This is a genomic window from Actinomadura sp. 9N407 (assembly GCF_044326315.1).
Lineage (GTDB): Bacteria > Actinomycetota > Actinomycetes > Streptosporangiales > Streptosporangiaceae > Spirillospora.
Genome location: NZ_JBIRAW010000006.1, coordinates 56789 through 113206 on the forward strand (window position 1 = coordinate 56789; position 56418 = coordinate 113206).

The window sequence follows — 56418 nt, forward strand, 5'->3', positions numbered from 1 at the left end:
CTCGGCGCCGCGTACGCGGACTTCGCGGCGCCGTCGTTGTTGACCGCCGACCCGATGATCACCGCGTGGATCGCGTCCCGGTCGGCGACGGCCTCGCTCAGCCGTTTGAGCACCACCACACCGGCACCCGCTCCGAACACCGTCCCGGAGGCCCTCGCGTCGTACGGCCTGACGACGCCGTCCACCGCCAGGATCCCGCCGCCCTCGCTGTGCCGGTAACCACAGTACGGAGGGAGCGGGATCTCCACGCCGCCGGCGATCGCCATGTCGCACTCGCCGTTCAGCAGCGCCGCGCGCGCCAGGTGCACGGTCACCAGAGAGGTGGAGCAGGCGGTGAGGCTGCTGATGGACGGGCCGCGCAACCCCAGATGGTAGGAGACGGTGGTGGACAGAAAGTCGGCGTGATTGGTGATTCTCGCGCGTGCCTCGCCGATCGTCTCCATGAACCGCGGGTTGGCGCGCACATAGCCGGTCAGATACTCGTTGCCATTCCTCGCCCCCGCGTACATCCCGATACGGCCGCCGAAACGGTGCGGGTCGTACCCGGCGTCCTGCAGGGCGTCGTGACAGATCTCCAGGAGGACCCGCACCTGGGGGTCCATCGCCTCGGCCTCGCGCGGAGTGATGCCGAACAGGGCCGGCTCGAACTGGTGGAAGCCGTCGAGCAGCGAGGCGACCTTGATGTAGCCGGGGTCCGCCAGGGTTTCCTCCGGTACCCCGGCATCGCGGAGCCGGTCGTCTGTCAGCCGCGTGAGCGACATGGTGCCGGCGCACAGGTTGCGCCAGAACACCTGCAGATCACGTGCGCCGGGGAACCGGCCGGCCATTCCGACGACGGCGATCGCGCCCCTGTCCTCGATACGCGTCACATCGACGCCCTCGGCCAGTCCCGCGGCGCTATGGGATTCTTCCCGAGAAAGTCGGCGACAATTTCCCGGGCCGCCTCCTTCTCTGCGGCGGGAACGGCTTCCGATGGTCCCCGTGCCGCGTAGTACTCATCTCTGAGGACCGAGCCGATCAGGGCATCGTGATAGGTTCCGTCAACAAAAAAATAGTCTCTGAGCACACCTTCTACGTTGATCATTCCAGAGCAGAAGGTCTCTACCGCCCGCCGATTGAACACCCCGCACAAGAATTCCACGCGATGCGCGTTCTTCGAGTTGAAGAGCATTCCCACGAGCAGGATCGTCGCCTCAAGCCCGAAGCCGGCTCCCCACATGTCGGCATCACCGATCATTGCCCCGACGACATAGTTCCCCGGCGTGTCGGTCGGCCTCCACGCGACCGAGCCGAGCGCCTGGCCATCAGGCGTGCACACGATCAGGTACTGGTCGTCGGACCGCTCCAGGAATGCCTTGAACTCGGCAGCGCTGACTTGATGCTTAGCACCGGAACCATAGAGCCCGGCATTCGACGCAATCCATTGCGAGAAAAGTTCATAATCGCTGTCCGTCACCGGCGCCAGCGTTACTGAGGGCTTATTTGGCATGCGATCACAACCTTTCGGCACCTTACCGAGTCGTCAAGGTAGCGCGCTGGCGCGGGCCAGGGAAGGAGCGTGGCTAGTTCTCGCCATCATGCATTTGTGAGGTGTTGGCCGGCCCGCTTATCACTTAGATTCCTGTTCGTGTGAGTCCTTGCGTGCAGGAGCCAGGCTCTCACATTCATGCTGGTCATGGCCGTGCCGGCACCGCCCCCCAGCCGGTCCGGCTGTGCCGCCAGCACCGAATACGGGAAGGAGGTGTCACCCATGGGTAAGAAGGAGAAGAAGGAAGTCGAGAACGTCGACATCACCGCTCTTGCCGACGAAGAGCTCGAGGACGTCGTCGGCGGCGGGGACGACGCGGTCGTTCCGTACGCGAAGAAGAGTTGACCCGACGGGCGGTGCGAAGGGTGAGTTCCCAGTCTCTTCGTACCGCCCGACGCGGCCTCAAGAAGGACGAGGAGCAAGGGGATGGCCGGTTCCGGCCGAGGCACTGAATTCCCGCTCACCGCGGGTCAGCGCCAGCACTTCGAGGTCATGCGGAGAAACCCCGCGCTGCGCATGGCGATCTGGGACTGCTTCCGCATTCCCGGCGAGCTGGACATCGACACGTTCACCGACAGCGTCGAGATACTGGTGTCACGGCACGAGGCCCTTCGCGTCGAGGTACTGAAGCTGCCCGACGGAGAACCGGCACAGCGGATCAGGAGCCTGCCGCCCCGAAACGACCTGATCACCTGCCAGAACGTCATCGCCCGGTCGGAGGAACAGTTCAGCCGCTATATCCGGCACGTCATGGTCCAGGAGCAGCGCCGGGCATGGGACGAGGCCGCTTACCCGTTCCGGTTCCGGCTCTTCCGGTACAGCCCCACCGTCCATGCCCTGATAACCGGCTTCTCTCACATGGCGGTCGACGGGATCGGGGCCGAACTACTCATCCGCGACCTGATGCGCACCTATGCGGACGCCGTCGCCGATCGCGCCCCCCGCGGGCTCCCCCGCCGGAGTTTCACCGACTCGGTCGTACGGCGGCCCTCCACGGACGGCGGCTCGGTGCGGTCCGCGGAACGGGACCCCTCAGGTCCGCTCACACGGTTCGACGTGCCTGCTCCGGATCCCGGGGAGCGTGGCCTCCGCAGCAGGCAGTCCTCCCTCTCCCTAACCGGGACGCGACTCGCCGCCCTCAGGGAGCAGGCCGACCTGCACGGCTGCTCGGAGTTCACCTGGATCCTGGCCGCCTTCGCCAGGACCGTCCTCGGGTTCACCTCTCAGGACCGGATCACGATCGCCGTCCCGGTCAATCTGCGCGCTCCCGCGGAGCGCGAGGTCGTCGGCATGTACGTCATGGAGGTCCCCGTGGCCGTGGAGAGACCGCGGGATGCAGGCACCGGGCGCGATTTCGTCGCGGCGGTGGGAAGCGCGGTGCTGCGTGCCACGGTCCGGCACCGGCGGAGCGCGGCTTGGGACCAGGGGCACCCGGCCGATCTCTTCGTCAACTACCGAAGGCGGTCCGGCGCACCCGGCCGTGAACCGCCCGCGCTGGGCACCACCGGCTATCTCCCCAGGATCGACTATCAGATATCGGGCATAGGGCTGCGAATATTCAGTCGACCAGATGTGCTCGACGTCCAAGTGGTGTTCGAAAGCAGCGTGTTCTCAGTGGACAGTGCGGGAAACATCTTCGAAACTCTTATCAGGAACCTGATAACTGCTTCAGGGCGACGATGAAGGAAAAGAGCGCCGGTCAATCGTCGTTCGACTACTTCGCGCGCCCGCAGCTGACCGGCGATGGGACCGGAAGTCCTCCTGAGCCCGCCTCGGAGAACGGGCGCCCAACCGAGCCCCCGCGTTTCCGCGAGGAGGCGCTTCAGGCCACTTCGGTCGGCCGTGAGTTGGGCCCGCCCATGGAGAAGGGCGGGTTCTCCCGGCCGTCGTGGCCGGGCGTCAAGGAGCTCAGACTCCGGACACGAAGGCGGCGCCCCGTCCCGGTGCACCTCCAGGCCCAGTTGAGCGACTGCGGTCCGGTCAGCCTGATGATGGCGCTCGGACACCACGGCATCCGGGTCGGCCTCGAGCAACTCCGCCAGGACACCGACTGCGGGCGGGACGGCGCGTCGGCCCGCGCCCTCCTGACGACCGCCCGTAGATACGGAATGCCGGGCAGGGGGGTGCGGACGTCCCTGGAGGGACTGCGGAGTCTGCTCCCCGGATCCATCCTCTTCTGGAAGTTCAACCACTTCGTCGTTCTCGAGTACGCCACACGTCAGTACGTCTATATCGTCGATCCCTCCTACGGCCGGCGACGGCTGCGCATCGAGGACGTCGACCGTCTCTTCACCGGTGTGGCGGTCGAGTTCGACGCTCCCCTGCGCTCGGTTCGCCGGCGGAGAAAGGTCAAGCGACCGCAGAGCCCCTGGCGGCATCTCGCCTACTTTTTTCCCCGTTCGAAGAAATGGCTGGTTCTGGCGGCGGCCTCCCTGGTCCTTCTCGTCTTCGGACTGTCGGCGCCGCTCGCCTCCGCCTACGTCATCGACCACCAAGGTCCCGGAAACCACCTGACTCCGGTCCTGGCCGCCGCGGCCATCGCCGTGTCCACCCTGTGCTTCTTCCTTCTCCAGTTGCTTCGTGGCACCGTCATCCTCGAACTCCAGGCCGCGGCGGAGAAACGGGTGACCCTCGGCATCTTCAACCGGCTCCTCGCGCTTCCTCTCGGCTTCTTCGGGCGGCGCACGCCGGGCGACCTGGCGCTGCGGGTGCGCACCGGCACCTCGGTCCGGCAGGTGCTGACCACCTCCATGCTCTCGGCTGCCTTCGACGGGGTGCTGGTCGTCTGCTACCTCGCCGCGTTCTTCCTGGTGGAAAGCCAGGTAGCGGTGTGGGTGTCGCTGCTGGCGGTGGTCCAGGTCGGGCTCCTGCTGCTGGCGTGGCGGTCGCAGATCTATCTGGCCGCCGACGAATTGGAGTGCCAGGCGCACTCCGCAAGCGCGCTGAACGAACTCCTCGAAGGCATCGGCACCGTGAAGGCGGCGGGTCTGGACGAGATGATGGGCGGCCGCTGGACCCACTCCCTGATGGAGGAGATCAACGCCGGGACGAGGCGGCGCCGCCACTTCACCCTGTTCTCGTCTCTCGTCGCGTCCATCCAGTTCATGGCGCCGCTGCTGGTGCTGGTCACCGGCGCCTTCAAGGTGAGCGCCGGGCAGCTCGGGCTCGGCGAGATGACCGCCTTCACCTCCCTGTCCATGGGGGTCTTCATTCCCTTGACCAGCCTGGTGCAGGCGGGGTTCCAGGTGGCCACGCTGAAGGCTCCCCTCACCCGGCTCGGCGACATCCTGGACGCCGAGCCCGATGAGCTCGGACGGGCGGCCAAGTCCCGATTCGACACAGGGGGGGACTTGGCGGTCAGGGGGATGTGGTTCCAGTACCCGGGGGCCATGGACCCGGCGTTGACGGACATCGACCTGGACATTCCCGCCGGGGCCTTCGTGGCGTTCCTGGGCGCCTCCGGGTGCGGCAAGTCGACCTTGGCCATGATCCTCGCGGGACTGTACCGGCCCGTCGCGGGGCAGGTCCTGATCGGCGGGTCGCCCTTGCACCACATCGACCGAGCCGCCCTGCGGCGGTCGATATCGTTCGTCAACCAGGACGCCCGCGTCTTCGCCGGTTCGATCCGCGACAACATCATGATGGGCGCCTCCGCGGCGGACGGTCACACCGGCGACTACGTCCACGCCGCCGGCATCGCACAGATCCATGACGAGATCACCGCCATGCCGATGGGCTACGAGACCCTCCTGGGCTCAGGCGGCACCGGCCTCTCCGGCGGCCAGCGTCAGCGGATCGCACTGGCCCGCGCACTCGTCCGCCGCCCACGGATTCTCATCCTCGACGAGGCGACCAGCGCACTGGACCGGGTGACCGAGGAGAGGGTGATCTCAAGCATCCGGAAACTGGGCTGCACACTCCTGGTCATCACCCACCGGGTGGCCGCCGCCACCAAGGCCGACGAGATCTGCATCATCAGTGGCGGCCGGATCGCGCAGCGCGGCGATCATGAGCGGCTCGGCCTCCGGACCGGCCCGTACCGTGACCTGATACTGGCCTCGGGCATCACGAGCGGCCCGAGCCCGAGCGGTCCGGGTGCCGAGACCCCGCCGCCGGGTGGCCGAACTCAAAGACACTCCCACAATGGACAGTCTTGAACCAATTGAGTGAATCGTCCAAATTTTCCTCATTGTTCGGCAATGGAAACTTTACTGAGCAGACCCTGATCTGCCGTGACGCCGTGCTAGCTTCTCTCTCCGAGATCGCAACCGGTTCGGGATGTCAGAAGCTGGCGGACTCAATGGCGGACGAGATGCCTACCACGGATCCCTGCTTCCGGGTTCTGGGGCGCTTGGAGGTCCGTCTCGGCGGGTCTCGCGTCACGCCGCCCGGCTCCGCCGTTCTCCAAGCCCTGCTGGGATCACTGATCATCGCACGCGGCGAACCGCTGACCGTGGACCGGCTCATCGATCTGGTATGGGCGGACCGCCCCCACCAGACCAGTCACGCGACGGTTCATGTCGCCATCTCGCGTCTGCGCAGATGGTTCACCGGCTTTGACGGCACGGCGGAGCCCCCCACGATCGGCCATGCCGACGGCTACCTGCTGCACTGCCCGCCGGAGCGGTCGGACCTCGGCCGGTTCTCGTCGTCCCTCACCCTGGCGCACGCCGCGTCCGAACCGGAGGAGCGCTTCCAAGCCCTTTCCGCGGCCTTCGGGGAACACGGCGGCCCCCTGCTCTCCGGCATGGCAAGGATCAACCGTTCCGACCCCCTCGTCCACTCGCTCGAACAGGAGATCGGCCAGGCCGGCCTCGCACTCGCCATGGCCGCCAGGGAGACCGCGACGCCGGAGAACTCGCTCAGGACGGTGCGGAGTCTGGCGCGCGAGCGTCCCTATGATGAGCCGCTCCACGCCGCACTCATCGATCTGCTCCTGGCTGCCGACAGACCGGTGGAGGCACTGCGTGCCTACCATGAACTCGCTGCGCGTCTGTCGAATGAGCTGGGCATCGAGCCAAGCGAAAAGGTGCAGATGGCGCACCTGCGCGTCCTGGCCGCCGACCGTCCGATCCATGCCACGGCCTCGACGCCCGAGAGCCAGGCGGTCCCCGCCCCCGCCGAACTGCCGCCGGACATCGCGGACTTCACGGGCAGGGGCGACGAAGTGGCACACCTCACCGAGGTCCTCACCAAGCCACGGCCCGGAACCGTCGCCATGGCCAGCGTCGCGGGTCTGGGCGGCCTGGGTAAGACCACGCTCGCCGTGCACGTCGCGCACCGGATCGCAGATTCCTTTCCCGACGGCCAGCTCTACGCGGACCTGGGCGGTGCCTCCGCCGACCCCGTACGCCCAGAGGACGTGCTCAGCCGCTTCCTGTTCGCGCTGGGTGTCAGTGCCGCCGGCATTCCCGAATCCCTGGACGAATGTGTGGCGCTTTACCGGAGTTGCCTGGCCGGGCGCAGAATTCTCATCCTGCTCGACAATGTCGCCGGGGAGGAGCAGGTGCGGCCGCTGCTGCCCGGGGCTCCCGGCACGGCCGTGCTCATCACTGGACGCGTCCGCCTGGTCACTCTCGAGGGTGCTGCCCTCCTGGAGCTCGACGTCCTGCCGTCCGCCCAGGCCGTGGCCCTGCTCATCAGGATCGTCGGCCCCGAGCGCGTCAGCGACGACCTGGAGACGGCTTTGGAGATCACCCGGCTGTGCGGCCGGGTCCCGCTGGCGGTGCGCGTCTCGGCGGCCAGGCTCGTCGGCAGACGGCAGTGGAGCCTGTCCCACCTCGCCAGCGTGCTCGGGGAGGAACGATACCGGCTGGACGAACTGGTGGCGGGGGACCTCGACGTCCGAGCCGGATTCGAGATGAGCTACCGGACGCTTCCGGCCGGCGCGAAGCGGGCCTTCCGGCTGGCCGGGCTGCTTGACGCGCCCGACTTCACTTCCTGGGCGGTGGCGGCCCTGCTGGACGTGCCGGCGCGGCAGGCCGAACGCCAGATCGAGATCCTGGTGGACGCGCACCTGCTGAACCTCATAGGGACGGACGAGACGGGCACGCTCAGGTACAAGCTCCACGACCTGATCCGGCTGTACGCGCGCGAACGAGCCCTGCGTGAGGATTCCGAACCCGAGCGGGAGGCCGCGATCCGGCGGGCCCTCGGAGCTTGGCTGGCACTGGCGGAGAACGCGGCGGAATGCGTCCCGGGTCCCTGCTACGCGCCCATACACGGTCCCGCGCCGCGCTGGCGGCTGCCCGCCGCGATCTCAGAAGCGTTGCTGGCCGACCCGATGGCGTGGTTCGGCGCCGAGCGCTCCGCACTGGTCGCCGGGGTGGCACAGGCATGCGAGGCGCGGCTGACCGAACTCGCGTGGGACCTCGCGGGGTCCACCGAGCAGTATCTCAACGTGCGCGGGTTGTATGACGGCTGGCAGCGCATGCACGAGCGGACGCTCGCGCTCTGCCGTGAGACCGGTGACAAGCGCGGCGAGGCCGTGATGATGCGCGGCCTCCTGGAGGTCACCACCTGGACGGCACCGGCAGGCCCCGGACCTGCGATGACACAGATGCGGGTCACCGCGTCCGGACTCCTCGATCTGTTCACCATGCTCGACGATCCGGTCGGGGTGGCCGACGCCCTGGTGGCCCTGGCCTGGGGCATGACCGCCCATGGGAACGCCCCGCAGGCCCTCGCCCTGGCGGAGCGCGCCCTGCGGATCGCCGTCGACGCCGACTACATCGGCGGCCAGGCGCGGGCTTATCACGTGATGGCGGTCGTCCACGGCGAGGACGACCCGCAGGGCGCGGTCGTGGTCCTGGAACAGGCGACGAAGGTCGCCGTGGCGCTCGGCAACGCTCGCTACACCACGACGATCACGCAGTTCCTCGGCGCGGCGAAATCGTTCTGCGGTGACATCTCGGAAGGCACGGAACTCCTGGAGAAGTCCCTGGCGATGGCACGACGGTTGAACGACCGTTATCTGGAGACGTTCTCGCTGCTCTACCTCTCCAAGCTTTTCGTCGCGATCGGGGACGAGCGTGCCAGGGCGACCCTCCACCTGACGCTGACCCACAGCGAGAACGGCAACTTCGGCCATCATCTCGCCGACGCGCTCAGCGTCCTCGGGCATCTGAACCTGGCCGAAGGAGACCTGCCCGCCGCAGTCGCCGCCTTCGAACGCTCGGTCCAGGTCTGGAGAACCCGCGGCTGGATCGCCTACCTGGCACGAACACTCCGCTCCCTCGGCGACGCCCACAACGCCGCCGGCGACCACCACACCGCCAAAGCCACATGGGAAGAGGCTCGCGAACTGTTCAGCGGGATCTCCGACGACAACGGCATGAGAACGCTGGACGCCCGGCTCGCACGTGACGAAAGCAACCGGCACTCGCCGGGCCGCGGAGGGCCTCTCTAACCACGCCGCAGGCTTCGTGTAATGCTACGGACCACACCGTCGCCCCCCTGCACAGGGCTTTTGACGCTGGGCTTCGACCCCGCCGTTTCCAGACGGAGCCGCCAGCCTGCTCCCGGTCCTTCTGGCAGCTGCCCGAACCGGACTTCCACCGGCAAGCGACGACGCGCTTACGAACACAAAGGATCAGCTACTCACGCAGCCTCACCTCCCTGTTCTGCTGGGCGCGCGAAACTTCGAGGTTAGGCACATGAAAGGCGGGTGTCGCTAGCTTGGCCATCACTGACCAAGAGCGGCTTCAGGAATGATCGCAATGACGTCGTCCATGCGGTCCCGAGTTGCTCGGAACGGTAGACCGCACAGGAAGCGGGACGGCATTGACACGCCATTCAGGTATCCCTCGCAAGGCGGCGCCAGAGTTTCCCAATGTCAATTCTCTGCGGGCGGAGAGAAAGAGACGTCCCGCTAACGCGCATATCCCGCGAAGGAACGCAGAGGCGCCGGCGGTCGACAGGCTCTCGCCGGGCGCGGCGAGGACCTGCCGCTCCAGCCGTGGCGCACACGAGATGCTTCCGCCGGACGCTCCCAGCCACCTGCTCCCGATCGTCGCAGCCCTGCTGTCCGGGCAGACGGACGAAGCGGCCAGCAAGAGGCTGGGGATCTCACCACGCACCTTCAGCCGACGCGTGGCGGAACTTCTCGACCACCTCAACGTCGCCACGAGGTTCCAGGGCGGCGTGGAACTGCTGCGTCGCGGCTGCAAAAGCTGTTCGGACCAAGACGATACCGCTCTCGATCATGACCAGCCGACAACCTCTGGATGATGCGATGAGGGAGCGGGGCCTTCGCTTCCGTGACAATTCGCGGAGTAGTTGGTTTCCCGTCAGCCTGCATGGCCCATGTCGGCCCTCATCGAACGCTCTCGGGCGGGCGGATCGGAAGCAGCGCCACCAGCCCAACCAACAGGACCACGGTGCTGCCGGCCAAGCCCGCCCGCTGGGTGTCGAACAGCGCGATGAATCCGCTGAAGGCCAGCGGTCCGAGAAAGCCGACGGCGCGCCCTGTGGTGGCGTAGAGCCCGAACGCCTCGCCTTCCCGCTCGGGTGTGACGATGCGGGCGAGGAAGGTCCGGCTGGACGACTGGGCGGGCCCGACCAAGGTCGCTAGGAACAGCCCGCGAACCCGGAACGCGGTCTTGCCTGGTAGCGCCACCAGCGCGCCGCCCACCAGCACGAGCCCCAGCAGCGCCACGACGGGCCACCGCGCACCGCTACGTCACCGAAGTCGTGGCACTGCTGGCCGAACTGGCGCCCGATCTGCGGCAGGCGCTGCGGATCGCGGCGCGCAAGGCTTTTGTGATCCTGGACGGCTCCCTGATCGCCACCGACCGACTGTCGGGGGCGGCCGACCGGCTGTACCACTCGGGAAAGCATCGTCGGCACGGGGTGAACGTGCAGTTCCTGACCGACCCGCATGGTGAGCTGATCTGGGCGTCGGCGGCAAGAGCTGGCACATCCTACGGAAGGCCCGCTGCTCACCCAGCCGCCTGAGCGACATCGTCCGAGCCATTCTCACCCTCCACCACCAAGCCAGGTGAGGTTGGAATCAGCTCACTGATCGCCCCAGGCCTTCGCGGACTGCGGATCGACGCAGCCGCACCGCCGATACACCGCACCAGAACTCTCGATAACAGCCATACCCGCCACCTACACCACCGATAGGGGGAGCACCCTGCGAACACAGGCGGTTCGAACCAGCAGGCCAGGGTCACATCACTTCACGAAACCCAGTGCGGCTCAAACACCACTCTGGGCTCACTTCAACGGCGAACGATCCCCCGTTGCGAAGATCGCTGGCGCCGTCCTCACATCTGGGCCGGTTCTCGCTCGCGGGAGCAGGCCCGTGGAAACACCGGCGCGGACGCCCACGCTGCTAGGCCGTGTTTCAGGTGGCGGGTGGCTCTTGGGCGGATAGTTCTCCGGCCAGTTCCATACAGCGCAGGCGGGCTGGGGAGAAGTCGTAGGGCATCTTGCCGATGGCTTCGAACACGCTCATGGAATCAGCCTCCCGCCTGGCAGAACTGAGGTCGGCCTCGTCCTCGCCATCATCGGCGGTAGCAGGGTGCTCCCAGTCGTCGAAGAGGGCATCGTCGTCCTTCTCTAGGCCGGACTCCTCGATGACGGCTTGCAGGGCGCTTTCGAAGGCGTGCCGCTCGGCGGCCACCTGAGCCACCCGCGGATCATCGACGGCGACGCTGTCATCGAGTGCCTCCTCGGCGTCATCGACGCGGTCGGAGTCCTCCCGCAGAGTGGGATGCGTGGCCAGGACGACGAAGCGGGTGGTCTGGACGGCCGCGCCGAGCGGGCCGAAGATCCGCTCAGTGACCAGCAGACTGTCCAGGTCCGCCTGACGCAGGGAGTCCTCGGGCAGGCTCTTGAGGCGGTCGGTGACGAAGTCGGAGAGCAGACCCATCCGGCTGCCTTCGGTGCGCATCCGCTGCACAACGGTCCGCTGCCGCCGCAGTTCCGCCTCCTGCTCGGCGAGGGTTTCCTCCAACCGCTCCAGGATGCCCGCGATACCGTCTCCGCTGTCCGCACTGGCGGAAGCCGTGCCGGTGGTAAAGGCGTCACGGATGTCGTCCAGGGCGATGCCGGCGTCGGCCGTCTTGCGAATCCACAGCAGTCGGATCATGTCCTCGTACCCGTAGCGGCGGCGGTCATCGCCGCCCCGCTCAGGCTCGGGGAGCAGGCCGATCTCGTGGTAATGGCGAATCGCCCGCGGCGTGGTGCCGGCGAAGGCCGCCGCGTCACCGATCTTGACCTGGCGAGGTGGCATGAAGGACGAATGCATGAGCAGGGACCTTTCCTCAAGGATCGGGACGTAAGTCCACCGAACCACATGCCCCTACGGAAGGTGCAACCCCATGCACGCCCCGCGCCAATGCCAGGAAACGCGCTCTCCCTCCGTGATGACCGCAGGCTCGTCCTTTCCTGCTGGGGCATCCGCACGACGGCAGACTAGGGTTCACGGCCACTGATGAATCGCCGCGACCTGAACCGTCGCCTCGAACCGACCCGCAAGTTCGTCGAACCGGGTCGCCACGGCCCGGCGCTGCTTGAGACGGCTGATCCCTGCGGGTGCCGAAAATATCGTCCACGCAGGTGAGAGCGGCATCGGCCGGCGCTCATGCGTCAGGTGCGGCGGTAGTGGTCGATCAGCTCCGAACGGCCGCGCTGGAGGTGATCGCCGCGGCACGATGGTCGGTTGTGCTGTTGCGATTGGTCTACCTGGCGGTACGAACGCCTTCGCGATCCTGCGCCTTCGTTCGAAGCCTTCTACGACGAGCACCGCCCCACCGGGGTATAACGAACGCCCGCCCATGCGTTCCGCTTCCCCCGCCGATCACCGAGCTCGTCCCGATCAGGCGTCTGAACATCCGAAGACATCAACGCCTCGGCGGAATCCTCAACGAATATCAGCATGCCGCGTGACCTGCACGGACAGGGTTCTCGGCACCCGCAAGGCCCACCGTGCCGCCCGCGACCACGCGGCGGTCATCGCCGACGTCGGCATCGATCCCGCCGAGGCGATCCGGATCGTCGAGGCCGCACTGGGTCATGCGCCGACACCATACGGACCGACCATCGCCACGCCACTCCGTCCATGATCACCTCGCTGTGCGGGCTGGTGATCAGGAAGCGTCGACCGAACGGTCGGAGCCCGCGGCACCGAGGCCGGACGGTTTGGGCGCGATGCCGTTGAGGACCACATCGAGCAGGGTGCGGACCCGCTCGGTCGTCAGCGGGGCCCGGGCGAGCACCGTGACGACGACGGCGCCGGTGAGTGCGTCGGCGGCGCTTTTCAGGTCGGCGTCCGCGCGGATCTGCCCGGCTCGCCGCCCGGCGTTCAGGCGCCGCAGCAACGCTTCCTGCTCCGCACCGGACAGTCCTCCCGCGAGGGCTCTGGTGGCTAAGTTCCGCCCATCGTCGCCGCGCTGACACGCGAGCGGCTCCAGCAGCAAGGAGCAACGGATGAGAGCATGGCGATTCGTCGGGGCGCACCAGCCGCTGCAGTTGATCGAGAGGCCCGATCCCGTCCCCGGTCCGGGATTCATCGTGCTGGACGTCCAGGCCGCGGGCATGTGCCACAGCGATGTGGGCTTCCTCGACGGTGTGATCGCACCTCCGACCGTCCCGCTGGTCCTCGGCCACGAGACCGCCGGGATCGTCTCCCGGGTCGGACCTGACGTCGACGGGCTGTCGGTCGGAGACCGTGTCGTCTTCGCCGGTGACGAGGCCTACGCCGCAGGCTGGACCGCGGACGGAGGGTTCGCCACCAAGTGCCTGGCGCCGGTGACGTCGCTGATCCGCCTGCCCGACTCGGTCTCGTTCATCCAGGGCGCCGCCGCCGTGGACGCGGGCGCGACGTCCTACGGCGGCGCCGTGCACTCCGCCGGCCTGAAGTCGGGCGATCGCATCGGCATCGTCGGCCTGGGCGGTCTCGGGATGACCGGAGCGCGACTCGCGTTCCTGCTGGGAGCCGAGGTCTATGCGGCCGAGCCGCGGCGGGAGACATGGTCGCTCGCCAAGGAACGCGGCGTCATCGACATCGTCGAGGACGTACTGGAGCTGGCCCCGCTCCAGCTCGACACGATCGTCGACTTCGCCGGCTTCGGAACCACCACGGCCGGGGCGATCTCCGCTGTCCGCCCCGGTGGCCTGGTCGTACAGGTCGGCCTCGGCCGCAACGAGGCCACCATCTCCACCGCGGAGCTCACCTCCAAGCCCGTGACGCTGAAGGGCTCGCGCGGTGGCCCGCCCCACGCGATCAAGGCCGTGCTCGACTTCATGGCAGACGGCCGGCTCGAGATTCCGGCCACGACCGTGGGGTTCGAGGAGATCCCCGCCTCGCTCGACCGCCTGCGCGAGGGCGGAGTCGTCGGCCGGCTGGTGGCCACCCCCAACGGCTGACCCCGCTTGCCCCGAGGGACTCGCGGGCCAGGGCGTTCCCGGGATCGTGACGGTACGGGCGGGGTGGCTTGGCTGTTGTGAACCAGGTCCTGATGACGGAACGCTTGGTCCTGCGTCCTGCGTCCTGCGCCTGCGCGGGACCACGCGGAACTGCTGGCGCACTGGACCGCGCCGGAGGTACGGCGGTTCCTGTTCGACGGGGCGATCCTCTCGCCGAAGGAGATCACGCGGGCCATCGAGGACAGCGTGCGGAGTTTCGCCACCGCCGGGTACGGCCTCTGGCTCGTCCGGGAGGCGGAGGGGACCGGCCTGGTCGGCACGGCCGGGATCCGGCCGCTGGACGATTTGGGACCGGAGGTCGTCTACAGCCTGGCTCCCGGCAGTTGTGGCAAGGGGCACGCCACCGAGCCCGCCTTCGCCGTGGTGGAGTACGCCCTCGGGCCGCTCGGCCTGCCCGAGGTGCTGGCCGAGATCGACGAGGGCAACGCCGCCTCGGCCGCCGTCGTCGAACGGCTCGGCATGGCGCCCTTCGAAACGGTGCCGGGCCTGTTCGGCCCGATGACCTGTTACCGCAGAACACGCTGAACGGATGTCCTGATCAGGTGCTTCTGGTGCTCGCCGGGCCGGAGGGCGCGGTTGAGCAGAGCTGTGAACTGCTGTAGTTCGCGGGTGCTGAGCGTCCCCAGCGGATTGTTCTCCTGGGCGGCCCGGATGATCTCGTCGCGGACCCGCCGGCCCTTGGCGGTCAGGATCAGGACGCGGGAGCGGCGGTCGGCCGGGTCCACGGCGCGCTCCACCAGGCCGCGGTCGGCGAGCTGGTTGGCCATGAAGGTCAGATTCGGGGCGCTGCAGTGCAGGCGTTCGGCCATGGCTTTCATCGAGGGCGGCGGTCCACTCCAGCCGAGGCCGGATGACCTGACGACGCAGCACCGCGACCTCATGCCGCAGCACCAAGATCTCCATATCCTTCGAGACATCACTGCGCGCCAGCAACGCTGGCCGACCGATAGGGGCTAAGCGACTGCTCCGGGCCATGCTGGGCAGTGCCAGGTGTGGCCGTCCCACTCGATGAGGAAGGGGCGAGCGTGGGGCAGGGGTGTGCCCCAGATCTGGGAGCCGAGGGCGCATAGGCGTCCGAGGGCGACGGTGAGGCTGGCGACATGGCCGACGACGGCGACGGTCTCACCGGGATGAGCTCCGGCGATCTGCTGGAAGGCCGCTGTCACGCGGGCGATGACCTGGTGTCCTGTTTCGCCGTCTGAGACCCGTTGCCCCAAGTCGTGCTCGACGACCCAGGCGTGAAGAACTTCTGCTGTCCGGGCGCGGATCGCCGGGTCTTTGGTGCCCTCGTGCTTGCCGATACCGACCTCGGCCAGCTCCGGCATCGCCGTGATGACGAGGTCCGGTACGGCGGCCAGGTGCGCTGCGGTCTGCCGTGCCCGCACCGCCGTGCTGGAGTAGATCCTGGTGATCGGCTCGTCTGCGAGGATCTGGGCTGCAGCGAGGGCCTGGTGGCGGCCGTGTGCCGTCAGCGGCACGGTCGGAACGGCTCCCGCAGTGCCGGTAGTGACGTTCCCGGACTCGGCATGGCGCAGGCACCACATGCGGACGCGGTCGCTCATGCGGCCTGTTCCCCGCGCTCAACGAGTCGGCCGTGTTCGAAGCGGGCTCCGGCCCGGACGAGAGCGTCCAGGTGCGATGCGTTGACGGCGCGCAAGCGGGCCTGGGCCGACTCGATGAGTTTGAACGCCATGGCGAGGCCGGCGGCGCGTGAGCCGGGTCCTTTGGTGACCTTGGCGACGGCCTTGGGGTGCTTGGCGCCATAGGCGTCGGCGAAGGCCTGCACCGCCTTCCGGGCATGGGTCTTGTCCTCGGCGTTCCAGATCTCGGCCAGCGCCTTCTTGGCGCCGGGGTGCGCCGACTTCGGGGGCGCACCCCGGCAGTCTGCGATCTTGTGAAACCAGCAGCGCTGCTCGCGGGTTTCGGGGAACCCCTCCAGCGGCGCGCCCCAGAACCCCAGCGCCCCGTCACCGACCGCCGGCGCGGGGACGCCCATGCCGCGGCGGCGGCAGTCGCGCAGCAGGCCGGCCCACGACTCGGTGGATTCGCGGTAGCCGTCGGCGAGCGCGACGAGTTCTTTGCGGCCCTCGGCACGCACCCCGATCACCACCAGCAGGCACAACTTGTGCTCCTCCAGCCGGATGTTGACGTGGATCCCGTCAGCCCACAGGTAGACATGGTCGACCTCGGACAGGTCACGAGCGCCGAACGCACGTTGCTCGGCCTTCCACTGCTCGGTGAGCCGGGTGATGACCGAGGACGACAGCCCGGCAGTCGAGCCGAGGAACTGCCCGAGCGCCGGCACGAAATCCCCCGACGACAAGCCGTGCAGGTACAGCAGCGGCAGCACCTCGGTGATGCGCGGACTTTTGCGGCACCACGGCGGCAGGATCGCCGAGGAGAACCGCTCCCGTTCACCGGTGACCGGGTCGAGGCGTCTCTCGTTGACCCGCGGCGCCTTCACCTCGACCGCCCCGGCCGAGGTGAGGACCTGCCGGGGCTGGTAGTAACCGTTACGAACGACCAGGCGGCGGCCGTAAGAAACACGCTCGTCGACGAACCGGGCGAGCAGGTTCTCCAAGCAGGCCGACGCGGCAACGTTGGCTGGGAAGGCACACCCCGAATGCTCAACGTAGTTCCCGACCCGTCTGACCGCGACCAGGGTGACGAGATGCGTCCGGCCGCGTCGTTGATCGATGAGATCGCTTGCGAGGGCGCCTGCCGGATGCTGGCCGAGGCGTTGCAGGCCGAGGTCGACGCTTACACCAAGTGATCCGGGAGGGTACCCCCTTCCCGGTGATCCACAGGTTCCAAGCATTGCTTCCCACCTACCAGCTTGGGGGTCTAAAGGTAATCGCAACACCTGACCCCGAGCAGTCGCATCATGTCGGTGCCGATGAACGTGTCACCTCAACCTGAGCTACCGGTGCGCGTGTGATCCGGGGTCAGTCGTCGGAGAAAGATCGCCCGCTGGCGATGATTTTGCTCCGGAGCATGAGTCTTCTTCAGGAACGCCCCTGCCGGACGTCCACTGTTCGGGCCGGGGGCAACGCAGATCACGATCCTTGACAGGAGTCCAGCTCATATGACTGATCCGGCACTGAGGGCAGACCGCAATCGCGAGACCGGGTTCTGGCCCTTGATCCGCACCGAGCGAGCGGCGCTGGCGGCCGATCTCGCGGATCTGACGGACGAGCAGTGGGCAACGCCGTCGCTGTGCGCCGGTTTGACGGTGCGTGAGGTGCTGGCGCACCTGACCGCGAGCGCGAGCCTCAACACCGTGAGCTGGCTGGCGGGTGTGATCCGCTGCCGGTTCGACTTCGACAAGCAGGTGGCCATGCGGCTGGCCGAGCAGCTCGGCGCGACCCCGGGCGAGACCCTTGAACGTTTCCGGCGCATCGTCCCGAGCACGACCAAGCCTCCCTTGCCTGTCATCGCCATGCTGGGCGAGACGATCGTGCACGGTGAGGACATCCGCCGCCCGCTGGGCATCCGCCACGACTATCCGATCGGGGTCGTCACGCAGACGGCCGAGTACTACCAAGGCTCAGACCTCGTGGTCGTTGCCAAGGGACGTATCGGTGGCCTGAGACTTGTAGCGGATGACGGCCCGTTCACGACCGGCTCCGGGCCCCTCGTGTCCGGCCGCACCTTGAACTTGGTAATGGCCATGACCGGGCGCGCGACCTACTGCGACGATCTCGAAGGCGACGGTGTGGAACTCCTCCGCAGTCGCTGCGGGACAGCCTGACACGATGCCGTGGCATCCAGCCCGGCCCCGGACCAGCCACCGACGTGGTCCGGGGCTGATCCGACGTGAATGGTCATCGTCGGGTGACGATGAAATTCGGCAGGTCAGCCCGCGATAGTGCCCTGTGCTCGGGCTGCCCTGGTGCTGGCAAGCCGGTAGGACTCCGTGCCGGTCCCGCCGAAGGTGAGGCGGTCGATGATGGCCACGCAGAGCCGCGGATCGGTGGTTTTGGTCAGGATCCTCTCGTCCGCAGCTTCGACCAGCTCGTTGACCGGTTTGGTGGCGAGTGTGTAGCGGACCCGGAAGCCGGCCATGGCGGCCTCGGTGCCGAGCTCGATCAGCAGGTGGGACTTGCCGGTGCCGGAGTCGCCGATCAGGCAGAGCGGCACGCCCTTCTTGACCCATTCGCAGGCCGCCAGGGTGGGGATGACCGCGGCGTCGATGTTCCCGTTGCCTCGAAGTCGAAGGTCCGCAGTGACTTCTCCCGCGGGAACTGCGCCGCCTTGATGCGCCGTTCGGAGCGGCGGCGGGCCCGGTCGTCGCACTCGGCCATCAGGAGTTCGGAGAGGAAGCCGCGATAGGACATCTGGTCGCGGGCGGCGGCTTCGGCCAGGTGGGGGAACTGGGCCCGAATGGTCGGCAGCCGGAGCATGCGGCATGCCTGGTCAACGGCGGCGTCGGCGGCCTGTTCGGTCAGCCCGCGGTGTCGTTGGAGTGTCACGGCATCTCTCCATGGATGGCGGGTCGGTCGGCCGGCTGCCGTGCTCGCGGCAAGTGGTCGTAGGCCGCGACCGAGGGAGGCGACCGGGTGTCGGGCCAGCCGCCGTTCGGTCAGCGAGGTCACGTTCGTTCGGTCCGGCTTGGCCGGGACAGGAGCCGCGACATCGTCGGCTTCGGCCGCCTTGCGTGCCTCCAGGGCGACGGCGTCCGCGGTCAGTGCGCCAGCCTTGAGCGCGGAGGCAAGCCCGGCGACAGGGTGTTCGTGGGAAACGTCTCGCTCGAGCTAAGGCGTCCTACACACAGGGCCCGGTCCGACTGCTCGCCAGGTACTCCACGCTCGGTCACTGCCAAGTCCCGCCAGAGGTCTGGTGAGGGTTGTCGGTGGTGCAGGGCAGTATCGGCATCCGGTCTGGAGCAGGGGGAGAACACGGTGTCGCTCACGAACCAACAGATAGCCGGTCACGCCTTCCTGAAGGGCATGTACAACGACGGGTACTTTCCCGATCATCTGGTCGACAAGGGGAAGGCGATCCTGCTGCGGGTGTGCGAGCGGATCGAGACCGAGCGGCCACCTGATCTGGACGCCCTGTACGCGCTCACGCAGGCCGCGACCGAGGAGTTCAACGCTCTGGACGATGAGTTCTGCGCCGCCGACAGCGAGATCGAGACCGTGGCGCGAGAGTTGATCGCCGCGGACTTCGGGTTCCTGGCATCGGCGTACGGCTTCGCAGAGGCGGACCTGGAAGACCTGATCGCCACTCGGAGCTGGTGAAGCGCGGCATCAAAGGGCGCTGCCCGGTTGCCGTTCGGCTCAAGGCGCATGACCGTTGTGCCCAGGTTCCCGTGAGCGCGTCGAGCGGTGGCGTCAGGTGCCCTGCTCGTATCGGGCCGCCTCGTTCCGTGCGGCTTGGGCCTCCTCCTGACGCCCCAACTGCTGGAGTGCGTCGCCGAGGACGGACAACGCGTCGGCCAGGTGCCGACCGTGGAAGGGATTGCCCTCGAACATCGCCCCGTAGATCTCCACCGCCTCCTGTGCGAAGGGGAGGCCCTCAGCGGCACGTCCCAACTCCGTGAACCTGGCGCCGAGGGTGGCACACGTGACGGCGAGGTCGGAGATGGCGCGATCGGAGCCGCTATCGACCAGCTCCCGCCAGATCGCCTCCGCTTCCTCCTCGATCGGCAACGCCTCAGCCGGCCGTCCAAGGTCCGCGTACGCGATACCGAGGTTGTACAACGCCGCCGCAAGGGTGGCGCGGTAGCGGGCCGGGTCGGTCCTGGCCAGCTCCCGCCTGATCGCCACGACCTCCTGGCCGAGCGGCAACGCCTCAGACGACCGGCCCAGCTTTCTCAACGTGTTGGCAAGGTTGTTCAGCGACTCCGAGACCTCAAGACGATGACGGGCAGGGCCGGTCTCGGCCAGTTCCCGCCGGATCGCCAGTCCCTCCTGCTCTGCGGCCAGGGCCTCACCCGGGCGTTCCAGCTCCATCAGTGTGAGGCCGAGGTTGTACAGCAAGGTCGCCAGATCGGGACGGTACCGGGCGGGCTTGGCCTGGGCCAGTTCCCGCTCGATCGCCAGCGCCTCGTGCGCTGCCGGTAACGCCTCGGCCGGTCGCCCCTGCGCCGCGAGTTCGATGGCGAGATCGTTCAACGCGGCGGCGAGCTTGGGACGGTTCCGGGCGGGGGCGGATGCGGCTCGCTCCCGCAGTTTCGCAATCGCTTTCTGCCTGTCCCGCAGGTCCTCATCGCTGCTCCGCCGCCTCTTGCCCGGCAGCCAATCCACATGTACTCCCACCAATGTCCAGCCCTGCCCACAGTAACCACACCCCGAAGACGCTAACAATCTCGGCGCCTGATCCAGTGACAACGTCGATGGAGATCACTCTGCTGTTGGAACCTCTGAGCTGTGTGAATCAGCCCTGGAAAGAATCCGCTTCCAACCCGGTCGAGTTCCACCCGCCACCTCTCGTACGGGCACGGGGCCGAAGCTCACGGCTCAGAGGCCAGCACCCGACCGAGCGGGCTCGGTCGATGTTGCTCGGGCTGCGTGATGGTGAAATATCGGACGAGTGACCGGGGTCGCGCTAGGTTCTCGTTGTGGTCATGTTCACCTGCAGCCGGTGCGGTACAGCGGTGACTCTGGACCTGGAGGAGACCGGCTACCACCCCGGCCGCGAACCGCCCGGTCGGCCTGACATCCATGCAGATGCGCCGCAGCTGATCCCGCGCGGCCGCTTCGCCATCGACCCCGAACCGTTCGGGCCACCTTTTGTCCCGGTCCCTGAAAGCGACCGGTTGATCACGTCGAACGGCCCGCGTAGAACGATCGTGGTGAATGTGGACGATCTCATCGCTTTAGCGCCCCATCCCAAGCGCGAACACATGGGCGGATGCTGCGGATTCGACCCGCACTACGGCCCCAACCTGATCTGCGAAGCCTGTGGCCAGGAAATCGCCACCGAGGCGAACGACTGCGGCATGCTGTGGCACTGGGTGAGGCTTTTTCCCGACGTAGTACTTGGTGCACCTCCAGCTCCTCCGCCCGCACCGGGCACCGTCCACCGCAGGCATAACAAACGTCGTAGAGACCGGTAGCCCAGGCGGCCCCAGGGGTGAGACATGTTCGGGTGGCGGGTACCAGCGGTCGGCTGCCCCCGTAGATGCGGATGACTCCGCGCCATGCCGATCAACATGGAGAGAGCCCCCCGTCCGGCTTGATAGCAGAGTGCCGGGCTGCAAGATGGCCGAGTCGACTTGAACCCGGCCATAAGAGAGTTCCAGCCCGTGCCAGTCATAACTGGTCCCCCGGCTGGTCCCCCGATGAACTGGAACGCCCCGGCAGGCGCGCCCAGACCGTATGCCCCTTCTCCGGAGTCGCCCGGAAGCCGAACTCCGCCGCCATCCTCACCACGCCCAGCAGTCCCCGGCCGTTCTCGATCGGAGTGCCCGCCGGCTGTTCGGCGTGAACGATCAGGACGCGGCTTCCACCCGATCACGTACAGCGATCCAGACAGGGCCGTTACAGACGACCTCCACACCGAACCAGCCCCCTGCCTCTCCCGATCGCGTATACAGCAGAGCGTTACTGATTAGTTCGGCCGCGCCACCATTCGACATCGGAGACGCAGTCGAAATCCGCCAGAAGGGCTGCGATAAATCGCCGCCCCTGGCAGGCTTGAATCCGCCCTCCCGGAAAGACTCGACGCCATCTCAGAACTCCTTCATGACAGAACCACGTGCGCGCCCGGATGCGAGAAGCGTTCTGAAAGAGCCACGGTCGATGACCTCCACTCCATGTTCCCCCGAAGCCACCGAACGGAAATTGAACGGCGACGAGATTCATGGAGGCCCCACTTCGCGATGGGCGTCAAGTGTTGGGCACTGTTGACTGGCACAACCATGGAGAAGAGGCGCAATGGCCATCAGCCAGAGGTCACCGGAGCCCTATCTGCGTTCATACCAGGCGCGGACCGACTGCTTGTACCCGTCCGGCATCTTGAGGCCCGTGACCTGGTCACTGCCGAAGAGGGCGATCTCCTTGTGCTCATGGCTCAACCGCGGCGGCGTGTCAGTGTCAACGACGTGACAGCCGTAGGTGACGATGAGAACTCTGGCGCGCGGGATGGGCTCGTACACCCACACGTCCAGAAGCGGGCCCGCCTCGGCCTTCCAGCCGGTCTCCTCGGCTATCTCGCGCACCACGCACTGTTCGGGCGTCTCGGCGAACTCCAACCGCCCTCCCGGCAACTCCCACTCCTGACGTTCGTTCCGTAGAAGCAGGACTCGGCCGACGGCATCGAACACGACGCCCTTGACCGAGACCGCCCACGCATGACTCCTACCGGCGGGCAACGTCATCCCATGCGCCCCTTCTTTCACGACTCATGACCCTCAACCATCAGCGCGGGGCGCAGGCCGCCTCAGACGCTCAGGACGAGCGTAGGCTGCGGATCGAGCGGGAGCCGTCTTGCGCTCCTATCGCTATCAGGCTGGTCCCGTCGGGGAGCATGGCCTGCGCGAAACCGCATCCCGTCCACACCGGCTCGGCGCAGAACTCGCCGGTGATCGCATCCCGCTGGATGATCGCTCCGTCGTCGTTGAAGGACAACAACCTCGGCCGACCACCGATCCATGCCCCCGACAGGCCTCCCTCCCCCACCCCGGACACGATGGGATCACCGATCAGGTCACCGGTGGCCGCGTCCCACCGATAAAGGACCCGCCGATCCGCGCCGTAGTCGACCTAGCCGGCCGCCACCATGGTGCAACCGTCACCCAACTCCAGCGTGGTGAGCTCGGTGAACCACCCATCGTGGCCGGTCAACAGCTCAGCCACCGGTGTCCCGGCTTCGGCGTCCCACAGCCGCACCGTGCCATCATCGCCGCCCGAGGCGACGCCCAGCCCACCGCCCGGCAACCTGAAGGTCGCGACGGCCTTGACGCTGCTGCCATGGCCGACCAGCGGCTCACCCAGCAGCCGCCCCGTCCCGGCATCCCACACATACACCAGGTGATCGTTCCCCGCGCCGGCGAACACCGCCCGACCGCCCGCGACGGTTCCGGCGGCCGCGCCCCAGAAGGTGTCCCGGAGCGCGGCGTAGGCAGCGGTAACTGCAGCGCAGAGAAAAGGACAATACCAACTGCAGTTAGCGGCACCAGTAACTTGAAGAATCATCCCGCATCGCTCATGTCACACCCCCGCAGATGAGACGCAGGTTCCCGGCCTTGGGTTCCTGGACGAGTATCCGTATGATACGAGCCATTATTTCACCCGCTAACACGAGCGGAACCGGATGATCGCTAATCATTCGGCTCCGCCTGGTGCACTCTCTGGGTTGACCCCGGTGGGTCGATTGTGGATGCATTCCTTCAACGACCGGTGACAGTTGAGGTCTTTCGCATAGACCTCCCTAGAACAGTGGATCCAGGGATGAACCCCACGTACTGTAGTTCGGCAGCACCACCCATATCGTGAAAGAGTAGTTCACCGATACCCAGTTGGGGTTGTCAGGATCTAGGTTGCTGGTTTGGTTGTAGTTTCCGTTCGAGAGAGGGTCGAGACAGTCCTTCCAGGTGTACCAACCGGCACCCAGATAAAAGTTGTCCCGTATGACCCACTCCGCGAGATAGAAATGCCGATGCCAGTTATAATGACCTTCGGCCAGATAGATTCTTCGTTCCACACATCGAGTCGGGTCGTTTTGGTACGTTGCAGACGTCACATAATCGTGCCTGGTGTTGTAGGCGGTCGGATACGCGACGGCGGCGGCGGGTGTGGCCAGCGACGTCACCAATGCGACCACCAGCCCGCCCACGACAGCGAGGAATTTCCAACGGTCCATCTTCATCATTCCTCTGAGTTTATGGGCGCCGCCGAGGAAGGAAGACTAGAAAATCTGCCATCCTTCACAGGTTTTCCGCCAAGGCCGCATACAAACATCCGACCGCGCCGGTGCTGGCCCAGGCCGCGATCGTGGCGGCCGGGTCCTTCACCCACGTCCGCAGTACCTGACAACGCTCTGGGTGACGGGGGTCGCCGCCCGCGACGTCGCCGGCGCACCGGCCGCGGCGGCCGCAGTTGATGCCGACGAGGGCCTGGACAGGAGTAGATCTGAGAACAGGATCTGGCTCAAATTCCCGGAATGTGGGCCAGATCTCGATGCTGGCTCGACGAATCAGGCCTACGGATAGCCCGGAGTGAGCGCCGAGGCCAAACGGCGCTGTGGGACAGTCCCGCGACCGAATGCCGCGCTGCCCTGCAGCACATATCCCTGTGCGGCTTCATTATCCCGGTTCAGGGTCTGACCTGCTGGTTTCCCGGCGGAATCACGCCGCGGTCGGGCAGGCTGAAGCGCCATGGTGTGGTCGCTGTTGTACGACCTGACGCGCAACTCGTTGGGCGTGATGCTGCTTCGATTCCGCGGGGACGCAGCCAAGGAGGTCGAGATCTTGGTGTTACGTCATCCGCTTGCGGTGTTGCGGCGGCAGGTGAAGCGTCCTGCCCTCCAGCAGGCCACCGGTCCAGCGGGAGATCCGCCAGCTGGTGCTGCCGCCGACCGGCGAGAACCCGACGGGCGCGTAGGTGACGCAGCAGGCCCGGAATCTTCTGATGGATCTGGACGAGAGCGCTCAGCGTTTTCGTTGGTGGGGATCGCCGCGCCGTTCCGCGGTGAGGGAGATGCGGTGAGCGTTGCCGCGCTGTCGCACCGTGTGCTTGACGAACGTGTCCCCGACGTAGCCGCAGCCGTAGGGTCCGCGGCCCAGCAGATCAGCGAACGGCTCGCCCTGGTCGCTTCCTAAGCGGATCGTCGCTGGAGGGGTCGGGTTCGAGAATCCGGGCCTGCGGGGCAGGTTCTCGTACCTTGGGCACGACGTTCTGGAAGCGGTGGTCCAGGTTTTCCAACGGCACGGGATGCTCGTTGGTAAGGATCCGCTGGTGGTGTTCTTCGGCTTTTGCGGGGCTGGGCGCCCGGGCCGCGGCCCGTGCCAGAACGTGAGTGCGGCCGTGGTGGAACGTACCGGCTATTGCCAGTCGAACGCGGACTTCCAGCGCTCGTGGCCCTCGGCATAGCCCTGGAAGGCGTGGAGTACCTCGTCGAGGTCGCGGACCAGAACGCGGAAATGCCGGTCGGTGTGCCCCTCCCGGTATTCCAGCCCGAAGACGCCGTCGGGGAGTCCGCCGGCCCGCTCGCCGATACCGACCTGCATGAACCAGCCTGGGTCTCGATCAAGGGAGGCCCACCAGTTCCGGTCGGTGATCTGGCCCAGCAGTTCGGGGAGATCCTCGGGGCAGGGATCGTTGACGACGCCGCCGTCGCAGAACTCCATGCGCAGGCCACCGGTGTTGACGATGTCCGGCGGGTTGTGGACCCGCATCACCTGCGGGTCATAGCAGACCAGGCCGTGCCGCATGGCCAGCTCGACGACCACCGGGGTGACGTCCGGCGCATCGGAGAAACCCATCATCATGATCACGTAGTGGCCGGAGAGGTGGCTGGGAGTCATGCTCCAGGGAGAAGCATCCGCTTCGGCGGTCTCCAGCCCTTCCAGCGGCGGGTACGCCCTCAGCAGTTCACTATGGAAGGCGTCGACTCGCTCGTCCTGCTCGACTCCGAATTCCGCCTCGTCAGCGTCCGTCAACCTCTCGTCGCCGCACAGCCACCAGTAGGTGCGAAGGGCCTGCGCGGCCGTGATGGGGCGATCCTCTCGCCACACGCAAAGGTCGAAACTCATCGTCCGCGCTCCCAGATCCATCCGTGCCCGAGCGCGTTAGACGTGCGCGCGAGCCGGGGACGTTCCCTGTTCGGCGGCATGTTCAGCCGGCACGGCCCCAACGAGGAGCGGACACGGCGGTACCGTTCAACACTAAAAGCACTGGCCCGACACGAGAGCATCGCCTTCTAGCCGACGGTCGGGGGTTCGAACCCCTCCGGGTGCACCACCCTTGACCAGGGCAGGCGCTACCCTCGGTGCTCCCGCGGCCCGGCACCTGGGTCCAGGCTGAGGCCGACTTGGGTTCGGACCTAGGCGCCCCACCGGCACTGTGCCGACGCGCGATCGCCGCGGACATCATCTGCAGGTGCACCACCGACAGCTCCGCCAGCACCACCCGACCGAGATAGGGAGCGAGGTACCGGCGGATGTGGCAGGCGTTGTCACTGACCGTGGACACCGCACCCGAACACGTGGCCACCCACTGCCCCAGCCAATCCCCCACCGTCAGCAGACCACCCGGACCCGACGGTCTGCACAACTGCGCCAGCGCCTCCTCAGCCGCCTTCCGCGTACGGAAGCCGCCGCGCCGAATCCTCCGGCGACGGCCCAAACCGGCAGGCCAGGAAGACATCACTTCAACGAACTCGGTGGGTTCATTTGCACTCCGCTGTTTTGGTTGCGGCTCCTCCCCGCGGCGGTCATTCCATGGACTGGCGGGCCTGGTTCGTCTCCCGGGCGACCGCCCAGGCGTCGGCCACGGGACCCACGTGGCCGAGTTTGTCGGGGTTGAGGACCGTGCGGATCGTCTGAATCCGTCCGTCGAGGATGTCGAGCGCCAGGGTGTAGACGACCTTGCCGTCCCGGTCGCGGAAGATCGCTCCCGGCCGGCCGTTCACCTCGTGCGGCTCCACCACGCCGCCGATGCGGGCGAACGGCGGGAAGGTCGAGGCCAGCATCCGGGCCACGTCGCCGGAGCCGATGACGGGGGCCGCCAATTGCGGAGCCTTGCCGCCGCCGTCGCCGACCATGTGGACGTCGGCGGCCAGCAGCTCCCGCAGGCCGTCCACGTCCCCTTCTCTGAAGGCCTCGAAGAACCGTCCGGCGAGCTGATCGCGCTCTTTGCGGTCGGCTTCGAACCGGGGCCGGCCGGCCTCCATGTGGCGGCGCGCCTGCATCGCAAGCTGACGGCACGCCGCCTCGGACCGCCCCACCGCCGATGCGACCTCCGCGAAGCGGAAGGCGAACACCTCCCGCAGCACGAACACCGCACGCTCAAGCGAACTGAGCCGCTCCAGCAGCAACAGAGCCGCCACCGACACCGAGTCGGCCAGCTCCGCCGACCGCTCGGGGTCCTGGTAGGGATCGGCCAGCAGCGGCTCGGGGAACCACGGCCCGACGTACTCCTCCCGCCGCACGCGAGCCGAGCGCAGCACGTCGATGCAGATCCGGGTCACCGTGGTCGACAGGAACGACTTGACCGACCTGGGCTCGGCCGGGAAGGCCTGGTAGCGCAGCCAGGTGTCCTGGACCGCGTCCTCGGCCTCGCCCACGCTGCCCAGCATCCGGTAGGCGATCGAGAAAAGCAGCGGCCGCAGCTTCTGGAACTCCCCCGCTCGCTCCTCGGCCCGCATCACGTCGGCTCCTCCTGAAGGCCCTGCCCACTCGGCCGCTCGCCGAGTACCCGACCGCTCGGTCATGGTGGCCACTCCTGCTCAGTATCCGTACTGGCCGGGCCGGTAGTCTCCGCCGGCCATCCGGGTGATGACGCCCAGGCGGTTGTTGGCGTTGATGAGGGCGATGAGCATCACCAACGCGGCGAGCTGCTCCTGGTCGTAGTACTCGGCGGCGTTCTCCCACACCTCGTCGGTGACCCCACCGGCCGCATCGGCGATCCGGGTGCCCTGCTCGGTCAGCTCCAGAGCGGCACGCTCAGCCTCGGTGAACACCTTGCCCTCGCGCCAGGCCGCGACCAGGTTGACCCGGGTGGCGCTCTCCCCGGTGTGCGCGAGGTCCTTGCTGTGCACGTCGACGCAGAAGCCACAGCCGTTGATCTGACTGGCGCGCAGCAGCACCAGATCCCGGGTCGCGGCCGGCAGCGTCGATTCCTGGATGATCGACATGCTCGCCGAGGCGATGTGCCGCATCGACTTGGCCGCCATCGGGATACCGGGGAGGTTCAAGCGAGCTTCCATGGTGCACTCCTTGCTGTTGTCAGCGGGTACACCCACGAGACGAGACAGCCACCCGAGACGTGAGATCGACGTATTGCCGCCATCGGTGTCAGCACTTACAACCGGCACAGGAACGCCGTTCCACGCGAAAGTCCATCGGAGAGACACCAGAGGTGGCGCCACAACCACCGAAGGCCCTTCTCGTCAGGCCGGGCGGCGGTCGAGCGCGTCCGGGGAAGATTCGTCGGGGAGGAAGCCGCCGGACTGGTGGCGCCATAGACGGGCGTAGGGGCCCTCGGACTTGAGGAGCTCCCGGTGCGACCCCTGTTCGAGGACGCGGCCGCGGTCCAGGACGACCAGCCGGTCCATCCGGACGACCGTGCTCAGGCGGTGCGCGACGACCAGCGCCGTGCGGTCGCGCATCAGGCCCCACAGGGCCTCTTGGACGAGCAGTTCGCTCTCGGAGTCGAGGGCGCTGGTCGCCTCGTCCAGTAGCAGGATCGGAGCGTCCCGCAAGATGGCGCGGGCGAGCGCGACGCGCTGCCGCTGGCCGCCGGAGAGCTTGACGCCCCGCTCGCCGACGAGCGTGTCGAAGCCGTCCGGGAGGCTCTCGGCGAACTCGGTGACGTGCGCCGCCCGCGCGGCCCGGAGGATCTCGGCCTCGGTGGCGCCCGGCCGGGCGAAGGCGATGTTGTCGCGCACCGACCGGTGGAACATCGCCGGTTCCTGCGGGACATACGCGGTCAGGCCGCGCAGGTCGGCCTGGCACAGCCGGGCGATGTCCTGGCCGCCGACCAGGATCCGGCCGGCGTCGACGTCCATGAGCCGCAACAGGAGCCGGGTGAGGGTGGTCTTGCCACCGCCGGACCGGCCCACCAGGCCGACCTTGGCGCCGCTGGGGATCTCCAGGTCCAGCCCGTCGAACAGGGGCGGGCCACCGCCGTGCGCGAAGCGGACCCGCTCGAAGCGGACCGCCGCGCCGACCGGGCGCAGCGGCTCCGGGTCGGGCGGATCGACGACGGTCGGCGGCTCCAGGAGCAGCTCGGTGAACTGCGCGGCCTCGGTGAGCGTGCTCTCCAGCCGCCGGTAGACCTGGTTGAACTCGAACATGATCCGGGTCGCGTTGCTGTAGTACGAGAACGTCACCACGATGGCCTCCACCCCGAGTCCGCCGCGCAGCGCCACCGCGGCGAGCAGGCCCAGAACGCTGGTGAGGATCGACATCGGGGCGACGATCATGTCGACCCGGAGGTTGGCGTAGTCCCAGGAGCGCAGCGACAACCGGGCCTGCTCGCGGATCCGGGTCCGGAACTCGGCGGCCTCCCGCTCCTCGGCGGAGAACGCGCGGACCGTCTCCATGTTGGTCATCACGTCCGCGACATGTCCCGACACCCGCACCTTGGCGGCCTCGCGGGCGTCGACCAGCGCCTGCCTGCGGCGGATGAACGGGGCGACCATGAAGCCGGTGACGATGATCAGTCCGATCAGCACCACGACCAGGAGCGGGTCGTACCACCACAGCACCACCGAGGCGAAGCCCAGCGGGATGACGTTCGCGATGACGGAGAATGTGAGGGTGTCGGCGAAGTGCTCGAAGCCGCCGGAGAAACTGAGGATCCGTTTGGTCAGTGCTCCAGCGAAGTTGTCGTGGAAGAACGCGCTGTCCTTGGCGAGCAACTCGTCCATGCCCACGACGCCGAGCCGCTCGACGCCCCGGGCGTTGGTCCGGTTGAGGAAGTGGATCCCCACCCGCCACAGCGCCTCGCCCGCCAGCATCAGGCCGCCGAAGCCGAGAAGGTAGGGCAGGAGCCCGGCCAGGTCGCCTTCCCCGGAATCGGCAAGGTGCCCTACCAGAGCGGCGACGACCAGCGGCGACATGTAGAACAGGCAGGTGTTTCCGAGCGCCGGGAGGGTCAGCGCAGGAAGCGAGACCCGCCACTGGCGGCGCAGCACACCGCAGTAGTAGCGCAGCGTCAGCAGGACCGCTCGTTTCCTGGGTGGCCGGCCGTCCCGTGCCTCTTGCAAGCCAACCGCCCTCCCTTGGCGCCGCCCGGTCCATGCTGCCCCGTGCCGTCAAGGAAAGGCCAACGCTTTTCTCCGCAAGCGCTCCGGACCCGGATCAGGCGCGTCGTCCATGCCCACGGACGATGCGCGGACGCGCCCTGCGCGGGATCACAGCGGGCCGCCGTTGAAAGGCAGGCGGTCGGGGGCGTAGCGGCGCAGTTCGTCGACGGAGAAGCATCGGCCGTGATCGTCGTCCAGGATCGTGCGCCAGCGCAGTGCCGCCGCCTCGAAGATCTCCATCGCGACGGCATCGCTGCCCGTGGTCGTGGAAATGGACAGGATGACCGCGGCGCGCATCGGCGCACCGAGCTCGCGCTCGTACTCCTCGAGGTCCTCCGGCTCGAACTCGAGGTCGGGGCTCGGCGCCACGGTCACCCAGACATGCCGGCGCTCGCGCGACAGCCGGCCGCTCGTCCACTCATCGGGACGTCGCACGCCACCGAGTTCCTCGATGAGGTCGAGGAACTCCTCCGGGTGCACGGAGTCGGCGAATACGAGTATGACCTCGTACGCCATCACGCTCCTTTGGTTCAGAAAGGCCCACCAGGACGCGCAGAACCTTTTTGAGTTCATATTAGGCCCGCACTACCTGGTGGATACGGAAACAGGGCACCGCCTCTCGACGCGGACCGTGAAGGCGGCGGATCGCCGAGGACTCCCCTCGCGGAAGACGCGAAGGCGGGGGCGGACCCGTCCGACTACGCCACGTGACGAGCCGCGCCAGGTTCGGTTACCCTCGAAGGGGAGAAGATCCACTGTGGGTGCGTCCGAAGGGGAAGAGGAGCCCCGCGCCAGGCTCTGGTTCGATGCCAATGACCAAAGACGGAGACGGCTCTCTCGGCGCCCTCGACCCGGTGTCACGGTCGGCCCCCTACGCGGCTCTGGCGGTCGAGCCGTCCGGGCTGATCTCCCGGCTCAACGACGCGGCGCGAGCGCTGCTGGGCGCCTCGGCCGGTTCCGCCCTGGCCGACAGGGCACCCGGCTGGCTGGCCGACGCGCACCGCTCACTGGCCGATCATCCCGCGCCCGTCCGGGACGGGCGAGCGGGGACGGAGAAGGCGGCGGCGATCAGGACCGCGCGCGGGCCGATCGGCGACCGGATCTTCGAGGCCCGGGCGGTTGCGGGGCACAGCGCCCAGGGCGGCCCCGCCCCCACGATCTGGTGGCTGACCGACATCACCGAGGAGGCTCGGCTCGCCCAGGAACTGGCGGCCGAGCGGCGGCGGATGGCGTTCCTGGCGGAGGAGTCCAGCTGGTTCCTCGGGTCACTCAATCTGGAACGGTGCATGGAGGCCGCCGTCCGGCTGGCCGCCCGGCACCTGGCCGACACGGCCCTGGTCATCGCCGCGCCATCCGGGCATACCCACTCCATCGCCTCCTGCGGTCCGGACGGAAACGTCGATCACCAGGAGCTGGTGATCGACCCCGCGGAGGTGCCCGGACTCGTCGAGGCGATGCAGGGATTCCCGGCCCCGCGCTGGATCGATCCGTCCGGCGTCCCCGCCTGGGTCGCGCGCCCGGAACCGGGCGAACACGGCGCGATCGCGGTGATCGCGCTTCCGGGCCAGGGCGTCCCCGCCGGGGCCCTGCTGCTGCACCGCCGTGGTCGGCAGGGATTCTCGGAGGGCGAGGAGACGGTGGTCCGGCTCTTCGCCCGCCACGCGGGAGCGGCGATGGCGGCCGCCCGGCTTCACGGCGAGCAGGCGTCCATCACCGAGACGCTGATGCGTGATCTGCTGCCCCCGCCGGCGCAGCACCTTCCTGGAATCGAGCTCGCGGCGCGTTACCGGCCGTCCGAGGACGCCGAACGTGTGGGAGGCGACTTCTACGACGTGTACCCCGCCGAGTCCGGCGGCGAGTCCCTCGTGGTGCTGGGGGACGTGGCGGGCAAGGGGCTGGAGGCCGCAGTGCTCACCGGCAAGATCCGTACCACGCTGCGGGCCCTGCTGCCGCTGGCCGGAGACCACCGGCGGGTGCTGGAACTGGTGAACGCGGCGCTGCTGCACGACGGCGGCACCAGATTCGCCACGCTGGTTCTGGCCTCGGTCCGGCGGGAGGGCCGGCGGGTGCGCGTCAGGCTCACCAGCGCCGGCCACGCCCCGCCCCTGATCGTCCGAGCCGACGGCCCGGTCGAGGAGGTGCCGACCGGCGGCTCGCTGATCGGCGTGCTGGACGAGATCGCCTCCACGACCGCGGAGGTGACCCTTCGGAGCGGTGACACCTGCCTGCTGTACACCGACGGCATCACCGAGGCCTTCGGTGGCCCGCTCGGCGACGAGATGTTCGGCGATGAGCGGCTGTGCGCCGGATTGGCCGGCTGCGGCGGGATGCTCCCCGAGGCGCTGGTGGAGCGGATCCACATGCTCGCCGCCGAATGGGTGGGCGGGAACCGGCACGACGATATGGCGATCATCGCGATCACCGCTCCCCGGCACGCACGGCAGGGAACGTCATGACGCACGCCCCGGAATCCCTGACGGACCGTCTCTGGAAGGCCGTTACCTCCGGGGACGAGCTCACCGCGGCCGACACCGCCATCGCGGCACTGGACGGCGGGCTCGACATCGAGGACCTGCTGCTCGATGTCATCGCGCCCCTCCAGGGCCGGGTGGGAAACGAGTGGGCGGCCAACCGGTTCAGTGTCGCGCAGGAGCACCTCGCCACCGCCGTCAACGAACGCGTGATCAGCGCCCTCGCGTATCACCCGTCCGTCCGGGAGCGGCAGGAGGCGCGGCGGCGGCCCGGCCGCGTCGCGGTGGCGTGCATCGACGGCGAGTGGCACGCCCTGCCCGCACGGCTGGTGACCGAGATCCTGCGGCTGCGCGGCTGGCACGTCGACTACCTGGGCGCGCAGGTACCGACCGAGCATCTGGTCGCCCACCTGCACGGCACCGGCCCTGCGGTCATCGCGCTGTCGTCCTCGATCGCGACTCGGCTGCCCGCCGCGCACGCGGCGATCGTCGCCTGCCGGGCGACCGGCACCCCGGTCATGGTCGGCGGTGCCGCCTTCGGCCCAGCCGGACGCTACGTCGCCCGGCTGGGCGCGGACGCCTGGGCCGCCGACGCACGCGCGGCCGCCGAACGGCTGGCGGAGGGGCCGCCGCCGAAGCCGCCGGCGGTCCACCGCCAGGTCATCGACGACCTGCCGCACCTCGCGGACCTGGAGTACGCGCACGTCAGCCGGACGGCGCCGCACCTGGTCCGGCACGTGATGACCGGGCTGGCGTCCCGGTTCCCCGCCATGGCCGCCTACAGCGAGCGGCAACGGCACCACACCGCCGAGGACGTCGCGCACATCGTCGGCTTCCTCGGCGCGGCCCTGTACGTGGACGACCCTGACCTGTTCAGCGGCTTCATGGCATGGGTCTCCGGCCTGCTCACCGCCCGCAACGTCCCCACGTACAGCCTCCTGCCCAGCCTGGAACTGCTCTCCGAACAGCTCCAGGACCACCCCCGTGCGATCGCTGTGCTCGCCCGCGCCCACGCCGAGATCCAGAACACCTGACCCTGAACGTTCTCGGGGGCGAGGACGCCGCGGACCGAGGCCTGGGAGCAGGCTCGACACGATCTTTCACCTTGCAGGGTGGCTTTTCGGGGAAGGCCAGGTGCTGGAATGCGGGGATGGCCGGATGTGCGGCGGATCGGGCGCGGCCCGGCCCGCAGCCTGTGACGGCCGGTCGAGCGGCGATCGGCGTACGGCGCCGGGGGCGACGCCGATGGTGCGTTTGAACGCGCGACTGAACGCCGCTTCCGATTGATAGCCGAGGCGGGAGGCGAGCTCCGCGACAGGGACGTCGTCGTGGTGCAGCCAGTCCAGCGCCACCTGCATCCGCCAGCGGGTCACGTACTGCATCACCGGTTCCCCCACTAGATCGGTGAACCGGGCGGCGAAGGCCGATCGCGACATGGTCATCTCTCGCGCCAGTACGGCCACCGACCAGGGCCGGCCCGGATCGCGGTGCACGAGGGCCAGGGCCTCACCGATGCGGGGGTCCTGCAGCGCGCCCAGCCACCCGGTCCGCCCGACGCCTTCTCCTGCGATCCACGAGCGGATGGCCTGGATGACGAGGATGTCGGACAGCCGTGTGATCACGGCTTCGCCACCGGGCCGTAGCGACCGTCCCTCGGCGGCGATGAGCCGGAGCGTGCTGTACATCCAGTCGGACTCGGGCGACCTCGATGCGGGCGCGCCGTCTATGACGATCGTACGGGGCAGCAGCGCCACGAGACCGCGGGCGGTCGGGTGCCCGAACCGGACGGTGCCGCACACGACGCTCGCCGGTGTGCCGCCGCCGCCGTAGCGGAGGATCGCGTAGCGGTCGCTCGCGTAGTCGTACTCCAGGTCATCGACCTGTGGCGCCGGAGTCCCGGGCTCGCTGAGCAGCCGGTGCCCCTCACCGTGCGGGACGAGGGCGAAGTCTCCCGGCTGCAGCTGCCGAGGTTCGAGCCCGTCGACGTCGAGCCAGCATCGCCCGGTGTTCACGACGTGGAACCACATCGACTCGGGCTCGGCCGGGAGGTGCAGTCCCCAGGGCGCGGTCAGCTCGGACCGGCAGTAGAACGAGCCCGACATGCGCAGGAAGTGAAGGGCTTCTCCCAGTGGATCGGGCGTGGTCCGAGGATCCATGCCTTCAGGTTGCCGTTTGTCGCGATCCTTCGTCTAGTCGAGCTGGACGTATGAGCATGATTTCGCGCGCGATGGGCATGGCAACGCCGGATTTGCTCCCTCAGAGTGGATGTAGAGAACCCATCACCATGAGAGGGAGCGGACCGATGAGCGACCACCCTGCCACCAGCCCGCCACGGCCGGCTCGCCACGGCTCCGCCGGACACGCGTGGACGGGATTCGCACTCGGCGCCGCGCTGGTCATGCTGGCCCTCGTCGCCGGGCTCAACTTCACGTTCGCGGTCGCGGTCATGCCCAATATGGCCGGCGTCGACGACCGCACTTTCGTGGAGGTCACGCAGCGGTTCAATGAGAATCCCGTGTTTCCCGTCAGCTTCACCCTGGCGCTGATATCCATGGTGTTCGCCGTCGTGCTGCAGGCATCCCTCGCCCGAGGGGCGGCCGTGCGGTGGACCATCGTCGCTCTCGTGCTCTACGGAGTCGTCCTCGCCGTCACCGCAGGTCTCCACATCCCGCTCAACTATGAAATCGACCAGGCCGGCGACCCGGACCGCATCAAGGACCTCGCTCACGTCCGCGACCGATTCGAAGGGCCTTGGGTGGCCGGGAACATCGTGCGGACCCTGTTCTGCACCGCCGCAGTCGCCGCCCTCGCCCGTGCGCTCCTGCTGCTCGGCCGGCAGCGCGCCCGTTCCCGCGGCGCGAACGCGCACCGGCCGTAGGATATGTCCGTTGCAAGGACGAGGGACGGCGACCGGTGAACACCAACTTCGCTGCGGCACTCACCAGCTTCGTCGGCCGCGACCGAGAGCTCGTGCAGTTGCACGCCAGGATCGCCGAGCACCGGCTCGTGACCCTGACCGGAGAGGGCGGCAGCGGCAAGTCCCGGCTGGCGGCGCACCTGTGCGGCGAGCTCGAGGAAACCGTGGAGGAGACGTGGTGGGTCGATCTCGGACCGGTGGTCGATCCGGGCCTGGTGGTACGCACGGTCGCGGACACGCTGGGCGTGCGTTCCGAGCCTGAGGCGGACCCGACCAGCGGTCTCCTCCGGCGCCTGCACGCGCCCACGACGGTCCTGTGCCTGGACACTTGCGAACATCTCCTCGACGCCGTCGCCGATCTGATCAGGCGTTTGCTCCTGGGCTGCGAGCGTCTCGTCGTCCTGGCCACCAGCCGAGAGGCGCTCGGAGTTCCGGGCGAGGCCGTGTACCGGGTTCCCAGCCTCACGCCGGCCGATGCGCAGCGGCTGTTCAGCGAACGGGCCGCGCTGAGCGACCCGCATTTCACGATGGACGACTCCCCTGCCGAGGTGGCGGCGATCTGCGCACGCCTCGACGGCTTGCCGCTGGCGATCGAACTGGCCGCCGCATGGGTCCACGCGCTCACTCCCGCTCAGATCGCGGCCGGTCTGGCGGACAGCCTGCAACTGCTGGGCGGCGGCCCCCGGACCGTGATCCCGAGGCATCGCACGCTGATGGCGTCCATGGACTGGAGCCACGACCTGCTGGATCCTCACGAGCAACGAGTGCTGCGCAGGCTCGCGGTCTTCGGAAGCGACTTCACCGCGGCCGCCGCTGCCGCCGTGGCCGGCGAACGCTGGGATGACGACGAGCGCGCAGGGCACCCCGCCGAGAACGAGCATGCCCTCGTGGTCACGCGCCGCCTGGTCGACAAGTCTCTGGTCGCCACCCGCCGGCACCAGGACCAGGTGCGTTACCGGCTCCTCGACACGGTGCGGCACTACGCCTTCGACAAGCTACGACGCTGCGGCGAGGTGGCACGGGCACGCGATCGGCACCTGGCGTACTACCTCGACCTCGCCGTCGAAGCGGCGGACGGAGCCACTCGCGACCAGGACCACTGGCGGGCGGTCCTGGAGGCAGAGCGCGACAACATCCACGCCGGGCTGCAATGGGCGCTCACCCCGGCCAGAGCGGAGAGCAGCCGCCTGCTCGCCGCCACCATGTCCCACCAGTGGATGATCCGCTCCCAAGCGCACGAGGGCCTGGGCTTCTTGCAGCGAGCCCTCGGCCTCGCCCCGGACGCCCGGTCCGCCGTCCAGGCCCGCCTTCACGTGGGACGAGCCTGGCTCGCGATGGTGGCCGGGCACGTTCACCAGGCCGGGGAATCCGCCGCCGTCGCCGGCGAGATCGCCACCGAGATCGACGACACCGCCATCGGCGCACAGGCCACGGCGATGCGCGCCTACTCGCTGTACTTCGTCGACCCTCCCCGCTGCCACGAACTGGCCGATCAAGCCAGGGCCATGTCGGAGTCGGCCGGCGACGCGTTCACCCAGGACTGGGCCACCGTGCTCGACGCGTACACCCTGAACCGCCGGGACCGGCACGCCGAGGCAGCCGCGATAGCACGGCCCGCCTACGAGCGTGCCCTCGCTCGTCACGACCGCTTCTGCGGCAGCTTCGCGCTCGGCATCGACATGCTCGCGCGGCTCCACACCGGCGAGGTGCGGCGATCAGTGTCGGTCGGTGTCGAGGTCATGGCGTTGGCGGAGCCCCTTGGCGACTACTTCGCCTACGGTTCCAACGCCACCAACGTCGCGCACGCCTTCGGAATGGCCGGCGACATCGACAGAGGCATGGCCATCATGGCCCGCATAGTCCAAGGCATGGATCGGTCGAGCGACGTCGACGTCATCGCCTACGTATACGTCATCGGCCTCCTGCACCTGTGGTCCGGCCGCCCCACGACCGCGCTCGAATGGTTCGAGCGCGGCATGCAGCAGCACGACACCTACGAATGGACGGCACTGCGGTGCCTCGCTCCGCAAGCCGCGGCACTGCGACGGCTAGGCCGGACGGAGGAGGCCGGCCACGCGGCGGCACGGGCCGTCACCGCGGCCATCGAAATCGACAGCCCTTACCTGCTCGCCTCGGCCAGGGACGAGCAAGCGCGGCTGATCGCTACCGCCGACCCCGCCCGAGCCTTCGACCTCCACCATCAGGCCCTCGCACTGCGCCGGGAACACCACCTCACCACCTACCTGCCCGACAGCCTCGACGCGCTGGGCGGCCTCGCCGCGACCACCGGCTCGCCCGGCGCCGCCGCGCGAATGCTCGCGGCCGGGCGAGCGGCCCGCGAGCAGATGGGGTGCCCGAGGCCGCCCGTCGCCCGGCCCGACCACGAGCGCACCATCGCTCTCGTACGGCGTGAGCTCGGTGAGAAGGCCTACCGGGAGCACTCGGAGGAAGGGGCCGCCCTGGCGCTGGACGCGGTCATCGCCGACGCCACCCGAGGCCGCGGGCCGCGGAACCGTCCCACCGTCGGCTGGTCAAGCCTCAGCCCCACCGAACTCGCCGTCGCGCTCATGGTGGCCGACGGGCTGCCCAATCCCGAGATCGCTGCGCGGATGTTCATCAGCCGCAGCACCGTGAAGACCCACCTGTCGCACATCTACGCGAAGCTCGGGACCTCCAGCCGTACCGAGCTGGCCGCCATCGCGGCAGCCGCCAGGTCCGCCGGGGAACGCCGGCGCTGACACCCGGCGCCCCTTCCCATCGGAGCTCAGGAGGGAGATGCCGGCCGGTCCGGGCGGCTCCTGGAGCGGTAGATCGCGGCGGCCGTGATGACGCTGACGAGTAGACCGCCGGCGCCCGCGGCGACGAAGGTGATGCGCGCGTCGGTCGCGGCGAGCAGCAGGCCTCCCAGGACGTAGGAGAGCCCGGCGCCCAGCCCGACCGCGCCGTAGAGCGTGCCGAAGGCTTGGCCGAGGACGCTGGGCGGGACGACGCGCTGCAGGTGGGTGTTGACGCCGACGTCCAGGGCGGCGATACCGACCCCGCGCAGGGTCTGGAGCAGCAGGGCGGCCACGATCGACCCGGCCAGCCCGGTGACCAGGTTGCCGGCACTGCTCACCACGAACCCGACGATCAGCAGTGCCAGGGCCGGCCATCGTCCGCCCGCGCGGGCGAGCAGCAGGTAGCCGAGTAGCAGGCCGATGCCCACCCCGGCATAAAGGACGGCCGCGTCGGTGCCGGTCCCGCCGAGTTCGTCTCGGGCCAGGAAGACCAGCGCGACATCATCGACTCCACTGAAAGCGACCACGCCGACGAAACCTGCGGAGACGGCACGCACGGTTGGGATCGACCAAAGGTGTCTGAGGCCGGCCATCAACTCGCGGTACCACCGGGACGATGGGCTCCGGTCGGTCGCGGCGTCCGGCCGGCGCACGCTACCGAGCCGTGGAAGCCAGGTCAGCAGGGCAGCGGAGACGGCGAAAGTGGCGACGTCGACGAGCAGGACGCCGCGGATCCCGCTCAGCGCGAACAGTGCGGCCGCGATCAGCGGGCCGAGCGCTTCGAGCCCGTAGGTGCCGGCGCCCAGGGCGGCGTTGGCCGCTTCGAGATCCTCGTCGTCGACGATACGGGGGACGGTGCTGCGCGAGGCCGCGATGAAGGTCGTGGCGCCGATGCCCCGTACCGCGACCAGGAGCAGCAGGACCGGAAGCGGCGGCAAGGTCGCGGCTATCGCCAGCACCAAGAGCCCTTGGACTACCTCGCAGGCGACCATCACCCTGCGGAGCCCGTACCTGTCGCTGATGAGGCCTGCCACCGGGCCGAACAACCCCGGAACGCAGTCTCCGGCCAACAGCAAAAGCGCGACCGCGATCGCGGCGCCTGTCTCGGCCTGAAGATAGACGAGCAGGGCCACCAGACCGAGGGAATCGCCGAGGACCGAAACCGCCCGGGCCATCCACAGCACCCGGAACTCGCGGTTGTCGCGGAGGAGCCGCAGCGCGCCACCGCGAGGCCGTACGACGTGGTCAGCGGGTGTCTCGGGAGGCACCTTGAGCCTGCCCTTCAGGCCGGGGAGTGGTACTAATGCTGGACCTGCCGATCATCGTTCCCCCTGGTGGCGAGCCGGACACCGATCACGCCGCTGACGAGGTAGCCGCTGAACCGCCCGATCGGGATCAGCCAGCCGGCGGGCTCCCAGCGGAAGTAGGCGGGGGTGCCCAGGTTGGCCGCCGCGGAGAGCAGGGCGAGTCCCTCACCGGTCCTGCCGAGCAGTCCCTTCTGATGCGCGGCGACCGCGGTGGCAGCGGTGAGGACGCCGTTGGCGACACCGTGGACAGGCCCCCCGGAGACGAAAACGCGTCGCGTCGTGGCCAGAACCTCGGTGTCGGTACGTTCCTTCGGGACGGTCAGGCTCGCCTGAGCGGTCGCCGAAGCGGCAAGCGCCGTCACCGCGGCGCCACCAGCGACGAGCACGACCCCGCCGAGTAGCCGGGGATGGGCCGGATGCCGCGATGCCACGCGCACCATCGCGGCCACGTACCGTGCTTGAGCCAGGAGGGACAGCGCCTGGCAGGCGGCGTTGAAGCGAGCCGCCCGCGCGCTCCCGCTGTAGTAGGTGCGGATGGTCTCGGGGGCCGATCCCGGCGCTGGGAACGGGTCGCTCGCGAGCCGGCCCGCCCCCGCGATCGCGGTCGTGAACATCAGCCCGGCCACGGGGCCGGCGAGTCCGCCTGCGTCGCGGGCGAGAGCCAAGGGCCTCGCCCGTGTCCTGATGGTCATGTGGGGAGTCCTTTCGATCGGAGGCTGTCGCGGTCGCACACGCAGAGCCTCGTCCCGACATGCCCACAGAACATCGGCCAGTCGGCCTGACCTCGCGGCACGCTGACCGATATCGACGGCGCGCACCTGGAACGCTCCTGGTCGTCAAGCGGCTGCCGGGAGATCGTTGGCCGGCTTGCCGAAGTCTGTGGTCAGGTCAAATGACCAGGTGCAGAGCCGAAGGCAGGGACGCGGTTCCCCGGACGGTGGGGGCGGCAGCCGTCGAGCCAGGTCCGGCAGGGAGATCTCAACGTCCACGTGGTCATGATGCCGCCGCCGTCTCCGATGCTGGACACATGCAACAACATCGTGTAATTGTCTCATTCTGAGGCCGAAGGAGGTCGGGCATGGCGGCGGCCGAGCACCTCGGCGGACGACGCGACCGGTCGGCTTCCGGCGACCCGATCGGGCCGGAGTCGCTGCTGTGGCGGATCGCGGGCGACTCGCGGGCGGCTCTGCCGGGTGGCGCCACCGGGCTGCTGCAGTTGATGTATCCGCCGCTGGGGACGGCCGTGGCCGAGCAGTCGGGCTTCTTCGACGATCCGTTCGGCCGGATCTGGCGATCGGTCCCGCAGATCTGGGCGACGATCTTCGAGCCGGACGGGGGCGAGCGCGCCCGGCGGATCCGCGATCTGCACATGGACATCAAGGGCGTCGACTCCGGAGGACGCAGGTTCCACGCCCTGGATCCTGAGACGTTCTGGTGGGCGCACGCCACGTTCACTTGGCACATGTTCCGGACGGCCGAACTGTTCTTCCCGGCCGGCGCGCTGACCGCCGCCGACCGCGAGCGCCTCTACGCCGGAACGGTCGCCTGGTACGCCCGGTACGGGGTGAGCATGCGCCCGGTGCCGCCCGATTACGGTTCGTTCCAGAAGGCGTTCGACGCCTTCTGCGCCGAGCGCCTGGAGTTGACGGCTCCGGCCGTCCGATCGATCCAGATCGCCCGTACCGACGGGATCGGCGCGGTGCCGTTCGTCCCGTCGGTGGCCCTCCGGGCGGGGCGGCCGGTCCTGCGGCGGCTGGGCACGCTGGTGGCCATCGGCTGCCTGCCCGAGCCGGTCCGGGAGCGGTTCGACATCGAGTGGACCGCTTCCGAGCAGCGGCGCTTCGATCGGATGGCCGCGCTGGTCCGTACCTCGGCCCGGCTGGTCCCGCGGCGGCTGGACCGGTGGATGCTGCTGAGGCAGCTGCGCATGATCGGCGCCAAGACCCGTCACGACCGTTACCGGCCTGCGCCGATCGGCGACCGCGGGCTCGGACGCGGAGCCGCGCCCGAGCCCGAGCCCGATCGGATCAGCCGCCGAGGAGACGGTAGGTGAGGACGACGACTCCGCTCGGGAAGGTGATGGAGTCGGCCAGTTCGACGGCTCCGGCGCTGTCCGGGCGGAACAGCGGCTCACCGGAGCCCTTGATGACCGGGTAGATCCAGACCTTGTACTCGTCCAGGAGGCCGGCGGCGGCCAGGCCGTCGGTCAGGCGGCCGTTGCCCCAGACGAGGATGTCGCCGCCGTCCTGCTTCTTGAGGTCGGTCACCGCCCCGGCGAGATCGTGCCCGTCGATGACCGTGGTGGGATTCCAGGCGGAGGTGTCCACCGGCTCACTGGCGACGACGTACTTGGCCATGGAGTTGACGTGGTCCGCGTACGGGTTGCCGCCCATGTTCGGCCAGGCCTGCGCCATGCCCTCGTAGGTGACGCGACCGAGCAGGAGCGCGTCGGCGTCCGTGGTCATGGTGAAGGCGTAGGTCTGCGCCTTCTCCTCGGAGTACTGCAGCGACCATTCGTGCGGGTTGTCGATGAAGCCGTCGAGGGTGGCGTACGTGGAAGCAATGAGCTTGCGCATGATTTCCTCCGATTGAGCCCATTTCGCCGGTGTTGGCGTGATTAGACTCGCAATCCGAAGAATTCGCCGGTAGTGGCGGGGTTCAGCACTTCCATGTGAAGGAATCACATGATCCGTGTGATGGTCGCCGAGGACGTCCGCATCCTGCGGGAGACGCTGGCCACCGTCCTCGGGCTCGAGGACGACATCGAGGTGGTGGCCATGGTCGAGCGCGGCGACCAGATCGTCGTCATGGCCGAGCGGACGCGCCCCGATGTGGCGGTGCTCGACATCGACCTGCCCGGCCTGGACGGCCTGGACGCCGCCGCCGAGCTGCGCGCGAAGCTTCCGGCCTGCCGGACGGTCGTCCTGACCGGTCTGGGCAAACCCGGATACCTGCGCCGCGGGCTGGCCGCGGGGATCTCGGCGTTCCTTCTCAAGCACGCACCGGCCGACGACCTCATCGACGCGATCCGCAAGTCCGTCGCGGGTGTACGGGTGGTCGACCCCCAGCTGGCCCTCGCCGAGCTCGAACGGGCGGACAACCCGCTCACCGCGCGCGAGGCCGATGTGCTCCGGTTGTCGGCGACCGGAGCGGAGGCCGACGACATCGCCCGGTCCCTCTCACTGACCCGGGGCACCGTCCGCAACTACCTGTCGTCGGCCGTCATGAAGCTGGACGCCAGGAACCGGATCGACGCGATCCGCATCGCGTCCGATCAGGGCTGGCTGTAGCGGCACCACCGCCGCCAGCCGGAAGCCGTCCCCGTCCTTGCCGGCGGTCAGCGTCCCGCCCTGGTCCCGTACCCTTCGCGCCAGGTTCTTCAGCCCGAGGCCCGAGGCGGCGTCCCGGCCCGAGGCACCGTCGTTGACCAGCCGCAACCGGACGTTCTGCCCGACCACCTCGACGACCAGCTCGCAATGGCCGGCCTCGCTGTGCCGCAGCACGTTGGTGACCCCTTCGCGCAGGACGGTGGCGAGGAGCATGTCGGTCTCCGCGGGCAGCGGCACCGGCTGGACCGACCCGGACACCTCGATGCCGGCGGCCGCGAGCGCCGCGCGGGTGGACTCGGCCTCCGCCGCCAGCGCGATCTCGCCGCGCCCGGCCACGACGGCCTCCATGTCCGACAGGGCCCCGCGGGCCGCCGCCAGCCCCTCGGACAGCTCCGCGCGGGCCCGAGCGGGATCCCTGTCCAGCAGCCGCAGCGCCAGCTCGCTCTTGAGCACGACCACCGACAGGCCCAGGCCGAGCAGATCGTGCAGATCGGTCGCGAACCTGAGCCGCTCGCGGGCCACCGCCACCCGGGCCAGCTCCGCCCGCGCCTCCCTGACCCGCAGCGCCAGCTCGCCCATGCGGACCAGCCCGTACACGACCAGCGCCCGCTCCCCGGACCACACGATCTCGTAGACCAGCCCCAGCGCGGTCGGATCGCCGAGCTGCGCGTCCCAGATCGCGAGCAGCGAATCCAGGCAGATCAACGGGACCGCCACGACCCACCGCGCCCACCCGCGTACCACGACCAGCACGACGCCCGGCAGGTAGTAGACCACGTGCCACAGCGCCAGATCGAAGAGGAGCAGCGGCGCCAGGGCGGGCACGGCGATGGCCAACGTCCACAGCGGACGGCTCGAAGGGGCGCAGGCACGAAGGAACAGCAGGACGAACGCGGCGAGCGCCGTGAGGAACACCGCCGTCTCCGGCACGCTCAGGTCGACGCGCAGGAACGCCCGCACATGGCTGGGCACGATCATGAGGCAGATCGTCGCGGCCCCGAGCACCGCCACCGCCCTGGACGTCAGATCATCCGCCACCGGCGGGCCCGCGAGGTGCTCGCGCCCGTACCCGTGCGCCACCGACCTCGTCTCGTTCAGCGCCGCGCGCGCCACGTCCAGCCGCCGCCTGACCGCCGGCGCGTCCCCCGCCTCCCCATCGCGGATGACCCGCTCGAGGCTCACGCCCACCCGCTCGTTCAGCTGCTGCGCGAACACCAGCCGCTCGCGCGCCACCTCGGCCATCGCGAGCTCGTCCCTGGTCCGCCGCATGTCGCTGACCAGGTCCGCCAGCCGGGCGACCCCGTACAGCGCGATCCCGACGAACGCCGCGTGCCCGACCGCCAGATAGGCCGCCTCCGCGATCGTCGGCCGGACCGGCAGCGCGGCGGCGAACTGCACCGCGATCACCAGCGCGAACCCGCCCCACGCCGCCCACCGCCGGCGGATGAGCAGCAGGACCGCCGCCGCCAGGAACCCGGAGTTCCCGTACCAGGTGGACGCGTACCAGACCATGCCCACGGCCGTGAGGACCGCCTGGACGCCCAGCGTCCACTGCCAGCCCCGCACCCGCGCGTCGTCCGACCAGCGGATGCAGTTCCGCAGGTGGAGGAGCAGCAGCATGGTCAGCAGGACGAACGCGGCCGGTTTGCCTCCCGGCTCCGCATTGATGATCCCGACATACCCGCCGAAGGCGAATCCGCAGCTCACCCCCACCGCGACCACGCGAGCCCAGCGAACGGCCGTCACCGGCGACGCGATGTCCATGCGGGCCTCCCGAAGAGGGGGATGCCGCGCATCGTATAGATGATCGGAAGAATCGAGAGAGCTTTGGCCGGAGTCCGCCCGGGCGGGATATGGGGCGTGCTCGGACACCCCAAGGCTTCAAGGGCATGCCAGGCTCACTCCAGGAATCCAGCCCCTCGCCGGCGGACGTGTGGCCGCCGCGGAACGGAGATCGGTCGATGAAGCTCGATGTGCAACTGGACGGCCGGCCGGACGAGGCGGCGCAGCGTGCCCGCGCGCTGGTCACCGCCGGGGTGGACGGCCTGTTCACCTTCGAGGGCCCGCACGATGTGTTCCTGCCGCTGATCGTCGCGGCCGGCTCGGCGGAGGTGCCGCCGACCGACCTGATGACCAACGTCGCCATCGCGATCCCCCGCAGCCCGATGAACCTGGCCAACATGGCGTACGACCTGCAACTGCTGAGCAAGGGCCGGTTCCGGCTGGGACTGGGCTCGCAGATCAGGCCGCACATCGAGAACCGGTACGGCTCGACCTGGAGCAGGCCCGCCGCCCGGATGCGCGAGACGGTCCTCGCGGTCAAGGCGATCCTGAACTCCTGGCAGGACGGCACCCCGCTGGACTTCCGCGGCGAGTTCACCAGGCACACCCTGATGCCCGCGACGTTCGTCCCCGGACCGAACCCCTACGGCGTTCCGCCGGTCCTGCTCGGCGCGCTGGGCCCGGTGATGACCCGGACCGCGGCCGAGGTCGCCGACGGGCTGCTGGTGATGCCGTTCCACAGCCATCGGCATTTCCGCGAGCGCACGCTCCCGGCCGTGGCCGAGGGCCTGGAACGGGCGGGACGCGAGCGGATCGAGCTGTACCCGCAGGCGATCGTCGCGATGGGCGACACCCCCGAGGAGATCGAGGCCGCGACCTTCGGGGTGAAGGCACTGCTGGCGTTCTACGGCTCGACCCCCGCGTACCGGCCGGTCCTGGACATCGAGGGCTGGGGGGATCTGCAACCCGAGTTGAAGGCGCTGTCCAAGACCGGCGACATCATGACGATGGTCGGTCTGATCGACGACACGATGACGCGGACCCTGGCGGTCGTCGGAACGCCGGCCGAGTGCGCCGCCGAGATCAGGACCCGGTTCGGCGACGTGGCCGAACGGGTCTGCGCCTATTTCCCCGGATCGACCCACCCGAAAGAGACGATCACCGCCCTCGCGACCGAGCTGAGCGGAACGCCATGAACGTGCCCGCCCGCGCAGGCGCCCGGCCAGGGGCGGCTTCCGCGGAGCGGCTTGTCCCCCGTGCGAGCTACCGGCGAATGTCCACCGGACGGTGACGATGCCGGCACCGTCGGTTCCCTAGCGTTGAGCCGCGCCGCTTCGGCCGCTCCCCTCACCGTCGTGTGAATCGTTCGGCGGCAATTCGCTCTCTGGAGGACATCGTGCTTCGCAAGTTCAAGGCATCCGCCGTGACCGCCCTGTGCTGTGCCGTGGTCGGTACGGGACTCACCGGCTGCCAGGACGGCTCGCTGGAGAACTGGGACCCGCTCGCCTCCACGCAGGGCGCCGAGCCCGAGCCGTTCACCGGCACCAAGAAGATCAAGGTCGGCGCGAAGTCGGTGAACGTCTCGTGCGCGGGCGACCTGGCGAAGGGCCGGCCGGTCATCGTCCTGATGCACGGAGGGGGCGACGGGCTGGACAAGATGGCCGCCGTCCAGAAGACCCTGAGCGCGAAGAACCGGGTCTGCTCGTACGACCGCCTCGGCGCGGGCGCGAGCGACAAGCCGGACGGCCCGCAGAGCTTCGCCAGCAGCGGGAAGATCCTGACCGGGGTGCTCGACCAGATCGCCGGTGACGCGCCGGTCGTTCTGGCCGGGCACTCGCTGGGCGGGCTGATCGCCGGCCGGTACGCTCCCGACCACCGGGACCGGGTCAAGGGGCTGGCCCTGATGGACGCCACACCACCGACGATGGTCGCCGACATCAGCACGGCGATTCCCGCGTCGGCCACCGGCCCGGGAGCCCAGGTACGCGCCCAGAACCTCGCCGTCTTCCAGGGGCAGAACCCGGAGAAGCTGGCCATCGTCGACGGGAAGGTCGGCTCCGCCGGGGACATCCCGGTGGAGGTGATCCAGCACGGGCAGCAGTACCTCGCGGCCATTCCCGAGTACGGGCCGCGCCTGGAGCGGGCATGGTCCGCGGGGCAGCGCAAGTGGCTCACGCTGTCCAGCAAGAGCAAGCTGAGCACCGCCGCGAAGAGCGGGCACTACATCTACGTCGACCAGCCTGATGTCGCCGTCGGGGCGATCCAGCGCGTCACCGCGCAGGCCACGCGCTAGGAGACCGTCATGGTGGACTCTCCCACCGTGGGAGGGTCCACCATGATGGCGTGCCATACGAACTAGACATCGATGCCCGCGGCGGGCAGCACTGCGAGACGACGACGCTGGGCGTGCTGCTGCGGCACCAGGGAATCGATCTGTCCGAGCCCATGCTCTTCGGCCTCGGCTCCGGCCTGTCCTTCATCTACTGGGACGGCAAGAACATGGGCTTTCCCTTCCTCGGAGGACGGGTCAAGCCTTTCGAGCTCACCAATAACCTCGCCGCCCGGCTCGGGCTGGAGCTCCTGGTCCAGGAGACCACCTCACCCCGCAAGGGCTGGGAGAACGTGGTGGCCCCCATCGACGCCGGCCGGCCCGTCGGACTGCAGCTCGACAGCTACCACCTGGACTACTTCGGGACGAAGGTGCACTTCGGCGGTCATGTCGTCGCCATGTACGGCTACGACGACCACGACGCCTACCTGGTGGACACCGACCCGCAAGGCGGAGCGGTACGCACCAGCCTGCCCAGCCTCGCTCAGGCCAGGGCCGCGCGGGGCCCGATGACCGCCAAGCACCGGTCCTTCACCCTCACCGCTCCGCGGGACCTGGCCTCCCCGCAGGACCAGATCGTTCCGGCCATCACCGCCTGCGCCGACACGTTCCTCAACCCGCCCATCGCCAACCTCGGCCACCGGGGCATCGAGAAGGCGGGCAAGATGGTGCGCACATGGCTCCAGCGGACCGACGACCCGCAGCGGGACCTGCCGCAGGCCGCACTCTTGATGGAGCAGGCCGGCACCGGCGGCGCCCTGTTCCGTAACCTCTACCGCGACTTCCTGGCCGAAAGCATCCACGTGGTCGACAGCGGCCACCTGCGCACCGGCCACAGGCTGTACACCGAGGCGGCCGCCCTGTGGACGGAGGTCGCCGCACTGATCGCGAAAGCCGGTGGATCGGGCGATGCGCACTGCCTCGAACAGGCAGGCACCCTCCTCGGCGACCTTTCACGCATCGAGCGCGAGGCCATGCAGGCGCTGAGCGGCGTGGGGAGCAGTACCCGGATCGCCCTCACGTAGCCACGAAACGCCCGGCAGGCGCGCCGACGCTCATTCAGCCGAACGGCCCGCTTGACTTCAAGTGGGCTTTAACCAGCAGGATCCGGTCATGGACCAGAACCGGACGGCAGGCCGTACCAAGGACGACACCGACGCGCTCATCGCTCTGCTCGACATCGCTGACGGCATTCCCGGCGCGAGCGAACTGCGCGCGCGTTCCTACGAGTTGCTCGGCATCGCGCCGGATGCGGCGGTGGCCGACGTCGGATGCGGATCCGGCCGCGCGGCCGCGGAGATTGCCGAGCGGGGCGCGCGGTCGGTCGGCGTCGACCCCGACGAGCGGATGATCGCTGTGGCCGGCGAGCGCTGGCCGGACGTGGACTTCCGCGTGGCGAGCGCCCACGCGCTGCCCTTCGCCGACGGCGCGCTGGACGGCTACCGCGCCGAGAAGGTGTACCACGTCCTGGACGACCCCGCCGGCGCGATCGGCGAGGCGCGGCGCGTGCTCGCCCCCGGCGGGCGCATCGTGCTGATCGGGCAGGACTGGGACACCTTCGTCATCGACGCCGACGACGCCGCGCTCACCCGCACCATCGTGCACGCTCGCGCCGACCTGGTCCCCGCGCCCCGCATCGTCAGACGCTCCCGCAACCTCCTCCTCGACGCGGGCTTCGCCGACATCACCGTCGAAGCCCACACCAGGATCTTCACCGACGCGGCGATGGTGCCCGTTCTGGCCAACCTCGCCGAGAAGGCACGCTCGGCCGGATCGATCAGCGGCGCGCAGGCCGAGGCCTGGATCGCCGAGCAGCGTGAACGGGGCCGGCGCGGGCGGCTGTTCCTCGCCCTCCCGCTCTTCGTGACCGCGGCGACGCGCCGGTAACACCGGCGGGCAAGGCGCCTCCGCCACGATGTACGCCTGTTCACCGGCACGGCCGAGATCGTAAGCTCCGCCTCGTAGAGACCCGCCCGTTCCGCGACGGCGTCGTCCCCGGCGCTGCCGGACCGTCCAGAAACGAGACGACCGTTGGAACAAGTCCCCCATAACCCGACCGCGGGCGTGTACGCGGCCACCAGCGACTACGTGCACGCCATGGAAGTCCGCGGCGCGGGGCGCCTGCTGTTCGTCGCGGGAACGATGGGACTCGACCCGGCGGGCAGGCCCGGCGCCGGGATCGAGGAACAGCTGGACCTGGTCTGGTCCAACATCCGTACCATCCTCGCCTCGGCCGGCATGACCGTCGACAACATCGTGCGGCTGACCAGCTACCTGCGGGATCCCGCCTACGCCGAGGCCAACTCCACCGCCCGAACGGCCGCGCTGGGGAAGCGGAGAGTTCCCACGACGGCGCTGATCGCCACCACGCTGGACAGTGACTGGCTGGTCGAGATCGAGGTCATCGCGGCGGACTGAGAAAGCCCGTTCCCGATCCCGATCCCGATCCCGCGACCGCGATCCGCCCGGCCGCCAGCCCGCGGCCGGCCGTTCCGGATCAGGCCATCATCGCCAAGGCCGCTCCGCTACCGCCGGACCCGTTCCGCTCCTCCCCGTACCAGCACCTGCGGCAGGTCCTCGGGGGTCTCGCGGCCGTCCCCGTACGCGCCCATGTGGCGAGTGCGCAGAGCGCGAGCGTCGCGCCGAGGACGGTGGGGCCGATCCAGCCGGCGGCGTCGTACAAGGCCGTGGTCGCGGCTGCTCCCAGCGCGGAACCGAGGGAGTAGAAGGGCGTCCGCCGGCAGCAGCGCGAGGGTGAGCAGCGCGAGGACGGCGGCGAGGATCGCCAGGGCCAGGTAGATGCTCCGCCATCCCCACAGGTCCGCGATGCCGTGTACGCGACGGTGGTCTGCACCACCACCGCGAACAGGCCCGCGATGGCCAGTCCGGAGCCCTGGACGATGACGCCGGCCGGCAGCGCCAAGGGCATGGGGAAATGGTCCCTCTGGCCACCGTCATCGGTGAGACGATCAAGGCGCCGAACACCTCGCCACCCGAGCGGCGCGCTCCGCGTGATGTACGGCGCCGCCGTAGCGGCATGGACCGCAAGGAGAAAGCCATGAGTTCCACTCCGGCCGGCGGCCGACTGGGCTCTTCCCTCACTCTTCCTTCGGGCCGGACCCTGGCCAACCGGCTGATGAAGTCGGCGTTGAGCGAAGGCCTCGCCGAGCCCGGCGGCGCCCCGGGCACCCGCCTCGCCAACCTCTACCGCAGATGGGGCGACGGCGGATACGGCCTGCTGGTCACCGGGAACATCATGATCGACCACCGGCACCTGAGCGAGCCCGGCCAGGTCATCATCGAGGACGACCGCCACCTGGCCGCCCTGACCCGGTGGGCCGGGAGCTATCACGAACATGGCGGGCCGCTCTGGGCGCAGCTCAATCACCCCGGCCGCCAGGCCAACCAGCGCGCCGGACGGCACCGCCCGGTCGGGCCCAGCGCGATCGCCGCCCGCGTCCCCGGCGCGGCCAAGCCGCGCGCTCTCACCGACCGGGAGATCCGCGAGATCATCGCGCGGTTCGGCACCGCCGCCGCCGTCGCCGAAGCCGCCGGATTCGACGGAGTGCAGATCCACGGGGCGCACGGCTACCTCGTCACCCAGTTCCTGTCCCCCGGGTCCAACCAGCGCGACGACGCCTGGGGCGGCGATCCCGAACGCCGCCGCGCCTTCGTGGTCGAGGTCCTGCGCGCCGTCCGCGCGAGCGTCGGCGCCGGATTCCCCGTCGGCATCAAGCTCAACTCCGCCGACTTCCAGCGCGGCGGATTCACCGAGGAGGAATCCCACGGAGTCGTCCGTACCCTGATCGCCGAGGGCGTCGACCTCATCGAGATCAGCGGCGGCTCGTACGAGGCACCGGCCATGATGGGCGTGTTACCCGAGTCCACCCGCGCGCGCGAGGCCTACTTCCTGGACTACGCCCGTACCGTCCGCGAGATCGCTGGCCAGGTGCCGATCGCCGTCACCGGGGGCTTCCGCACACGCGCCGCGATGGAGCGCGCCCTCGCCGAGCGCGACTGCGACATCATCGGCATCGGACGGCCCGCCTGCATCACCTCGGACGCGCCCAGGGCCCTCCTCGAACGCGGCCAGGAGCGGCTGGACGCCCCTGTCATCCGGGTCGGCGCCCGCGGCCTGATCGGCCGCCTCACCGACCTTCCGCCCGTGGACAGCGCACTGAGCCTGCTCTGGCACGCCGACCAGCTCCACCGCATGGCGGCGGGGCTCGACCCCGACCCCACCCGCCCGTGGTGGCGCACCCTCAACTCGGTGATCCGCATAGGCCCCAGCGCACTACGCCCCAAACGCAGCTGACCTCCCGGAGGAACGACCGCAGGCGATGAACGGCATCGCCCGCTTCGGAGCGACCGCCCGGTACAGGCGCCAGGCGTCGTGTGATCATTGACGACGACGCCTGGCTTGGGCGGCTGGAGAGGGCAGGTATGTGGCGGCTGCTGAGCTGCGTGGCGGCGGTGGGGCTGCTGACGCTGTTCGCCGCCGCGGTCCTGGGCATGTCGTGGGCGATCGCCGACGGCCCGGCCGGCGTCCGGGGATGGGCGCTGATCCTGGTGTTCATCGTGGCCGGTCTGGTGGTGATGGGGCTATGGACGGCCCTCTTGCTGGTCAACACCGGGGGCCGGCCCGTCGGGATGGCCGTCACCCTCGCCGCCGGAATCGTCGCGTTGTTCTTTGTCGGTACCGTTCCGGCCTGGTTCAGCGAGTGGCTACTGCACGAGCGCGGACGCGTCACCACCTGCAAAGTGGTGGCCGTCACCGAAGAGGAGTCCTTCAACGGGTCCGGTACCTTCTCCCTCCATCGGCTGGCCTGCGACGGCGGCGGCCCCGCCACGCTTTCGCCGTCCGACCGCACCCTGCGGGTGAACCAGCGCGTCCGCGTTCGCCACGACCCCGCGGGGAAGTCGGACAAGGCGGTACTGGCCGACGACGCGGAAGCCACGAAGCCGCAGAATGTCGCCTGGTTCGCCGGCATCGAACTCGGCCTGATCACCCTCGCGTCCCTCGTCCTGATCGTGACCGGCCGAACCGACCCATGAGGCGTCGGCCACGCGTCACCTATCGCGAACCGTGGCCGCTGACCGCATGCGGCCGACACCCTCACGCTCACCGCAAGCCGGGGTCCGGTAGCCATCGGGCGGGGAGACGCTGGGCTCGGCCCGTACGGCAGGCTCAGCGCACCGGGCGGTAGGTCGCCAGGATCACGCCGCCGCTGGTCGGCTCGGCACGCACCAGTTCCAGCTTCTTCAGCGTGGCGTCGCCGGGGAACAGCTTCCTCCGGCCGCCGCCGGCGACCACCGGATTGATCATCAGCGTCAGCTCGTCCAGCAGGTCCTGCTCCAGCAGGGACGCGACCAGGCCGGGGCTCCCGGCGACCGCGATGTCCTTGCCGCCCGCCTCCTTGAGCCGCTTGATCGCCGACGCCAGGTCCCCCTTGACCAGATGGCTGTTCGGCCACTCGTCGACGCCGTCCAGCGTGCCGGAGACGACGTACTTGGGCGCCTTGTTGATCCAGTCCGCGAACGCCGCGTCGTCGCCGCCTTCGTAGCTCGGCCAGTAGTCCGCCCACATCTGGTAGGTGGACCGGCCGAGAAGCACCGTGTCGCTGGTGTCCAGCGCCCTGGCCAGTGCCGCTGCCGCCTGGTCGTCCCAGGTGAACTGCCACTGCTCGGGCGATTCGACGACTCCGTCGAGCGAGATGAACAGGGTCGAAACGACTTTGCGCATGATGGCGACCTCCCGTCTCCCGGCTCCCGTGAGCCGCGGCCGAAACGCTAGAGGTGCACCGTAGTCACGTCTTGTACAGAAGCGACAGCGGCACCGCCGGCTCGCGGACGATTCGGTGGCGGTACGGCCGACGTACCGGGCCAGCGACCGCGACATGTGCGGCTGGTCGAAGTACCCGAGCCGGTGCACGACCTCCTGGGACGGCAGCCCGTCCCGGATCAAGGCGGCCGCCTGCCTGACCCTGTCGATCTGGCGGACGGTCCCGTGGGTGAGTCCGGTCGAGGACGCGATCGCCAGCATCTGGTCCACACCCGAGCTGCTGCTGCGCAACACCCTCTCGATGAAGGGCGAATCGGACGATGTCTCGTCAGGCGTCGACCGATCGGCCCGGTGCGAGGACGCCCAGGCCGAACAGGTCGATGACCTCGTCGATCAGGGTCTCGGCCCGGGCCGCGTCGAGGTAGTCGTCGACGAACATCTGGGAGAGTCCGTAGACCAGGGCCTGAGCGGTGATCCTGATCAGTTCGGGATCGGCCCGCCGGAGTTCGCCGCGCTGCTGGCCCGCGACGATCATGCCGGTGATGGCGTTCGTGAAGGCGCGGTGCCCCTCCTCGATGGCAGGACTTCGATCCGCGGCGAAGAGGGCGGACCGCAGGAGTGCGAAGCGGTGCGGGTGGGCCAAGGCGTAGTGCACGAACGCGGTGCCCAGGGCCCGGAACGGCAGGGAGTCGGCCGAGTCCACCGCGGTCAGCTGGACCACGCCGAAGTCCACCATGACGGCCTCCGCCACGGCCGCCATGAGGGCCGCCCGGTCGGGGAAGTGCCGGAACGGCGCGGCAGGCGAGACGCCCGCCCTGCGCGCCACCTCCCGGACGGTCACCGCTTCGGCGCCGCTCTCGTCCAGCAGCTCGACGGCATGCGTGACCAGCGCCTCCGGCAGGGACCCGTGGTGGTAGGGCCGTCCCGTCGTCTTCATGCAGCCAGTCGTACCACACCTTGACAGCTGTCCCGGGGCTCGATGTAATCACCGCTTACATGAATGTGTTCACTGATTACATTGGAGCGCTCATGGACTTGCGACGCGGCGGTTGGGCCCGGGAGGTCGACGCCGAGCTCCATCCGAGCCAGGGAAGCGTCCCCGACGGCCTGGCCGGAACCCTCTACCGCAACGGCGCGGGCAACCATCTGTCCGACTACGTCATCGACGGAGACGGCCTGGTCAGCGCCGTCACCTTCGCGCCCGGCAGGCCGGTGCGGGTCCGGTCCCGCTATGTCCGCACGCCCTCGTACCAGGCGTCCCTCGACGCCCGCGACGGCGAGGGACCTCCGCTCCGCCTGGGCGGGGCCAACGCGCCCGGCGGCCGGCTCCGCAACATGCTCCGCCCGCCCGCCGTACAGGCCAACACGTCGGTGACGATGATCGACGACCGGCTGCTGGCGCTCTGGGAAGCCGACATGCCCTGGGAGCTGGACCCCGCCACGCTCGAGACCCTCGGCCGCTGCGACCTCGACGGCGGGCTCAAGCCGTCCGGCCGCTTCGGGGCCGCCTACACGCCCTACTCGGCCCACCCGTGCTGGGACCCCGCCGTCGGCGAGCTCTGGAACTTCGGCTGCGTGTACGCCCCGCGCAACCAGCTGGAGATCTACCGCAGCAGGCGCGGCGGAGCGACCGAGCATGTGCGGTCGATCCGGATCCCCCGCCGCTTCATGGTCCACGACTTCGCGATGACCGCCACCCACCTGGTGTTCTGCCTCGGCCCCGTCATCCTCGACCTGGCCGCGATGTTGTCCGGCCGCCTTCCGACCTTCCAGTCGATGCGCTGGCACGGCGACGAGCCCACCCGCATCCTGCTCGTCCCCCGCGCGGGCGGCCCGTTCCGCGTCGTCGAGACCGACCCCTGGTTCCAGTGGCACTTCGCCGGCGCCTACGACGACGGCCCTGACATCGTCTTCGACCTGGTCCGCTTCCGGTCCTGGACCGTCATGCACGAGGCCATCTCCAGCATCGGCCACCTGACCGACCCGTCCTGCCTGCCCGTCGGGCGGCTCTGGCGCTACCGCGTCGGAACGTCCGGCAAGGTCGAGGCCCATCAGCTCCACAGCCAGCCGCTCGAATGGCCCACCATCGACCCCCGGCTGTCCACAGCGGGACACCGCGACGTCTACGGCGCCGCCGCCACCACGGCCACGACCGGCATCGCGTTCACGGCGGTCGCGCGCTACGACACCGAGACCGGCGTGGCCGACACGTACGACCACGGCCCAGGCCGTCTGGTCGGCGAGCCCCTCTTCGTCCCCCGCGACCGCGACGAGACCAGCGACGAGGGCTGGCTCATCGTCTACACGAACGACATCGCCGCGGGGACGACGGACATCGTCATCTTCAACGCCCGGGCCGTCGCGGACGGCCCCGTCTGCACCCTTCCCGTCCCCGAAAGCCTCGGCTACTCCTTCCACGGCCAGTGGGCGCAGGCCCGCCCATGAAGCGCCTCTCCTCCTTCACACGCGACGGACTGGTCTTCAACGTCGTCGACCAGGGCCCCCTGGACGGCGACATCGTGGTCCTCCTCCACGGCTTCCCCCAGACCGCGAGTTCCTGGGACGCCCTGGCCCCCCTCCTGCACGCCGAGGGATACCGCACCCTCGCCCCCGACCAGCGCGGATACTCACCAGGAGCCCGTCCTCGCGGCAGGTACGCCTACCGCACGTCCGAACTGGTGGACGACGTCCTGGCCCTCATCAGGACGGCCGACCCCGGCACTCGCGGTGTCCATGTCATCGGCCACGACTGGGGAGCGGCGGTCGCCTGGGCACTGGCCGCAGCCCACCCGAACGCCCTGTCCACGCTGACGGCTCTGTCGGTCCCCCACCCCGCGGCGTTCATACGCTCCCTCTTCACCAGCCGCCAGTTCCTGATGTCGTGGTACATGTACTTCTTCCAGCTCCCCTGGATCCCGGAAGTGGCCCTGCGCCGCCTCTACCGCTCCGGGAACCCCGCCAGGGCCACGAAGATGACCGCCGGGCAACCCGAGGCCAACACCCTGAGGGACGTCACGTTCCTCATCACCTCGGGCGCGCTCACTCCGGCGCTCAACTGGTACCGGGCCATGCCCTTCAACCCTCCGAGCCGTCTGTCCCCCGTGACCGTCCCCACGCTGTTCATCGCCAGCGACGCCGATCCCGCCCTGGGCCCCAAATGCGCCTCCCTGACCCGCGACTACGTCACCGGTCCCTACACCTTCCACACCCTTCCCGGCGTGGGCCACTGGATCCCCGAACAGGCCGCCCCCAAGGTGGCGGCCCTTCTCCGGCCCCACTTGTCCCGGCAGGACTCCACCGAGGCCGGTGAATTCCATAATCTTGGAGAATGAGTGTCTGGGATGACCTGATAGGCCAGGAAGCACTCGTTTCTCGGCTGGCCACCGCGGTCGACGAAGCCGCTGCCGTACTGGCCGGCACCGTACTGGCCGGCACCGGCAAGGCGGGCGCGGGCATGACACACGCCTGGCTTTTCACCGGAATTCCGGGATCCGGTCGTTCCACCGCCGCCCGGGCTTTTGCCGCGGCCCTCCAATGTCCCCGCATGCCACCCGGCTGCGGCGATTGCCTTTCCTGCCACCAGGTCCGCCAGGGCGCCCATGCCGACATCGAGGTAGTGCGGCCGGCCGGGCTGTCGTACGGCTCCCACGAGGCCCGGAAACTGGTGCGCCAGGCAGCCACGTCACCCACCGGCCGGCGCTGGCGGATCGTGCTGTTCGAGGAAGCCGACCGAGCGACCGAACACGCCGCCAACGCCCTGCTCAAAGCCATCGAAGAAGCACCGCCCAGAACCGTGTGGTTGCTGTGTGCCCCCACCCCGCACGACCTCATGATGACCCTCAG

General features: G+C 69.0%; 53 protein-coding genes and 2 pseudogenes (2 of these 55 only partly in view). 27 read left to right on the forward strand and 28 right to left on the reverse strand.

Annotated elements, in window-relative coordinates:
• Together ACH34Q_RS11465 and ACH34Q_RS11470 are read right to left on the reverse strand one after the other, a co-directional pair.
• Positions 1-869, reverse strand: partial view of a beta-ketoacyl synthase N-terminal-like domain-containing protein gene (locus ACH34Q_RS11465; RefSeq protein ID WP_395982811.1) — the 5' end (the start) only. It extends 3526 nt beyond the left edge of the window; only the first 869 of its 4395 coding nucleotides appear in the window; it begins with the start codon at positions 867-869; the stop codon falls past the left edge of the window.
• A complete protein-coding gene (locus tag ACH34Q_RS11470; RefSeq protein WP_395982812.1) occupies positions 866-1489 on the reverse strand; it encodes a GNAT family N-acetyltransferase in 624 nt (207 codons plus the stop codon). The genes ACH34Q_RS11465 and ACH34Q_RS11470 overlap by 4 nt, the downstream gene beginning before the upstream one ends.
• A gap of 261 nt (positions 1490-1750) precedes the next feature.
• Between ACH34Q_RS11470 and ACH34Q_RS11475 the strand changes: the two genes are divergently transcribed.
• From ACH34Q_RS11475 to ACH34Q_RS11490, 4 genes are all read left to right on the forward strand, one after another.
• A complete protein-coding gene (locus ACH34Q_RS11475) occupies positions 1751-1873 on the forward strand; it encodes a hypothetical protein (RefSeq protein WP_395982813.1) in 123 nt (40 codons plus the stop codon).
• Between the two features lie 81 nt (positions 1874-1954).
• Positions 1955-3211 (forward strand): condensation domain-containing protein, encoded by a 1257-nt coding sequence (locus ACH34Q_RS11480; RefSeq protein WP_395982814.1) that lies wholly within the window; start codon positions 1955-1957, stop codon positions 3209-3211.
• Positions 3208-5685 (forward strand): peptidase domain-containing ABC transporter, encoded by a 2478-nt coding sequence (locus ACH34Q_RS11485; RefSeq protein WP_395982815.1) that lies wholly within the window; start codon positions 3208-3210, stop codon positions 5683-5685. The genes ACH34Q_RS11480 and ACH34Q_RS11485 overlap by 4 nt, the downstream gene beginning before the upstream one ends.
• A 155-nt stretch (positions 5686-5840) precedes the next feature.
• A complete protein-coding gene (locus tag ACH34Q_RS11490; protein WP_395982816.1) occupies positions 5841-8936 on the forward strand; it encodes a BTAD domain-containing putative transcriptional regulator in 3096 nt (1031 codons plus the stop codon).
• Positions 8937-9595: 659 nt separating this feature from the next.
• Here the strand turns inward: ACH34Q_RS11490 and ACH34Q_RS11495 are convergent.
• On the reverse strand, positions 9596-9733 hold the full coding sequence (locus tag ACH34Q_RS11495) for a hypothetical protein (protein WP_395982817.1): 138 nt from the start codon (positions 9731-9733) through the stop codon (positions 9596-9598).
• A gap of 109 nt (positions 9734-9842) precedes the next feature.
• The gene (locus ACH34Q_RS11500; protein ID WP_395982818.1) at positions 9843-10184 is read right to left on the reverse strand and encodes an MFS transporter; all 342 of its coding nucleotides are present in this window, start codon (positions 10182-10184) and stop codon (positions 9843-9845) included.
• A gap of 35 nt (positions 10185-10219) precedes the next feature.
• On the opposite strand from ACH34Q_RS11500, the gene ACH34Q_RS11505 reads away from it, so the two are divergent.
• Complete coding sequence (locus ACH34Q_RS11505; protein ID WP_395982820.1) at positions 10220-10483, forward strand: hypothetical protein; 264 nt, start codon at positions 10220-10222, stop codon at positions 10481-10483.
• A 394-nt stretch (positions 10484-10877) separates the two neighbouring features.
• Here ACH34Q_RS11505 and ACH34Q_RS11510 read toward each other — a convergent pair whose 3' ends face one another.
• Positions 10878-11783 carry a MerR family transcriptional regulator gene (locus tag ACH34Q_RS11510; RefSeq protein WP_395982821.1) on the reverse strand — a complete coding sequence of 302 codons (906 nt, stop codon included), beginning with the start codon at positions 11781-11783 and terminating at the stop codon, positions 10878-10880.
• A gap of 637 nt (positions 11784-12420) precedes the next feature.
• Here ACH34Q_RS11510 and ACH34Q_RS11515 point away from each other — a divergent pair.
• Positions 12421-12600: a hypothetical protein gene (locus tag ACH34Q_RS11515; RefSeq protein ID WP_395982822.1), complete on the forward strand. Its 180-nt coding sequence runs from the start codon at positions 12421-12423 to the stop codon at positions 12598-12600.
• Positions 12601-12624: 24 nt separating this feature from the next.
• On the opposite strand, the gene ACH34Q_RS11520 is transcribed toward ACH34Q_RS11515, so the two are convergent.
• Positions 12625-12954, reverse strand: a complete 330-nt coding sequence (locus ACH34Q_RS11520) for a hypothetical protein (RefSeq protein ID WP_395982823.1) — start codon at positions 12952-12954, stop codon at positions 12625-12627.
• 10 nt (positions 12955-12964) lie between these two features.
• On the opposite strand from ACH34Q_RS11520, the gene ACH34Q_RS11525 reads away from it, so the two are divergent.
• The gene (locus ACH34Q_RS11525) at positions 12965-13903 is read left to right on the forward strand and encodes an alcohol dehydrogenase catalytic domain-containing protein (protein WP_395982824.1); all 939 of its coding nucleotides are present in this window, start codon (positions 12965-12967) and stop codon (positions 13901-13903) included.
• A gap of 117 nt (positions 13904-14020) precedes the next feature.
• Positions 14021-14488: a GNAT family N-acetyltransferase gene (locus tag ACH34Q_RS11530; RefSeq protein ID WP_395983068.1), complete on the forward strand. Its 468-nt coding sequence runs from the start codon at positions 14021-14023 to the stop codon at positions 14486-14488.
• Here ACH34Q_RS11530 and ACH34Q_RS11535 read toward each other — a convergent pair.
• The 3 genes and pseudogenes from ACH34Q_RS11535 to ACH34Q_RS11545 all read right to left on the reverse strand — a co-directional run.
• Positions 14470-14880, reverse strand: a complete 411-nt coding sequence (locus tag ACH34Q_RS11535) for a MarR family winged helix-turn-helix transcriptional regulator (protein ID WP_395982825.1) — start codon at positions 14878-14880, stop codon at positions 14470-14472. The genes ACH34Q_RS11530 and ACH34Q_RS11535 overlap by 19 nt on opposite strands.
• Positions 14881-14916: 36 nt before the next feature.
• Positions 14917-15525, reverse strand: coding sequence for a histidine phosphatase family protein (locus ACH34Q_RS11540; RefSeq protein WP_395982826.1), 609 nt, complete (start codon positions 15523-15525; stop codon positions 14917-14919).
• Positions 15522-16577: pseudogene (locus ACH34Q_RS11545) on the reverse strand (IS256 family transposase); the annotation flags it as partial. The gene ACH34Q_RS11540 and the pseudogene ACH34Q_RS11545, both read right to left, overlap by 4 nt.
• Before the next feature lie 471 nt (positions 16578-17048).
• Between ACH34Q_RS11545 and ACH34Q_RS11550 the strand changes: the two are divergent.
• Positions 17049-17714, forward strand: a complete 666-nt coding sequence (locus ACH34Q_RS11550) for a maleylpyruvate isomerase family mycothiol-dependent enzyme (protein WP_395982827.1) — start codon at positions 17049-17051, stop codon at positions 17712-17714.
• Between the two features lie 104 nt (positions 17715-17818).
• Here ACH34Q_RS11550 and ACH34Q_RS11555 read toward each other — a convergent pair.
• Positions 17819-18366 (reverse strand): annotated as a pseudogene (locus ACH34Q_RS11555) (ATP-binding protein).
• A gap of 498 nt (positions 18367-18864) precedes the next feature.
• Here ACH34Q_RS11555 and ACH34Q_RS11560 point away from each other — a divergent pair.
• Entirely contained in the window at positions 18865-19206 is a 342-nt protein-coding gene (locus ACH34Q_RS11560; protein ID WP_395982828.1) for a DUF5713 family protein, read from the forward strand.
• 93 nt (positions 19207-19299) lie between these two features.
• Here ACH34Q_RS11560 and ACH34Q_RS11565 read toward each other — a convergent pair whose 3' ends face one another.
• Entirely contained in the window at positions 19300-20214 is a 915-nt protein-coding gene (locus tag ACH34Q_RS11565) for a tetratricopeptide repeat protein (protein WP_395982829.1), read from the reverse strand.
• Between the two features lie 350 nt (positions 20215-20564).
• Here ACH34Q_RS11565 and ACH34Q_RS11570 point away from each other — a divergent pair, with 350 nt between their 5' ends.
• Positions 20565-21026: a hypothetical protein gene (locus tag ACH34Q_RS11570; protein WP_395982830.1), complete on the forward strand. Its 462-nt coding sequence runs from the start codon at positions 20565-20567 to the stop codon at positions 21024-21026.
• Between the two features lie 849 nt (positions 21027-21875).
• On the opposite strand, the gene ACH34Q_RS11575 is transcribed toward ACH34Q_RS11570, so the two are convergent.
• The 9 genes from ACH34Q_RS11575 to ACH34Q_RS11615 all read right to left on the reverse strand — a co-directional run bounded on the left by ACH34Q_RS11575 (position 21876) and on the right by ACH34Q_RS11615 (position 30397).
• On the reverse strand, positions 21876-22289 hold the full coding sequence (locus tag ACH34Q_RS11575) for an NUDIX domain-containing protein (protein WP_395982831.1): 414 nt from the start codon (positions 22287-22289) through the stop codon (positions 21876-21878).
• Positions 22290-22674: 385 nt separating this feature from the next.
• Entirely contained in the window at positions 22675-23106 is a 432-nt protein-coding gene (locus ACH34Q_RS11580; protein WP_395982832.1) for a hypothetical protein, read from the reverse strand.
• Between the two features lie 235 nt (positions 23107-23341).
• Positions 23342-23782: a hypothetical protein gene (locus ACH34Q_RS11585; protein ID WP_395982833.1), complete on the reverse strand. Its 441-nt coding sequence runs from the start codon at positions 23780-23782 to the stop codon at positions 23342-23344.
• 1171 nt (positions 23783-24953) lie between these two features.
• On the reverse strand, positions 24954-25664 hold the full coding sequence (locus ACH34Q_RS11590; protein WP_395982834.1) for a hypothetical protein: 711 nt from the start codon (positions 25662-25664) through the stop codon (positions 24954-24956).
• 82 nt (positions 25665-25746) lie between these two features.
• Positions 25747-26277: an Arm DNA-binding domain-containing protein gene (locus tag ACH34Q_RS11595; RefSeq protein WP_395982835.1), complete on the reverse strand. Its 531-nt coding sequence runs from the start codon at positions 26275-26277 to the stop codon at positions 25747-25749.
• 67 nt (positions 26278-26344) lie between these two features.
• A complete protein-coding gene (locus ACH34Q_RS11600; RefSeq protein ID WP_395983069.1) occupies positions 26345-27277 on the reverse strand; it encodes an RNA polymerase sigma-70 factor in 933 nt (310 codons plus the stop codon).
• 81 nt (positions 27278-27358) lie between these two features.
• On the reverse strand, positions 27359-27838 hold the full coding sequence (locus ACH34Q_RS11605) for a carboxymuconolactone decarboxylase family protein (RefSeq protein WP_395982836.1): 480 nt from the start codon (positions 27836-27838) through the stop codon (positions 27359-27361).
• A 183-nt stretch (positions 27839-28021) separates the two neighbouring features.
• Positions 28022-29842 (reverse strand): ABC transporter ATP-binding protein, encoded by a 1821-nt coding sequence (locus ACH34Q_RS11610; RefSeq protein WP_395982837.1) that lies wholly within the window; start codon positions 29840-29842, stop codon positions 28022-28024.
• 147 nt (positions 29843-29989) lie between these two features.
• On the reverse strand, positions 29990-30397 hold the full coding sequence (locus tag ACH34Q_RS11615) for a hypothetical protein (protein WP_395982838.1): 408 nt from the start codon (positions 30395-30397) through the stop codon (positions 29990-29992).
• 296 nt (positions 30398-30693) lie between these two features.
• Between ACH34Q_RS11615 and ACH34Q_RS11620 the strand changes: the two genes are divergently transcribed.
• Positions 30694-32337, forward strand: coding sequence for a PP2C family protein-serine/threonine phosphatase (locus tag ACH34Q_RS11620; protein WP_395982839.1), 1644 nt, complete (start codon positions 30694-30696; stop codon positions 32335-32337).
• A complete protein-coding gene (locus tag ACH34Q_RS11625) occupies positions 32334-33386 on the forward strand; it encodes a B12-binding domain-containing protein (protein ID WP_395982840.1) in 1053 nt (350 codons plus the stop codon). Before ACH34Q_RS11620 ends, ACH34Q_RS11625 begins: the two co-directional genes overlap by 4 nt.
• 66 nt (positions 33387-33452) lie before the next feature.
• On the opposite strand, the gene ACH34Q_RS11630 is transcribed toward ACH34Q_RS11625, so the two are convergent.
• Positions 33453-34508 (reverse strand): AraC family transcriptional regulator, encoded by a 1056-nt coding sequence (locus ACH34Q_RS11630; RefSeq protein WP_395982841.1) that lies wholly within the window; start codon positions 34506-34508, stop codon positions 33453-33455.
• A 146-nt stretch (positions 34509-34654) separates the two neighbouring features.
• Here ACH34Q_RS11630 and ACH34Q_RS11635 point away from each other — a divergent pair, with 146 nt between their 5' ends.
• Entirely contained in the window at positions 34655-35230 is a 576-nt protein-coding gene (locus ACH34Q_RS11635; protein ID WP_395982842.1) for a DUF1772 domain-containing protein, read from the forward strand.
• A 35-nt stretch (positions 35231-35265) separates the two neighbouring features.
• The gene (locus tag ACH34Q_RS11640) at positions 35266-38007 is read left to right on the forward strand and encodes a LuxR C-terminal-related transcriptional regulator (RefSeq protein ID WP_395982843.1); all 2742 of its coding nucleotides are present in this window, start codon (positions 35266-35268) and stop codon (positions 38005-38007) included.
• A 26-nt stretch (positions 38008-38033) separates the two neighbouring features.
• Here the strand turns inward: ACH34Q_RS11640 and ACH34Q_RS11645 are convergent, their stop codons facing one another.
• Both ACH34Q_RS11645 and ACH34Q_RS11650 read right to left on the reverse strand, forming a co-directional pair.
• Entirely contained in the window at positions 38034-39314 is a 1281-nt protein-coding gene (locus ACH34Q_RS11645; RefSeq protein ID WP_395982844.1) for an MFS transporter, read from the reverse strand.
• A 32-nt stretch (positions 39315-39346) separates the two neighbouring features.
• Positions 39347-40045: a hypothetical protein gene (locus ACH34Q_RS11650; protein WP_395982845.1), complete on the reverse strand. Its 699-nt coding sequence runs from the start codon at positions 40043-40045 to the stop codon at positions 39347-39349.
• Positions 40046-40431: 386 nt separating this feature from the next.
• Between ACH34Q_RS11650 and ACH34Q_RS11655 the strand changes: the two genes are divergently transcribed.
• Positions 40432-41406: an oxygenase MpaB family protein gene (locus ACH34Q_RS11655; RefSeq protein WP_395982846.1), complete on the forward strand. Its 975-nt coding sequence runs from the start codon at positions 40432-40434 to the stop codon at positions 41404-41406.
• On the opposite strand, the gene ACH34Q_RS11660 is transcribed toward ACH34Q_RS11655, so the two are convergent.
• Complete coding sequence (locus tag ACH34Q_RS11660) at positions 41381-41929, reverse strand: dihydrofolate reductase family protein (RefSeq protein ID WP_395982847.1); 549 nt, start codon at positions 41927-41929, stop codon at positions 41381-41383. The two genes, ACH34Q_RS11655 and ACH34Q_RS11660, sit on opposite strands and share 26 nt — an antisense overlap.
• Before the next feature lie 108 nt (positions 41930-42037).
• On the opposite strand from ACH34Q_RS11660, the gene ACH34Q_RS11665 reads away from it, so the two are divergent.
• The gene (locus tag ACH34Q_RS11665; RefSeq protein WP_395982848.1) at positions 42038-42643 is read left to right on the forward strand and encodes a DNA-binding response regulator; all 606 of its coding nucleotides are present in this window, start codon (positions 42038-42040) and stop codon (positions 42641-42643) included.
• On the opposite strand, the gene ACH34Q_RS11670 is transcribed toward ACH34Q_RS11665, so the two are convergent.
• On the reverse strand, positions 42533-44446 hold the full coding sequence (locus ACH34Q_RS11670; protein ID WP_395982849.1) for a sensor histidine kinase: 1914 nt from the start codon (positions 44444-44446) through the stop codon (positions 42533-42535). The two genes, ACH34Q_RS11665 and ACH34Q_RS11670, sit on opposite strands and share 111 nt — an antisense overlap.
• A 197-nt stretch (positions 44447-44643) precedes the next feature.
• Between ACH34Q_RS11670 and ACH34Q_RS11675 the strand changes: the two genes are divergently transcribed.
• From ACH34Q_RS11675 to ACH34Q_RS11695, 5 genes are all read left to right on the forward strand, one after another.
• Entirely contained in the window at positions 44644-45660 is a 1017-nt protein-coding gene (locus tag ACH34Q_RS11675; protein WP_395982850.1) for a TIGR03617 family F420-dependent LLM class oxidoreductase, read from the forward strand.
• A 200-nt stretch (positions 45661-45860) separates the two neighbouring features.
• A complete protein-coding gene (locus tag ACH34Q_RS11680) occupies positions 45861-46757 on the forward strand; it encodes an alpha/beta fold hydrolase (protein WP_395982851.1) in 897 nt (298 codons plus the stop codon).
• 50 nt (positions 46758-46807) lie between these two features.
• Complete coding sequence (locus ACH34Q_RS11685; protein ID WP_395982852.1) at positions 46808-47818, forward strand: BtrH N-terminal domain-containing protein; 1011 nt, start codon at positions 46808-46810, stop codon at positions 47816-47818.
• An 88-nt stretch (positions 47819-47906) separates the two neighbouring features.
• Complete coding sequence (locus tag ACH34Q_RS11690) at positions 47907-48680, forward strand: methyltransferase domain-containing protein (RefSeq protein WP_395982853.1); 774 nt, start codon at positions 47907-47909, stop codon at positions 48678-48680.
• A gap of 144 nt (positions 48681-48824) precedes the next feature.
• Entirely contained in the window at positions 48825-49211 is a 387-nt protein-coding gene (locus tag ACH34Q_RS11695) for a RidA family protein (protein WP_395982854.1), read from the forward strand.
• Between the two features lie 79 nt (positions 49212-49290).
• On the opposite strand, the gene ACH34Q_RS11700 is transcribed toward ACH34Q_RS11695, so the two are convergent.
• Positions 49291-49722 (reverse strand): hypothetical protein, encoded by a 432-nt coding sequence (locus tag ACH34Q_RS11700; protein WP_395982855.1) that lies wholly within the window; start codon positions 49720-49722, stop codon positions 49291-49293.
• A 129-nt stretch (positions 49723-49851) separates the two neighbouring features.
• On the opposite strand from ACH34Q_RS11700, the gene ACH34Q_RS11705 reads away from it, so the two are divergent.
• Entirely contained in the window at positions 49852-51108 is a 1257-nt protein-coding gene (locus tag ACH34Q_RS11705; RefSeq protein WP_395982856.1) for an NADH:flavin oxidoreductase/NADH oxidase family protein, read from the forward strand.
• 80 nt (positions 51109-51188) lie between these two features.
• The gene (locus tag ACH34Q_RS11710) at positions 51189-51848 is read left to right on the forward strand and encodes a hypothetical protein (protein WP_395982857.1); all 660 of its coding nucleotides are present in this window, start codon (positions 51189-51191) and stop codon (positions 51846-51848) included.
• Between the two features lie 133 nt (positions 51849-51981).
• Here ACH34Q_RS11710 and ACH34Q_RS11715 read toward each other — a convergent pair whose 3' ends face one another.
• The gene (locus tag ACH34Q_RS11715; RefSeq protein ID WP_395982858.1) at positions 51982-52536 is read right to left on the reverse strand and encodes a dihydrofolate reductase family protein; all 555 of its coding nucleotides are present in this window, start codon (positions 52534-52536) and stop codon (positions 51982-51984) included.
• Between the two features lie 367 nt (positions 52537-52903).
• Positions 52904-53512: a TetR/AcrR family transcriptional regulator gene (locus ACH34Q_RS11720; RefSeq protein WP_395982859.1), complete on the reverse strand. Its 609-nt coding sequence runs from the start codon at positions 53510-53512 to the stop codon at positions 52904-52906.
• 92 nt (positions 53513-53604) lie between these two features.
• Here ACH34Q_RS11720 and ACH34Q_RS11725 point away from each other — a divergent pair, with 92 nt between their 5' ends.
• The 3 genes in view from ACH34Q_RS11725 to ACH34Q_RS11735 are tightly spaced (each overlapping or abutting the next) and all read left to right on the forward strand, a layout consistent with a single transcriptional unit that may run on beyond the window.
• Positions 53605-55020, forward strand: a complete 1416-nt coding sequence (locus tag ACH34Q_RS11725; protein ID WP_395982860.1) for a carotenoid oxygenase family protein — start codon at positions 53605-53607, stop codon at positions 55018-55020.
• Positions 55017-55907: an alpha/beta fold hydrolase gene (locus tag ACH34Q_RS11730; RefSeq protein WP_395982861.1), complete on the forward strand. Its 891-nt coding sequence runs from the start codon at positions 55017-55019 to the stop codon at positions 55905-55907. The genes ACH34Q_RS11725 and ACH34Q_RS11730 overlap by 4 nt, the downstream gene beginning before the upstream one ends.
• Positions 55904-56418, forward strand: partial view of a DNA polymerase III subunit delta' gene (locus ACH34Q_RS11735; protein WP_395982862.1) — the 5' end (the start) only. 673 nt of this gene lie beyond the right edge of the window; only the first 515 of its 1188 coding nucleotides appear in the window; its start codon is at positions 55904-55906; the stop codon falls past the right edge of the window. The genes ACH34Q_RS11730 and ACH34Q_RS11735 overlap by 4 nt, the downstream gene beginning before the upstream one ends.

Coding starts and splice junctions, on each gene's coding strand:
- ACH34Q_RS11470 (WP_395982812.1), bottom strand. CDS start 1,489: ATGCCAAATAAGCCCTCAGTAACGCTGGCGCCGGTGACGGACAGCGAT.
- ACH34Q_RS11475 (WP_395982813.1), top strand. CDS start 1,751: ATGGGTAAGAAGGAGAAGAAGGAAGTCGAGAACGTCGACATCACCGCT.
- ACH34Q_RS11480 (WP_395982814.1), top strand. CDS start 1,955: ATGGCCGGTTCCGGCCGAGGCACTGAATTCCCGCTCACCGCGGGTCAG.
- ACH34Q_RS11485 (WP_395982815.1), top strand. CDS start 3,208: ATGAAGGAAAAGAGCGCCGGTCAATCGTCGTTCGACTACTTCGCGCGC.
- ACH34Q_RS11490 (WP_395982816.1), top strand. CDS start 5,841: ATGCCTACCACGGATCCCTGCTTCCGGGTTCTGGGGCGCTTGGAGGTC.
- ACH34Q_RS11495 (WP_395982817.1), bottom strand. CDS start 9,733: ATGATCGAGAGCGGTATCGTCTTGGTCCGAACAGCTTTTGCAGCCGCG.
- ACH34Q_RS11510 (WP_395982821.1), bottom strand. CDS start 11,783: ATGCATTCGTCCTTCATGCCACCTCGCCAGGTCAAGATCGGTGACGCG.
- ACH34Q_RS11525 (WP_395982824.1), top strand. CDS start 12,965: ATGAGAGCATGGCGATTCGTCGGGGCGCACCAGCCGCTGCAGTTGATC.
- ACH34Q_RS11535 (WP_395982825.1), bottom strand. CDS start 14,880: ATGTCTCGAAGGATATGGAGATCTTGGTGCTGCGGCATGAGGTCGCGG.
- ACH34Q_RS11540 (WP_395982826.1), bottom strand. CDS start 15,525: ATGAGCGACCGCGTCCGCATGTGGTGCCTGCGCCATGCCGAGTCCGGG.
- ACH34Q_RS11550 (WP_395982827.1), top strand. CDS start 17,049: ATGACTGATCCGGCACTGAGGGCAGACCGCAATCGCGAGACCGGGTTC.
- ACH34Q_RS11575 (WP_395982831.1), bottom strand. CDS start 22,289: ATGACGTTGCCCGCCGGTAGGAGTCATGCGTGGGCGGTCTCGGTCAAG.
- ACH34Q_RS11580 (WP_395982832.1), bottom strand. CDS start 23,106: ATGATTCTTCAAGTTACTGGTGCCGCTAACTGCAGTTGGTATTGTCCT.
- ACH34Q_RS11585 (WP_395982833.1), bottom strand. CDS start 23,782: ATGATGAAGATGGACCGTTGGAAATTCCTCGCTGTCGTGGGCGGGCTG.
- ACH34Q_RS11590 (WP_395982834.1), bottom strand. CDS start 25,664: ATGAGTTTCGACCTTTGCGTGTGGCGAGAGGATCGCCCCATCACGGCC.
- ACH34Q_RS11595 (WP_395982835.1), bottom strand. CDS start 26,277: ATGTCTTCCTGGCCTGCCGGTTTGGGCCGTCGCCGGAGGATTCGGCGC.
- ACH34Q_RS11600 (WP_395983069.1), bottom strand. CDS start 27,277: ATGCGGGCCGAGGAGCGAGCGGGGGAGTTCCAGAAGCTGCGGCCGCTG.
- ACH34Q_RS11605 (WP_395982836.1), bottom strand. CDS start 27,838: ATGGAAGCTCGCTTGAACCTCCCCGGTATCCCGATGGCGGCCAAGTCG.
- ACH34Q_RS11615 (WP_395982838.1), bottom strand. CDS start 30,397: ATGGCGTACGAGGTCATACTCGTATTCGCCGACTCCGTGCACCCGGAG.
- ACH34Q_RS11620 (WP_395982839.1), top strand. CDS start 30,694: ATGACCAAAGACGGAGACGGCTCTCTCGGCGCCCTCGACCCGGTGTCA.
- ACH34Q_RS11625 (WP_395982840.1), top strand. CDS start 32,334: ATGACGCACGCCCCGGAATCCCTGACGGACCGTCTCTGGAAGGCCGTT.
- ACH34Q_RS11630 (WP_395982841.1), bottom strand. CDS start 34,508: ATGGATCCTCGGACCACGCCCGATCCACTGGGAGAAGCCCTTCACTTC.
- ACH34Q_RS11635 (WP_395982842.1), top strand. CDS start 34,655: ATGAGCGACCACCCTGCCACCAGCCCGCCACGGCCGGCTCGCCACGGC.
- ACH34Q_RS11650 (WP_395982845.1), bottom strand. CDS start 40,045: ATGACCATCAGGACACGGGCGAGGCCCTTGGCTCTCGCCCGCGACGCA.
- ACH34Q_RS11655 (WP_395982846.1), top strand. CDS start 40,432: ATGGCGGCGGCCGAGCACCTCGGCGGACGACGCGACCGGTCGGCTTCC.
- ACH34Q_RS11660 (WP_395982847.1), bottom strand. CDS start 41,929: ATGCGCAAGCTCATTGCTTCCACGTACGCCACCCTCGACGGCTTCATC.
- ACH34Q_RS11665 (WP_395982848.1), top strand. CDS start 42,038: ATGATCCGTGTGATGGTCGCCGAGGACGTCCGCATCCTGCGGGAGACG.
- ACH34Q_RS11670 (WP_395982849.1), bottom strand. CDS start 44,446: ATGGACATCGCGTCGCCGGTGACGGCCGTTCGCTGGGCTCGCGTGGTC.
- ACH34Q_RS11675 (WP_395982850.1), top strand. CDS start 44,644: ATGAAGCTCGATGTGCAACTGGACGGCCGGCCGGACGAGGCGGCGCAG.
- ACH34Q_RS11690 (WP_395982853.1), top strand. CDS start 47,907: ATGGACCAGAACCGGACGGCAGGCCGTACCAAGGACGACACCGACGCG.
- ACH34Q_RS11700 (WP_395982855.1), bottom strand. CDS start 49,722: ATGCCCTTGGCGCTGCCGGCCGGCGTCATCGTCCAGGGCTCCGGACTG.
- ACH34Q_RS11705 (WP_395982856.1), top strand. CDS start 49,852: ATGAGTTCCACTCCGGCCGGCGGCCGACTGGGCTCTTCCCTCACTCTT.
- ACH34Q_RS11715 (WP_395982858.1), bottom strand. CDS start 52,536: ATGCGCAAAGTCGTTTCGACCCTGTTCATCTCGCTCGACGGAGTCGTC.
- ACH34Q_RS11720 (WP_395982859.1), bottom strand. CDS start 53,512: ATGAAGACGACGGGACGGCCCTACCACCACGGGTCCCTGCCGGAGGCG.
- ACH34Q_RS11725 (WP_395982860.1), top strand. CDS start 53,605: ATGGACTTGCGACGCGGCGGTTGGGCCCGGGAGGTCGACGCCGAGCTC.
- ACH34Q_RS11730 (WP_395982861.1), top strand. CDS start 55,017: ATGAAGCGCCTCTCCTCCTTCACACGCGACGGACTGGTCTTCAACGTC.